The sequence below is a fragment of the Salmonella sp. 741265073_HBA genome (genome assembly GCF_046569105.1).
In the GTDB taxonomy this organism is placed as follows: Bacteria; Pseudomonadota; Gammaproteobacteria; order Enterobacterales; family Enterobacteriaceae; genus Salmonella; species Salmonella enterica.
Window position 1 is genome coordinate 1 of record NZ_JBKFRY010000017.1, and the last position, 57671, is coordinate 57671.

The window sequence follows — 57671 nt, forward strand, 5'->3', positions numbered from 1 at the left end:
GTGGCGCATTATAGGGAGTTATTTCTGCCTGACAAGAGGAAATTTAAAATAATTTTCTGAGTGCGCACTTTTTATTCTTTGCGTTTATTTTGCCGACGATTTGTTGGTTAAATGGGCTATTTCACGGGCAAAGTGCGTAACCTGCTCCCAGTCGGTGTACACCACCTCTTTACTGGTATCCGTTTCGCCGCCCGACATCTTCATAATAAGCTTGATCATCAGACGGTCATACCAGCGATAGCGGGGATAGCGAAGCGCGCCTGCAATGACGGCACAGTAGTCAGGTCGCCACGGAGAGCTCATTAAAAACTTACGCGCGTAGCTGTTAGTCTGCGGCGTCCGTTTTTCAGCTTTACGCGCCACCAGGTTAACGGAATAAAAGGCACTCGGCATTCCGTTCAACCGCGTGGCGTATTTCTTAACGAACTCCTGAAAGGCGCTGTGGTAATGACCATAACGAATAGACGCGCCAATCACTACGCGATCATAGCTATCCCAGTCCGGCTCTTCTGCGCGATGCAGATTAACGACATCGGCCCAGATCCCCATCTCTTTGAGTTCAGAAGCCAGATAAGAGGCAATTTCGCGCGTTTGTCCGTCCCGGGTAGAGAAAAGAATCAATGTTTTCACGTGTTACTCCATTATTCACGCCAGAAAGTCGGGGTAAAAAGTACCAGCAAAGTGAATACTTCCAGACGACCAAATAGCATGTTGGCGATGAGTATCCATTTCGCAACCGGATTCATACTGGCGAAGTTATCAGCAACCACCCCCAGCCCCGGTCCCAGGTTATTAAGCGTAGCCACTACCGAGGCGAAAGCCGAGAAATCATCTACTCCTGTAGCGATAATAGCCAGCATACTGACGATAAATACCAGCGCGTAGGCAGAAAAGAATCCCCAGACGGCTTCCAGAATACGTTCTGGCAACGCCCGGTTCCCCAGCTTAATACTGTAAACGGCATTCGGATGCACCAGACGTTTGAGTTCGCGGTTCCCCTGTTTAAACAACAACAGAATACGGATGACCTTTAACCCCCCGCCCGTTGACCCGGCGCAACCGCCAATAAACGCGGAACATAGCAGCAAGACGGGCAAAAACAGCGGCCAGCGCGCAATGCTGTCCGTGGTAAACCCTGCCGTTGTCGCCATCGACACAACCTGGAAGAATGCCTGATTTAGCGTTGTCAGCGCCGAGTCGTAGATATTATGGAACCACAGTACCAGCGTGCAGATTACCACCAGCGTCAACTGTACGCCGATGAACATGCGGAATTCCGGATCGCGCCAGTATACTTTCAGGCTACGCCCGCTTAATAAAGAGAAATGCAGGCCATAGTTACAACCGGAGATCAGCAGGAAAATAGCGATGATGGTATTAATAGTGGGACTATCAAAATAGCCTACGCTGGCGTCATGCGTTGAGAAGCCGCCGATAGCGATAGTGGAGAAGCTGTGTCCGATAGCGTCAAACGCGGGCATCCCTGCAAACCATAGCGCCAGCGCGCAGGCTACCGTTAGCAAGACATAGATAAGCCACAGCGTTTTCGCCGTCTCGGCAATACGCGGGCGCATTTTGTTATCTTTGAGCGGCCCCGGCATTTCCGCCCGATAGAGCTGCATCCCCCCGACGCCGAGGATAGGGAGAATCGCCACCGCCAGCACAATGATCCCCATACCCCCAAACCATTGCAGCATCTGACGATAAAAGAGAATGGCGTGCGGTAATGAGTCCAGCCCCACCAGCGTAGTGGCGCCCGTGGTGGTTAACCCGGAGAACGATTCAAAAAAAGCATCGGTAATGGTGAGGTTTGGGCTTTCCGAGAAAATAAACGGCAGCGCACCCACGCTGCCCAGCACGGTCCAGAACAGCACCACGATAAGAAATCCTTCGCGGGATTTCAGCTCGCCCTTTTCCCTACGGTTTGGCCACCACAGTATGGAACCGATCGCCAGCGCGACAAAAAAGGTCTGCGTGAACGCTCTTCCTGCGCCATCACGATATATTAGCGCTACCAGTCCCGGGAGAATCATTGTCCCCGAAAATAAGATAACCAGTAGTCCAACGATTCGGGTAATGGCGCGAAAATGCATCTCTGCCGCTTCCTTTATTCTTAAAAATGAGGTGGGGATTATTCTTCAATCGCTAACAATTGCAATGAACCACGGCTAAAATCCGCCAGTTTTGTGGAAAATGCATTCACATGAGCAAAAGGAAGCGCCACCCTGAGCCGAACAGACGCCTGATAATCGCTGGAAACGATCTTCCCGGCAAACTGTCCTAATAATGCTTCGATTCCGGCCAACTGACCGTACTCACACTGCAAAGTATATTCGGTTAATGGCGTCTTGCGTTGTGTGGCAAGCTGACGTAATGCCTGATTCACACCGCCGCCATAGGCTTTTACCAGCCCGCCCGTACCCAGCAGAATACCACCATAGTAGCGCACGACGACGGCAGTAATTTCTCCGACGCCGCTGCCCATCAATTGCGCAAGCATCGGCTTGCCTGCCGTTCCCGCCGGTTCGCCGTCGTCTGAAAAGCCCAGTTGCTGTGAGTCGTCCGGCGCACCCGCCACCCACGCCACACAATGGTGGCGCGCATCAGGGTGCTCAGCTCTGACTGACTCAACAAACGCTTTCGCCGCGTCTACGCCATCGGTATGCGCCAATAGCGTAATAAAGCGGCTTTTTTTGATCTCTTCAACAACGGTGACCGGTGCTGCAGGGATTAACCAACTGTCCATTACGCCAGTTTTAAATCCCGCGTCATGTTTTCCACGCCGTTTTCGTGGATGACCACGTTATCTTCAATGCGAATACCGCCGAAAGGCTTGAGCGCTTCAATTTTCTGCCAGTTGAAGTGCTTGCTGAACGGGCCTTCGCGCCACGGCGCTAACAGCGATTCGATGAAGTAAATCCCCGGTTCGATGGTCAACACCATTCGCGGCTGTAACACACGCGTGCAGCGCAGATACGGGTATTTGGACGGCGCGGCGAGATGCGTACCGGAATCATCCTGCATAAACCCGGCCACATCGTGTACCTGCAGACCCAACGGATGACCAATACCGTGCGGCATAAACGGCCCGGTGAGATCATTTTCCACCATCGCCTCTTCACTCATGTCGGTAATGATTTGATGCTTACGCAGCAGCTTCGCGATGCGCTGATGGAACTGAATATGATAATCCACATAGCTAACGCCCGCCTTCATGGTAGCGATCAGCGCCAACTGTTCGTCGTTAACATCTTTCACCAGGTGGGCGTAGTCGTTATCGCTTTTCGCCGACCAGGTTCGCGTCAGATCCGCCGCGTAGCCGTTGTATTCCGCGCCCGCATCCAGCAGGAAACTGCGCATTTCAGACGGTGCCTGATGATCCAGTTTCGTGTAATGCAGCACGGCGGCATGTTCGTTCAGCGCCACAATGTTGCTGTACGGAACATCGGTATCGCGATGTCCCGTGGCGGTCAGGTACGCCAGGTTGATGTCAAACTCGCTCATGCCGGAACGGAAGGCCTCTTCCGCCGCCCGATGACCGCTCACCGCCATTTTCTGCGCTTCGCGCATACAGGCCAGTTCATAATCCGTTTTATAGGCGCGGTAGTAATGCAGATAGTCGATAACACCTTTCGGGTTGATGTTGCTGGCAGCGATATCCAATTGTAGCGCGCGCTCAGGAACCGGGCCGATATAGCCGATATTGCCACGCGCGGCAGGCAGTTGGCTGCCGATGCCATCCGCTTTCGGTAAGGCGACGACCTCGACTTCTTCTGTCCAGAAGGACGTTGGCAGCGGTTCAACGTTATGCCAGTAATCGACCGGCAGATAAAACCACAATTTGGGTTTGTTGACGCCATCGACCAGCAGCCAGCAATTTGGAACCTGAGTTACCGGCACCCACGCTTTAAACTGTGGATTGACCTTAAACGGATAAGGGTGATCGTCGAGAAAGACGTTGAATAGCTCGCCGGAGTGAATAAGTAACGCATCCAGCTTAAAGCGCGCCAGAACATCGCGCGTCCGTTCTTGTAAGGTAACGATATGATTTTTATAGAGCGCGGCCAGTGATTCCATTTTTTACCCTTCTGCTTTTTTGACCTCAAGTTACCGCATCTTAGCACATCGCCCCACGAGAGCGTGATCTCTGCCGAGCGTGATCACATCGGCATTTCTTTAATCATTTATTTGCATTTTATTAACACAAAATACACACTTCGCTTCATCTGGTACGACCAGATCACCTTGTGGATTCAGGAGACTGACATGCTTTATAAAGGCGACACCCTGTACCTCGACTGGCTGGAAGATGGCATCGCCGAACTGGTGTTCGATGCTCCAGGCTCGGTCAATAAACTCGACACCGCAACCGTCGCCAGCCTCGGCCAGGCGCTTGAGGTGCTGGAAAAGCAACACGATTTAAAAGGGCTGCTGCTGCGCTCGAATAAAGCGGCCTTTATTGTCGGCGCGGACATCACCGAATTTCTTTCACTGTTCCTCGTCCCCGAAGAGCAGTTAAGCCAATGGCTGCATTTTGCTAATAGCGTCTTTAACCGTCTGGAAGATTTACCCGTACCGACCCTTGCCGCCGTAAACGGCTATGCGCTGGGCGGCGGGTGCGAATGCGTGCTGGCCACCGATTACCGTCTGGCGACGCCAGACCTCCGTATCGGTCTGCCGGAAACTAAACTGGGCATCATGCCGGGCTTTGGCGGCTCGGTGCGAATGCCGCGTATGCTGGGCGCGGACAGCGCGCTGGAGATCATTGCCGCCGGGAAAGATATCGGCGCCGAACAGGCGCTGAAAATCGGTCTGGTCGATGGCGTGGTGAAACAAGAGAAGCTGATCGACGGCGCAATAGCCGTATTACGCCAGGCCATTACCGGCGATCTCGACTGGAGAGCTAAACGCCAGCCGAAACTGGAACCGTTGAAACTCAGTAAGATTGAAGCAGCGATGAGCTTTACCATCGCTAAAGGCATGGTCGCACAAACGGCGGGTAAACATTATCCGGCGCCGATGACCGCAGTGAAAACCATTGAAGCCGCCGCGCGTTTTGGTCGTGAAGAAGCGCTGAATCTGGAAAATAAAAGCTTTGTTCCGCTGGCGCATACCAATGAGGCTCGTGCGCTGGTCGGTATCTTCCTCAACGATCAATATGTAAAAGGTAAAGCCAAAAAGCTGACCAAAGATATTGAGACGCCGAAACAGGCAGCCGTACTGGGCGCGGGCATTATGGGCGGCGGTATCGCTTACCAGTCGGCCTGGAAAGGCGTACCGGTCATCATGAAAGATATCAACGATAAATCGTTGAACCTCGGCATGACCGAAGCGGCCAAGCTGCTGAACAAACAGCTGGAGCGCGGCAAGATCGACGGTCTGAAGCTGGCGGGCGTCATTTCGACCATCCACCCGACTCTCGATTATGCCGGTTTCGATCGCGTAGATGTTGTTGTCGAAGCGGTGGTCGAAAATCCGAAAGTCAAAAAAGCGGTACTGGCGGAAACCGAGCAGAAAGTGCGCCCGGAAACCGTGCTGGCCTCAAATACCTCTACCATCCCAATTCGCGAACTGGCTAGCGCCCTTGAACGTCCGGAAAACTTTTGCGGAATGCACTTCTTCAACCCGGTACACCGGATGCCGCTGGTTGAAATCATCCGCGGTGAGAAGAGTTCAGACGAAACCATTGCCAAAGTCGTCGCCTGGGCAAGCAAAATGGGCAAGACGCCGATTGTAGTCAACGACTGCCCCGGCTTCTTTGTTAACCGCGTGCTGTTCCCCTATTTCGCCGGTTTCAGTCAACTGCTGCGCGACGGCGCGGATTTCCGCAAAGTCGATAAAGTGATGGAAAAACAGTTCGGCTGGCCGATGGGCCCGGCCTATCTGCTGGATGTTGTCGGCATTGATACCGCGCATCACGCGCAGGCGGTAATGGCGGCAGGCTTCCCACAACGGATGCAGAAAGAGTATCGCGACGCGATCGACGCATTGTTTGACGCCAGCCGTTTTGGGCAAAAAAACGGTCTGGGCTTCTGGCGCTATAAAGAAGACAGCAAGGGTAAGCCGAAGAAAGAAGAAGATGCCGCGGTGGATGACCTGCTGGCAAGCGTCAGCCAGCCGAAACGCGACTTCAGCGACGACGAGATAATCGCCCGTATGATGATCCCGATGATTAACGAAGTGGTTCGCTGTCTGGAAGAAGGCATTATCGCAAGCCCGGCGGAAGCCGATATGGCGCTGGTCTACGGCCTGGGCTTCCCTCCGTTCCACGGCGGCGCATTCCGCTGGCTGGATACACAGGGCAGCGCGAAATATCTTGATATGGCGCAGCAGTATCAACACCTCGGCCCGCTGTATGAAGTGCCGGAAGGGCTGCGTAATAAAGCGCGCCATAACGAACCGTATTATCCCCCGGTTGAACCAGCCCGTCCGGTTGGTTCTCTGAAAACGGCTTAAGGAGTCACAATGGAACAGGTTGTCATTGTCGATGCTATTCGCACCCCGATGGGCCGTTCGAAGGGCGGCGCGTTTCGCAACGTGCGGGCAGAAGATCTCTCCGCCCACTTAATGCGTAGCCTGCTGGCGCGTAATCCGTCGCTTACAGCGGCGACCCTCGATGATATTTACTGGGGCTGCGTACAACAAACGCTGGAGCAAGGCTTCAACATTGCCCGTAACGCCGCGCTGCTGGCAGAAATTCCCCATTCGGTACCGGCGGTCACCGTCAACCGTCTGTGTGGTTCCTCGATGCAGGCGTTACACGATGCAGCGCGAATGATCATGACCGGCGATGCGCAGGTTTGTCTGGTTGGCGGCGTGGAGCATATGGGGCACGTGCCGATGAGCCACGGCGTGGATTTTCACCCCGGTCTGAGCCGCAACGTCGCCAAAGCGGCAGGGATGATGGGGCTAACGGCGGAAATGCTCTCCCGCCTGCACGGCATTAGCCGGGAAATGCAGGACCAGTTCGCCGCGCGTTCTCACGCTCGCGCCTGGGCCGCCACCCAGTCTGGCGCATTCAAAACGGAGATTATCCCGACTGGCGGTCATGATGCAGACGGCGTGTTGAAGCAGTTTAACTACGATGAAGTGATCCGCCCGGAAACCACGGTCGAAGCGCTATCAACGCTGCGTCCGGCATTTGATCCGGTTAGTGGCACGGTCACGGCGGGCACCTCATCCGCGCTTTCCGATGGCGCAGCTGCCATGCTGGTAATGAGCGAAAGTCGTGCCCGTGAGCTGGGTCTGAAACCTCGCGCCCGTATTCGTTCAATGGCAGTGGTTGGTTGTGATCCGTCAATTATGGGTTACGGGCCGGTTCCGGCGTCAAAACTGGCGTTGAAAAAAGCGGGACTGTCGGCCAGCGATATCGATGTGTTTGAGATGAACGAAGCGTTTGCCGCACAGATCCTGCCATGCATTAAGGATCTGGGATTGATGGAGCAGATAGACGAGAAGATCAACCTCAACGGCGGCGCGATCGCGCTTGGTCATCCGCTCGGCTGCTCCGGAGCACGTATCAGCACCACGCTTATCAACCTGATGGAGCGCAAAGACGCGCAGTTTGGTCTGGCGACGATGTGTATTGGTCTGGGTCAGGGCATCGCCACGGTGTTTGAGCGGGTTTAATCAAAGATAATATCCCCTAAATAACTCGCATTGCAGCGCAGCGGCAACTGAGCGAATCCCCGGGAACATAGATAACTATGTGCCCGGGGTGAGCAAAGGCAGCCAACAAAGAGGCTGCGCGAATTATGACGGGAAACAGTTTAGTTGCCGTTTTTCCCGCCCGTCAGGGGCGGGTTTTTTCACCGTATGGCCCGCTCTACTCAGTAAGCGCTTTGGTCAGGCTAAATGGCATAGCCTGATATCCACGCGCACCATGTATTTGCATTTCGACCACAGGCTCTTTTTCTCCCCATTTGAACTCTTCCAGATACGGATTAGGCAAGCTGGTAAATGCGCCTACCGACAAATCAAACGCACCACCTGCTGTTGCGGAATACACGAACACAGAATTCTTGTCAGTCTGGTACTCGGTGATAGAGGTTACCGGGCTAAACCACTCGTTCCCGCGCTCTTTACCGTATTGCCAGATCTGTTGGACTGTCTTGTTTTTCTGGTCGATTTTGTAAATCACGGAGCGACTGTATTTCATACTCTGCATAGCAGGCTGTTCTAAGCCGCGGCCATCGCCATTGTCGAAAGCGGAAAGGTATAAGATATCGCCTTTACTCTTACTATCAATTTTAAAGGCCGTATGTTGCGTCCATGTCCAGTCGAAGTCACCCTCGCAGCCACTGTCCTGGCAGGCAATTTTTTGGCCTTTGCTATCCACTGGCGTCAGAATTGCGGCATTAAATGGCGCTTTCCAGCCAGCAGGCGTACCCAGTATCCACTTCACTTTCTTATCGCGGCCGATTTTGATAATCGCACTCTGGTGGCGGGAGCTGATGATGATGGAATCATCTTCACTGTCATAGTCGACGCTGTTGACATGCGCCCAGTTGCGGCCAGCCCCACTACCCACGATATCCCCGAATTTGTCGGAGGAGTCCAGCGCCGCCAGATCTTCTTCGCTCAACGTATGGCCGGACTGGCTGGCGTCGATATTCAGGCACACAGCGCCCTGATCGAGGGTTTTCATTATCACATCACGATAAGGATCGAGGATATCAAACAGACGCCATTCATCCACTACCACGCCGTTCTGATCAACTTCGGCAATCACATCACGCACGGTACGAACATTTTTTCCATCCGGACGTTTATAGTTAGAGCTGGCTACACGCAGGAAGTAGTGACCGTTGGCCGCGTTATCCATTGAGTGTGAAAAATCGTTATAATTATCCGGCAGGCGGCGGTTAAAGATTTCACGCCCCATGATATCGTATTTCACATAACGCTGACCGTAGCCCCACGATAATGCGCCATCCTGGTTTTGTTTAAAGCCCATCATAACGCCAGCACGATAAATTGACTTTAAATCATAAATTGAACTTGGATTCATAAACCAACGAATATCACCGGAGGTGTCGATAATAGCGTTAGCTGTAGTGAAGTTCCATTCTAATGCACCACCAGTAGGGTTGTTCCAGACAGTACGCGTTCCATTTCCAGACTTATCTTTCGTATTATTCAAAAGATACAAGCGATCTTTAAATTCTGGCGAAACCTTTTTAACATCGATAGTAAAGAGTGCTGATTGTTCTTCTTTTGTACCCGCTGATTCAATATAGGCAGGCGGTGCATACATTTTATAGCTTTCTTTGATATTTTCGGTTTTACTACCCTGGATTCTTGTATATTCAACTTCAACGGTATTGACATAATCTGGGTAAAGACCAAAGACGGGAATACCGCCATACGTTAAAAGGTATTTATTATTAACTTTATACGCGATCTCCTGGCCATTTTCTTTAGGTACAATCCGTACATGCACGTCACGTAACTGGTAACCGCCATTACGAATAACGGCGGTTAGCGGCGCGATATCATAGGGGTTCATAACAACTTCGCCAATTTTTCCCTGGACCTGATAGTCCACTTTAGCGCCGCTGGCGCCGCCGATGGCGAAAGCTGTAGAAGGTACTGATGACAAAATTGCAACAGATAATGCGAGAGAAGTTAAAGCATATTTAAATTTCATAACACTCTCCATCTTATAAATAAATAACTAACTTTCCATTTTATGTTTCTTTTATAAGAATAAATGAAGCATATATAATTAACTATTTTTATTGATAGCCTCAGGACATGATATTACTTAATTTATTACACGCAATACAAAGCCTGTAGATATTCAATATCATAAGGTTTTATAGTTGACGATTAATTAATATTTAAGAGGACTTTTAGGTAGGCTAACGTAAAAAGGGACGCTACTGCGCCCCATAAAATAGTTAAATAAATGCGAATGCATCGCCAAACAGACGATCTTCCCGCGCGTTACGCTCATGACAGAACAGATCGCGGGCGATTTTCGCCATCTCAAAACGCCCGGCAATATAAATATCGTGCCCCTCCAGCGTACCATAATCCTGCAATACCGCCGTAAGTACCGTTCCTGTACGCCCACGCCAGCCTTCTTCCGGCTGCTCGACAACAGGTTCAATACGCAAATTCGGATGGTTAACAGAGAGTGCTTCCAGCTCAGAGAGATCATAGAGGTGCTTTTCTTCGCGACCACCCCAGTAAATGGTAACATCGCGGTTCGGGTTGCGCGCTAACGCCGTCAACAGGATGGAGCGCACATAAGAAAAGCCCGTACCGCCCGCGATCAGAATCAACGGACGCTCTTCATCATCACGTAGCCAGGCGTCGCCATGCGGAATATCAACGACGATTTCCCGGTCTTTTAGAATCCGATCCATGACCGCCATCGCATACAGATTGAGCTCGGAAGCGCCAATGTGTAATTCAATAAACCCTTTCTCGTCCGGCGTTGAGGCCATCGAAAACGGGCGTTTGTCACGCTCGTCCATTACGACCATCAAATACTGACCAGCGCGGAATGAAAACGCCGCGTCCGGCACTAAACGAACCCGATATACGGTATCGGTGATAGCTTCTACCGAGGTCACTTTACAGCTTAAGGTTGTCATGCGCTCCCTCTGTCGGGTGTCGGGTCAATACCGACATTTTTCAAGCCGAGTCGCCGCAGCCTGAAATGTCGATGTCCGCTTTCAGTTATTTAAAGATAGCCAGCTCATCCCAAATCGCATCAATACGCGCGGTAACTTCAGGATCTTTAACAATAGGACGACCCCACTCGCGTTGGGTTTCGCCCGGCCATTTGTTTGTGGCATCCAGCCCCATTTTTGAACCCAGCCCGGAGACCGGCGAGGCAAAATCCAGGTAATCAATCGGCGTATTTTCAACCAGCACCGTATCCCGCGCAGGGTCCATACGGGTGGTAATCGCCCAGATCACATCATTCCAGTCGCGTGCGTTAACGTCATCATCGCAAACGATAACAAATTTCGTATACATAAACTGGCGCAAAAACGACCAGACGCCCATCATGACGCGTTTCGCATGACCAGCGTACTGCTTTTTCATCGTCACTACCGCCAGGCGGTAAGAACACCCTTCCGGCGGCAGATAAAAGTCGACGATTTCCGGAAACTGTTTTTGCAGAATAGGCACGAAGACTTCATTGAGCGCCACCCCTAATACCGCAGGCTCATCGGGCGGACGCCCGGTATAGGTGGAGTGATAGATGGCATCCTCACGCTGCGTAATATGCGTGACGGTAAAGACCGGAAAGTTATCCACTTCATTATAATAGCCCGTATGATCGCCATACGGTCCTTCCGGCGCCATCTCTCCCGGCTCAATGTAACCTTCAAGGATAATCTCGGCGCTGGCAGGTACTTCCAGATCGTTAGAAAGGCATTTAACCACTTCAGTTTTCGTGCCGCGCAGCAAGCCCGCAAAGGCATACTCCGACAGAGTATCGGGAACAGGAGTCACGGCGCCAAGAATCGTCGCCGGATCGGCGCCCAATGCGACGGAGACCGGGAAACGTTCACCCGGACGCGCGGCTAACCACTCCTGAAAATCCAGCGCGCCGCCGCGATGAGACAGCCAGCGCATAATCAGCTTATTTTTACCTATCAACTGCTGACGATAAATGCCCAGGTTTTGCCGCTCTTTGTGCGGACCACACGTTACCGTCAGTCCCCAGGTAATCAGCGGCGCGGCGTCGTCCGGCCAACAGGTCATGACAGGAAGACGCGTTAAATCGACATCATCGCCAGACGCGATTTTCTGCTGGCAAGGCGCGCCGCGTAACCGTTTCGTCGGCATATTCAGCACTTGCTTAAACTGCGGCAGCTTGTCAAACAGATCGCGAAAGCCTTTCGGCGGCTCAGGTTCTTTCAGAAACGCTAATAATTTACCCACTTCCCGTAATGCGGAAACATCATCCTGCCCCATGCCCATCGCCACGCGTTTTGGCGTGCCAAAAAGGTTGCACAGCACCGGCATGGCGTAACCTTTAGGATTTTCAAACAGCAACGCCGGTCCACCGGCACGCAGCGTGCGGTCAGCGATTTCCGTGATTTCCAGATGAGGATCCACAGGTAGCGTGATGCGTTTTAGTTCCCCCTGCTGCTCAAGTAGCGTCAGGAAGTCGCGTAAATCGTGATATTTCATGGCGTCCATTGTAGCCTCTTGGTAAGCGCATCATTATACGGCGTTCATCATCGGGATGCTGTATTTTTGTTAAATTAGCGTGAACTCTGGCAACCAACGCTAATCCAGATACGGCTTAAAGGATGAAGTGTATAATTAACTTCGCGCATGGCTTTTGCTATGCTTGCGCCCCGAACAAGCGGATAAGAGTCATTATGCAATCCTGGTATTTACTGTACTGCAAACGCGGGCAACTTCAGCGTGCTCAGGAACACCTCGAAAGACAAGCGGTAAGTTGCCTGACACCGATGATCACCCTGGAAAAAATGGTACGCGGAAAACGTACCTCCGTCAGCGAACCGCTCTTTCCTAATTATCTGTTCGTTGAATTTGATCCGGAAGTGATACATACCACTACAATCAACGCCACGCGCGGCGTCAGCCATTTTGTGCGCTTTGGCGCGCATCCTGCGATCGTGCCTTCCAGCGTTATTCATCAGCTTTCTATCTACAAGCCCGAAGGCGTTGTCGATCCTGAAACCCCCTATCCCGGCGATAGCGTCATCATCACGGAAGGCGCATTTGAAGGGCTGAAAGCGATTTTTACCGAACCGGATGGCGAAACGCGTTCGATGTTACTGCTTAATTTACTCAATAAAGAAGTGAAGCAGAGCGTAAAAAACACCGGTTTTCGCAAGATTTAGCGATCGTTCAGAATACGACCTCAAATAAGGTTCTGGCGTTGGCATCTGTCATCGCCGCTAACCATTGCGGATCTTCACCACGCCATAGCGCAATGCGCTCCAGGATGTGAGGCAGATACGCGGGCTCGTTGCGTCGTGACGTTGGTTTCGGCGTAAGATCGCGAGGCAACAGATACGGCGCGTCGGTTTCTATCAGTAGCTTTTCCGCTGGAATAAACGGTAAGAGTTCACGTAGCTCAAGCCCGCGTCGTTCGTCGCAAACCCACCCGGTAATACCGATATAGAGTCCTCTGTCCACACAGGCCTGCATTTGCTGGCGTGAACCGGTAAAGCAGTGCAGTATTGCACCAGGAAGACTATCCAGCCAGGGCTCAAGCAATGCCAGAAATCGCTCATGCGCGTCCCGGCAGTGCATAAAGATTGGCATCTGTAATTCGGCGGCAATTTGTAGCTGCGCCTGAAAGGCACGCTCCTGCTCCTGCGGCGTGGAAAAATTGCGATTGAAATCCAGCCCGCACTCACCGATAGCGACGACTTCCGGCTGGTTCGCCAGCGCAATAATGGCGTCTTCAGACGCGGGTGACCACTGACTGCTGTCATGGGGATGGACGCCAGCCGTCGACCAACAATGGGGGTAGCGCCGCGCCAGTTTTAACGCCTGCTGACTTTCATGGATGTTCGTTCCGGTCAGTAGCATACCTTTTACTCCCACCGCAAACGCACGGGCGACCACATCATCACGATCTTTTTCAAACTGGCTACTGGTTAAATTAACGCCAATATCAAACATGCTTGCCCCCATATGACAACCGCCCTGGCGGGCGGTTGTGTTTAGTCTTCAGTGTGCTCGGCCTTTTCGGTTTCGGCCTCGTTATCTTCGTCGCGCGTCCGTCGCTTACCGACATAAAAGCGTGAGCAGAAAACGCCAATTTCAAACAGGCAGTACATCGGTATCGCCAGCAACGTTTGCGAGAAAACATCTGGCGGCGTAAGCAGCATTCCCACAATGAATGCCCCGACCAGGATATAAGGCCGTTTTTTACGCAAATCTTCTGGCGTGGTGATGCCCATCCAGCACAGCAACACAATCGCCACCGGCACTTCAAAGGCTACGCCAAAGGCCATAAAAAGCGCCATGACAAAGCTAAGATAGCTGGCGATATCTGTCGAAACCTGTACCCCTTCCGGCGCCGTATGCGTCAGGAAACCAAAGGCCAAAGGGAATACGACAAAATAGGCGAAGGCCATACCAATGTAGAAAAGCAGCGAACTGGATACCAGCAGCGGTACGACCAGACGACGCTCATGCTTATACAGCGCCGGGGCGATAAAGGCCCAAACCTGGTACAAAATGACAGGCGCGGATAAGATCAAAGACACCATGAAGGTGAGTTTGATAGGCGTAAAAAACGGCGACGCCACATCCGTCGCAATCATTGTCGCCCCTTGCGGCATCTGTTTAATCAGCGGTGCGGCGACTAAATGATAAATATCATTGGCGAAATAAATTAACGCCAGAAAAATCAGAAGTACTGCGACGATGCAGTTTAGCAGGCGCTTACGCAACTCGATCAGATGCGTGATAAGCGGTTGAGTATCTTCTACAGCCATGTTTACGGTTTATCACTCGACGAGGGGGAAGATTCGACAACAGGCGCAGCGGATTTCTTCTCGGCGTCTATCGTGGCTACGGAAGCGGTTTCCGTCGACTCAGGCACGTTAGCTTTAACGGGCTCCGGCTTTTGTTCCGGCGCGCTCGCCTGTGTTTCAGCGGCGGCAGGGGTGACGCCCTCATGCTGCGTTTCGTTCCCTTTTACCACCGGATTATGGATGGTATGCGCTTCATCGCTCGCTTGTTCGGGATCGTTAGCGCTGTAGGTGCGTTTCATCGACTCCGCCGCCTGACGCAGTTCATCCATAGATGCTTTCAGTTCGGGAGTCAGATTTTCCAGGCTCGCCTTTTCGACTTTTTTCAGACTGTCCTGGAACTCCTGAAGTTTCAGTTCCTGAGTCAGTTCATTCTGAACCGTTGTCGCAAGGGACCGCAACGCGCGAATCCAGCCCGCTACCGTTTTTACCGCTACTGGCAATCGTTGCGGCCCCAACACAATGAGGCCGATAACGAACACTAACAGCAGTTCGCTAAAACCGATATCAAACACGGATTATACCTGCTCTTTATCTTGGCTTTTAGCGTCTTCCTTTTTCGCTTCGCCTTGCTTATCCGCGATAGATTTAGCGGTAAAATCAGCGTCCTGACTGGTTTTATCCTGTTTGGCATCATCATCGCTCATGGCCTTTTTAAAGCCTTTGATAGACGCGCCAAGATCGGAACCGATGGAACCGAGTTTTTTGGTGCCGAACAGCAGTACGACGATAACGGCAACAATCAACAACTGCCAAATACTGATACCACCCATACATGTTCCTCTGTGATAGATGATGAATTAATAGGGCCGCATTATACACATTATCCTTCGCGCTGCCTCTTTGTTAGCCGCTTTCACCCGCCCTATTCACATACTTTTACATACGACCGGGACGACATTGACTTGCGGCCTGAGTACTGCCTCGAGTGATAATATGTACCTGCGTGACACAACCGGCGTTGAGCGATAAAAAATCTCAACGAGTTTTACGCCAGCCAACCAGCCAGACAACTACGCCGCCGACCATGAGCCAGCCAGGCATCAATCCCCATTCAGGGCGGTTGACGAGTAAGAATGACCCGCTCAGTAACAGCGTTGCGCCAATTCCCAATAAATAACGAGACTGACTTTGGCGCACATGGTTTACCTGTAACTCGCGCGCAATCTTATCAACACTGTGCTGTAAATATTTGCCCTGGCGCAAACTGTCGTACACCAGTTCAGGTATTTCTGGCATTTTTTCGACCCAGAACGGCGCTTTTTCTTTAAGAGCCCGCGTGAGAGCCGGAATACCCACCTGATCTTTGATCCAGGACTCAAGAAACGGCTTCGCCGTTTTCCACAAATCAAGCTGAGGATAAAGTTGCCGCCCAACCCCTTCAACATACAATAATGTTTTCTGCAACAACACCAGTTGCGGCTGGACTTCCATGTTAAATCGACGCGCTGTATTGAAAAGGTTTAACAACACATGACCAAACGAGATTTCCGCGAGCGGCTTTTCAAAGATAGGTTCACAGACGGTGCGGATGGCAAACTCAAAATCTTCAACGTTGGTATCTGGCGGAACCCAGCCTGAATCGACATGCAGCTCCGCCACCTTTCGGTAATCGCGATTAAAGAACGCGATAAAGTTTTCTGCCAGATAGCGCTTATCTTCTTTGTTTAGCGACCCGACGATACCGCAGTCAATGCCGATATATTGCGGATTTTCAGGGTGTTCATGGCTGACAAAAATATTTCCCGGATGCATGTCCGCATGGAAAAAGCTGTCGCGGAAAACCTGGGTGAAGAAAACTTTAACCCCGCGTTCCGCCAGCAGTTTCATGTTGGTGCCGTTCTTTTCCAGCGCCGCCACATCCGAAACCGGAATGCCGTATATCCGCTCCATCACCATCATGTTCTGGCTACAGTAATCGGAGTACACCTCCGGGATATACAGCATGGGACTATTTTCAAAATTGCGGCGTAACTGAATCGCGTTGGCCGATTCCCGCAGCAGATTCAGCTCATCGATCAGCGTTTTCTCATACTCACGCACCACTTCCGTCGGGCGCAGACGACGCCCATCCGGCAACAGGCGTGGTACCCAGCGAGCAAGGCGATAAATCAGTTTCAGGTCTGCCTGAATTACCGGCAAAATATCCGGGCGAATGACCTTAATAACCACTTCTTTACCGTTTGATTTCAATCGCGCGGTATGTACCTGGGCGATTGACGCCGACGCTAAAGGCTGGATATCAAAGTCGTCAAACCAGGCTTCGACTGGTAGCCCCCCCATCGCCTCTTCAATCTGGGCTTTCGCCAGCCGACCATCGAATGGCGCGACTTTATCCTGGAGCAAAGCGAGCTGATCGGCGATTTGCGGCGGGAACAGGTCACGGCGCGTGGAGAGCATCTGACCAAATTTGATCCAGACCGGTCCCAGCTCTTGCAACGCCAGCCTTAATCGTTCACCCAGCAATTTATCTTTATGCCGGTTTGGCATCCAGAACAGCGAATAGCGCCATAATCGGAGTGGCAGTGTAAGACGCATTCGGGGGATGAGTTCATCAAGGCCGTAGCTTAGAAACGTGCGGATGATGAAATATAGGCGCCGTACTTCACCTGGCGTCATTTGGCCTCCAGTTTTTCCAGCCGTGTGGTCAGAGAATCTACGGCGCGTTCAACAGCCGCGGTTTCTTCGGCAAACCATGCGACTTCCAGCGGGCCAGGCGCCATACGCCACTCTTCAGTGATCGCTTCAGCGGCATAACGCTGCTGGCGTTGAAACCCGTGGCGCAGGAATTTAGCCCCGCCACGCACGACCTTACCGATACTTTCCGCCGCAATATCACCCGTGTATGGCGCCAACAGCTCCGCAGGATCGAATTCGGCGAGATCGGCGAGCGCCACAAAATTTTGCACGACCTGAATATCGCCCTGCACTTCCAGTTCGCCGCTGCGAATAAGCGCGGCCAACTGCTGACGATCGCGTAGTTTTGGCAAAACGCTAGCTTGAGTGATTACCGTACAGTCCGCTTCGCCTTCCCATGCCCCCAGCACATCAACCTGGCGTTCGCTGAATACCAGGACTAATGGCGTCGAAAATCCCTTTAGTTTCACACACAGTACTTTTCCCTGTAAGCGCGTTCTGGCTGATTTCAGCGCTGGCGAACGATACAGAAACGTATTGAGGAGACCTTCAATTCCTGCGGTCACTAAGGGTTTAAAAGGCATTCCACCCTCCTAGAATTTATAACCACGGTGCAATGCCACAACGCCCGCCGTCAGATTGTAATAATCCACGCTCTCAAATCCGGCGTCCTGCATCATGGCTTTTAAGGTATCCTGATCGGGATGCATACGGATGGATTCCGCGAGATACCGATAGCTATCCGCATCGTTCGCGACCATCGAGCCAATACGCGGTAAAATATGGAAAGAATAGGCGTCATACGCTTTACTCAGCGGCTCAATGATAGGCTTGGAAAATTCAAGCACCAGTAAACGTCCGCCGGGTTTCAACACACGAAACATTGACCGCAGCGCTTTTTCTTTTTCCGTTACATTGCGCAAACCAAACGAAATGGTAATGCAATCAAACGTATTATCAGGGAAAGGCAGAGCTTCGGCATTCGCCTGCACATACTCTACGTTGCCGATCACGCCGATATTACGCAGCTTCTCACGCCCCATTTTGAGCATAGAATCATTAATATCCGCCAGGATAACTTTGCCAGTTTCCCCGACCATACGTGAAAATTTCGCGGTAAGATCGCCCGTACCGCCCGCTAAATCGAGAACGGTTTGTCCACGACGCACGCCACTGCAATCAATGGTGAAGCGCTTCCACAAACGATGAATGCCAAATGACATTAAATCATTCATCACATCGTACTTTGACGCCACAGAATGAAAAACGTGGGCCACCATGTCAGCTTTCTGCTCTTTAGCGACGGTCTGAAAGCCAAAGTGCGTCGTTTCTTGTGAATCTTCCACCATCTCAGTGCCTGCTTATCGATAAAAATGTTCAAGAAGTGTAACAGATTGGGCCAATTTGCCCTACTCTGCGCCAGGACTAAACTACTCCGTATGGGTTAACTTAACTGCTGCTTCACCCGTTCATCATTGGGATAATGTTCATCCTGCCGCCCTTCAGGGATCGATCGTAAACGATATTCTTCATCTTGCGTAACGGCCTGTTCCGCTAAATCCGGATTAATCTCGCGTTTGATTTCCACGCCTAGCCCCCGGAAAGCCTCCGCCTGCGCCAAAACATTGCCACGCCCCGACGCAAGTTTTTTCATCGCCTGGCGGTAGTTATCCTGCGCTTTATCCAGACTCTGACCGATCGCTGACATATCATCAACGAACAGCCGCATTTTATCGTAAAGCTTACTGGCTCTGTCTGCGATGTGCTGCGCATTGCGGCTCTGGTGTTCATAGCGCCACAAGTTGGCGATTGTCCGTAATGCCACCAGCAGCGTCGTGGGGCTTACCAGCATAATGTTGTTTTTCAGCGCCTCGGTTATCAGTTCGGGCTGTTTATCTAACGCCAGCAGGAAAGCGGGTTCTACGGGGATAAACATCAGAACATAGTCCAGCGAGCGGAGGCCGGGAAGCTGCTGGTAGTCTTTACGCCCCAGTAAGCGAATATGATTGCGCACCGAGGCGATGTGCTCTTGTAAAGCGGCCTCGCGCGTGTAGTCATCTTCAGCGTTAAAGTAACGCTCGTAGGCGACCAACGTCATTTTAGCGTCGATGACCACATCTTTGCCCTGTGGCAAGCGGACGATGACATCCGGCTGCATCCGCGAGCGCGCATCGTTCTCAATACTAACCTGGGTTTCGTATTCGTAGCCTTCACGCAGTCCGGATGCCTCCAGCACCCGCGCCAGCACAACTTCGCCCCAGTTTCCTTGCGCCTTATTGTCCCCTTTCAGGGCGCGCGTCAGGTTGATCGCTTCCTGCGCCATTTGCGCGTTAAGCTGCTGCAAATTACGAATTTCGTGCGCCAGCGTATGCCGTTCCTGCGCTTCTTTGCCAAAACTCTCCTGAACCTGGCGGCGAAAACCGTCCAGTTGCTCACGCAGCGGCGTCAGCAGGCTATTCAGGCTTTGTCGGTTTTGTTCGTCTACGCGACGATTACTGTGTTCAAAGATACGGTTCGCCAGATTTTCAAACTGCTCGCTTAAACGCTGTTCGCTGTTGATCATCTGACGGATTTTGTCTTCCGCGTGTTGTTGAGTCGCTTCCAGACGGGTCGTGACTTCACGCAGATCGGCTTCCAGAGAGGTATTAATACTGTGCAGGCTGCGCAGTTCGTTATTAAGTAACTCGCATTCACTGCGCCAGTGCGCTTCTTGCGCTAATTGCTGCCGGGCCGCGCTAAGTTCGATATCCAGCTCACGCCGTTCTTCGATAAGATCGGCGCGGATTTGATCGGCGTGCGCTTTCGTCGCCAGCCAGCCAATCACCGCCCCAGCCGCCAGCGCCACGACGGCGCTTATCATAAGAGTAATATCCACAACACCTCTCCTGGAACCACACTGTCCTGCACAAAATAGAATTGTGCTGTATAAACGTCCAGTTTAAAAGGGATTTCCTGCGAGGCGCCACGCAAAAAGAAAAGGCCGAACGCGTCGGCCTTTGCAAAAGAGAGGAGAATTACAGCAGACGACGGGCCGCTTCCACGACGATTTTCACCGCGTGGCTTTCAGTTTGTTTCATCGTTTCCGCATTCGGAATCTCTTGTTGGGTACGGTTGACGATAACGCCCGCCACCATACCTGCGCGTAACCCCTGGCTTGCGCACATGGTTAACAGCGTAGCGGATTCCATTTCGTAGTTCATTACGCCCATCGCCTGCCACTCTTCCATAGAGCCTTTGAAGCGACGAACAACGCGGCCAGAATAGGTGTCATAACGTTCCTGACCCGGATAGAAAGTGTCGGAAGAGGCGGTTACGCCAACGTGAGTCGTGGCGCCAATCGATTTCGCGGCTTCAACCAGCGCAGTGGTGCAGGCAAAGTCGGCAACCGCCGGGAATTCCATCGGCGCAAAATGCAGGCTCGCCCCATCCAGACGTACGGATGCGGTCGTTACCAGAACGTCGCCGACGTTGATGTGCGGCTGAATAGCCCCCGTGGTGCCGATACGCAAGAAGGTACGAATACCCAGTTGCGCCAGTTCTTCCACGGCAATAGAGGTAGACGGGCCGCCGATACCGGTAGAGCAAACGATAACTGCTTTGCCATCCAGCTCAGCGCGCCAGGAGGTGAATTCGCGGTGAGATGCCAGCTTAACCGGCTTATCCATCAGCGCGGCGATCTTTTCCACACGCTCAGGATCGCCAGGGACGATGGCGAGCTGGGCCCCTTGTAAATCGTTTTTGGTGAGGCCGAGATGAAAAACATCAGACTTGGACATATAAAACTCCTCTGTGAATCGGGTTTGTCAGAAGAAGCAAAGAGACACTTTACCTAAGGCATAAAGATATTTTCGTGACAGCCATCACTATGACGTAAAACAATTGCACTCGCTTACCATTAAAAAGTGATGCACATCACAATAAATAATCAATATCGCCAGGCATTGCACAAAAGATAGCCGCTTTAAGGCAATGTGGTTTGTTACACACTGTCTATAGTTAAGATTGCGCTATTTTTTAAGGGTACGGAGAATACCATGACAACGACACATCCATCCGGCTTTGCACCTGCAGCTTCCCCACTTGCCCCTACGATGATTCACACGCCTGATGGGGCCATTAGCGCGGGGATAACGTCGATTCCCTCTCAGGGCGACGATATGCCAGCCTATTACGCCAGACCAAAGGCAAGCGACGGCGCGCTGCCTGTGGTCATTGTGGTACAGGAAATTTTTGGCGTACATGAACACATTCGCGATATTTGCCGACGACTGGCGCTGGAAGGCTATCTCGCTATCGCGCCGGAGCTATATTTCCGCGAAGGCGACCCCAATGATTTCGCCGATATACCCACATTATTGAGCGGGCTGGTGGCTAAAGTACCCGATTCGCAAGTCCTTGCCGACTTGGATCACGTCGCCAGTTGGGCTTCGCGCAACGGCGGGGATGCGCATCGGCTGATGATCACCGGTTTTTGTTGGGGAGGCCGGATTACCTGGCTGTACGCCGCGCACAACCCACAGTTAAAAGCGGCGGTAGCGTGGTACGGCAAGCTGGTGGGCGACACGTCACTCAATTCGCCGAAGCATCCCGTTGACATCGCCACCGATCTTAACGCGCCGGTACTGGGTTTATACGGCGGGCAGGATACCAGTATTCCACAGGAGAGCGTGGAAACCATGCGCCAGGCGCTACGCGCCGCTAATGCGAAGGCGGAAATCGTGGTCTATCCCGATGCAGGGCACGCGTTTAATGCCGATTATCGTCCGGGCTACCACGAAGCCTCAGCGAAAGACGGCTGGCAAAGAATGCTGGAATGGTTCGCTCAGTACGGCGGGAAAAAAGGCTAACCACAGCGCATTACGATATTTGTTGGGCCTACGAGACCGGAGTCGGTATAGGCTCAACAAAGCGTCATCGCCACGTTAGCTATGCTTTACCACAGCATTTTTTATATTTTTTGCCGCTGCCGCAGGGACAGAGATGGTTACGACTGACGGCTCCTGTGTCTTTACGCGCGTCCTGCGCCAGCCAGCGCATGATCGATGCCATCGGATAGCCTTGCGCCAGCAGCTCCCGCCAGACATTCATATACGGCGTAACGTGCTGGAAAAAATGCTTATAGCCCGCACACAAGTAATTATGCGCAGGATGACCAGACGGCGAGACGGCAAAGCGATGCTTCGGACAGCCGCCATGACATACAAAGCGGTAGTCACAGCGACGACAATCGGCGGTCAGGGTCTCCCGCTTGGCTTCGCCAAACGCAATAGCCCGCTCGCTATTATTTAAGGTTTTGATGCTGTGCTGGTGGATATTCCCCAGCAGATGCTCCGGGTAGACAAAGTGGTCGCAGTTGTAGAGATCGCCGTTCGACTCCAACGCGAAGGCATGTCCACAAGTCTCGGAATGTACACACAGTACCGGCTGCTGCGCCGTCCAGGCGGCTAACGCCACGTCAAACATCTGCACATAGACGCGGTCTACGTCGCGACGAACCCAGATATCAAAGATCTGGTTGAGAAATTCGCCATATTGCCACGACGGTACCGTCCATGGCGCCAGCGTCGCCGCGCTTTCGCCGGGCATCACCAGATTAAGTACCGATGAGTTATCGGTGCTCATTCGCTCTACCAGCGGGATAAACTGAATAAAACGCGATCCCGCCGCCAGAAGAAATTCGTAGACGTCTGCTGCATGACCGACGTTATGTTTTCCCACGACGGTTAAGGTATTAAAGTCGACATGGTGCGCTTTAAGCCGCGCCATTGCTGCGACGACCTGCTCATGAGTTCCTTTTCCAGCGCGATTAAGCCGATAGTGGTTGTGTAACGACGCCGGGCCGTCGATAGAGAGACCGATGAGAAAATGCTGTTCAGCGAAAAAGCGCGCCCACTCGTCATTCACCAGGATGCCGTTCGTCTGCAACGCATGAGTGATTTTTCGCCCATCGCCGTACTTTCCACATAATGCGACAACCCGGCGGAAAAACGGTAGCCCCATCATGGTCGGTTCGCCGCCCTGCCAGGCAAAGTCAATGCGGTCGCCACTCTGCGCGGCAATATGCTGGCGTATAAATTGTTCCAGCGTCTCGTCCGACATCCGCCAGTTTTTATTGCGTTCCGGGTACAGCGCCTCTTTTTCAAGATAGAAGCAATATGTGCAATCAATATTGCAGATCGCACCGCCGGGTTTGGCCATTACGTGACAACCTGCTACCGCCATGTCAGACATCTCCGTTAAAAAATAAGGTTCACCAGCGCCATGAGACAATGCGACGTTTATCGTCGCCAGGGAACATAACAGAATGGAAAACCTCGTTTTGTGCTATGAGAGCGCTGGGCGATCATGACAGGAAAAACGATCTGCGAGGCAATAAAATCCGCCGCGCTGCTTCCAGGGACGCTATCCGCCTGGTTGTCATTCATACGGAGAACCTTTTTATTATCAAGATCGCCAAATAGCCAGATCCTGAAAAAGACAGCGCGGAAAATAAGAAAAAGGGAAATGAGAAAAAAGAGGAGATAGAGGCGCTGTTAATCAGGTCAGGCACGGGCGCTACCCGTCAAAGGGTAGCGCCGCATTGCTGCCGGATAAACGCAGCGGCCAGGATGGGTTATTTCGCCTGACGCAGATTGTGCGCCGCTTTGACCATGTTCGCTAACGCCGCGCGGGTTTCAGGCCAACCGCGAGTTTTCAGACCGCAGTCCGGATTCACCCACAGGCGTTGTGCCGGAATACGCTGTGCCGCCTTCTTCAGCAGGGCTTCAATCCACTCGACGCTCGGCACGTTCGGCGAGTGAATATCGTACACGCCCGGCCCGATTTCGTTCGGGTAGTCGAACGCTTCGAACGACTCCAGCAACTCCATATCCGAGCGGGAGGTCTCAATGGTGATCACATCCGCATCCAGCGCGGCGATCGAATCCATAATGTCGTTGAACTCGCAGTAACACATGTGGGTGTGGATCTGAGTTTCATCCTTCGCCACCGCCGCGTTGATGCGGAAGGCTTCCACACCCCATTCCAGATAGGCGTCCCAGTCGCTGCGACGCAATGGTAAACCTTCACGCAGCGCCGGTTCGTCAATCTGAATAATCCCGATCCCCGCCGCCTCCAGATCCGCGACTTCATCACGCAGCGCCAGCGCAATCTGTTTCGCAATCGTTTCGCGGGTCACGTCTTCGCGGGGGAATGACCAGCAAAGAATAGTCACCGGGCCAGTCAACATACCTTTTACCGGCTTGTCGGTCAGCGACTGGGCATACCTCGCCCACTCCACGGTAATCGGTGCCGGACGGCTGATATCGCCAATCACTACCGGCGGTTTCACACAGCGGGAGCCATAGCTTTGCACCCAACCATTCTGGGTAAAGACGAAGCCGTCCAGATGCTCGCCGAAGTATTCCACCATGTCGTTTCGCTCGGCTTCGCCGTGTACCAGCACATCCAGCCCTAAACGCTCCTGCTCGATGATAGCCTGTTTGATATGTTCGGCGATGCCGGTGCGGTAGTTATTCGCGTCGAGGTTGCCCTTTTTGAAGTCCAGACGCAGGCCGCGAATTTCCGTGGTTTGCGGAAACGAACCGATAGTCGTCGTCGGCCAGGCGGGAAGTTTAAAGCGGGCGCGTTGCGCTTCAGCACGCACCTCATACGGATTCTCACGCTGGCTGTCCTGCGCGGTGATCGCCGCCAGGCGTTTTTCTACCGCGGCATTATGTACGCGACGGGAGTGACGACGAGCCTGAATCGGTGCGCTCCATTCCTCAAGCGCCGCCGTTTCGCCGCTGTTCAGCGCATCGCGCAGCAACGCCAGTTCACCGCATTTTTGCAGCGCAAAGGCAAACCAGCTTTTAACTTCCGTATCCAGACGCGTTTCGACGCTGAGATCGATCGGGCTGTGCAGCAAAGAGCAGGAGGATGCTACCCACAGCGCGCGTTTGCCCACAATGGCATTAATCTGCGCATATTTTTCGGTCAAATCGGCGCGCCAGACATTACGCCCGTTAATCAAGCCTGCAGAAAGCAGCCAGTCGACCGGCAGACGTTGATGCAGTTCCGCTACATCATCTTTGCCATGAATGAGGTCAACATGTAGCCCCTGTACCGGTAGCGCGATAATAGTGTCCAGGTTTGGCGTCACGCCTTCAAAATAGGTCGTCAGCAACAGCTTCACCTGGCCGGCGAGCGCGTCGTAAGCCGGTTTGAAGGCATCCAGCCACGCCTGCGGCAGTTCCAGCACCAGCGCTGGCTCATCAATTTGGACCCACTCAATACCACGCTTCGCCAGTTCAGCCAGCACGTGCTGATACACTGGCAAAATGTCTTTCAGCAACGTCAGGCGGTCAAACGGCTCGCCTTTCACTTTACCCAGCCACAGATACGTGACAGGCCCCAGCAGTACGGGTTTGATCTTATGCCCCAGCGCCAGCGCTTCGTCCACTTCCTCCAGCAACTGTGTCCAGGTGAGTCTGAACTGCTGGCCTTTGCTGAACTCCGGTACTATGTAGTGATAGTTAGTATTAAACCATTTGGTCATTTCCGCTGCCGCCGCTGGTTCACCGGTTGGCGCGCGACCGCGGCCAATGCGGAACAGAGTGTCGATGTCCACGGAACCGTCGTTGTTCTGATGACGAGCCGGCACATTGCCTAACAGCAGGCTGGTGGTCAGAACATGGTCGTACCAGGCAAAGTCGCCTACCGGTAACAGGTCAATACCCGCTTGTTTCTGCTGCTCCCAGTGACGCGCGCGCAGTTCGCGCCCCACCGCCAGTAACGCTTCACGCGTTGTGTTCCCCGCCCAATAGCTCTCTTGCGCTTTTTTCAACTCGCGACGCAGGCCAACGCGAGGAAAACCGAGGGTATGAGTCAATATTGTCATTTTACTTCCTCTAATTATATGTAAATCCTAAGTATTTTAAATTCAGGGAAGGCGGCAAGTTTGCTCATCCCCGGGAGCTTACATCAGTAAGTGACCGGGGTGAGGAAACGCAGCCAACGCACCATCAATTTAAAAGACGACGGATTTTGGACGTCTGGATGTTTACACATCCATAATGTAAAGGTACTGTATATTCCTCAAGCGCAATTTGTTCATGGCGAAGTGAAGGACTTTCATGATCGAAATTAAACATCTGAAAACACTCCAGGCATTGCGGAATAGTGGATCGCTGGCTGCCGCGGCGGCGGTGCTGCACCAGACTCAATCCGCTCTGTCTCATCAGTTCAGCGATCTGGAACAACGCCTTGGTTTCCGCCTGTTCGTGCGTAAAAGCCAGCCGCTGCGCTTTACGCCGCAGGGGGAAGTTCTGCTGCAACTGGCAAACCAGGTGCTGCCGCAAATCAGCCGTGCGCTGCAGGCGTGCAACGAACCGCAGCAAACTCGTCTGCGCATCGCTATTGAATGTCATAGCTGTATTCAGTGGCTGACCCCGGCGCTGGAAAACTTTCGTGCAAGCTGGCCGCAGGTAGAAATGGATTTCACATCCGGCGTCACTTTTGATCCGCAACCAGCCTTGCAACAAGGCGAGCTGGATTTGGTGATGACGTCGGATATTTTGCCGCGCAGCGGGCTGCATTATTCGCCGATGTTTGATTTTGAAGTCCGACTGGTGCTGGCGCCCGACCATCCGCTGGCCAGCAAAACGCAGATTACGCCGGAAGATTTAGCCAGCGAAACGCTGTTGATTTACCCGGTGCAGCGCAGCCGACTGGATGTCTGGCGACATTTCCTGCAACCGGCGGGTATCAGTCCGCTGCTGAAAAGCGTGGATAATACGCTACTGCTGATTCAGATGGTGGCGGCCAGAATGGGTATTGCCGCCCTGCCGCACTGGGTAGTGGAAAGCGTTGAGCGCCAGGGTCTGGTGGTGACCAAAACCCTGGGCGATGGTCTGTGGAGCCGCCTGTATGCCGCCGTGCGCGACGGCGACCAGCGTCAGGCGGTGACCGAGGCGTTTATTCGCTCGACGCGGGATCACGCCTGCGATCATCTGCCGTTTGTGCGGAGCGCGGAGCGACCCATTTTCGATGCACCCACAGCGAAGCCAGGATCACAGCCGCGCCTGTAATAAAGCTTGGCCAGTGGGGCTGCTGATGCCAGATGGCAAGATTAACCAGCAGTCCTGCGGGAACATGCATATTATTCATGATACCCAGCGTCCCGGCGTCTACCTGGGTAGCGCCATAGTTCCACATAAAGTAGCCAATGCCGGACGCCACCACGCCGAGAAACACCAGAATGCTCCATTGCAGCGTGGTTTCCGGCAGCTTTTGCGCGTTCCCCAACAGCGACCACGCCACCGCCGCCACCAAAAACGCCCCCAGATAGAACCATGCAAAGGCGTTGTGCTGCGGCATGGGACGAGTCTCCATCAGACGTTTATACCCCACCATTCCGATAGCGAAACTGATATTAGAAAGCTGCACCAGGAGCAAACCGACCCAAAAATGGTCGGTCACGCGATCGTAGCGAATAATCCCGGCACCAATCACCGCCAGCAACGCGCTAAATGCATAGCCCCAGCGCAAACGACGCTGACTCATCACATCGTAAATCAGCGTGATATAGAGCGGCGTCAGAACGGTAAACAGCAGCAGTTCGGATACGGTCAGGTAGAGGTAAGCATGGAAGCTCAACATATACATGATGCCAAGCTGCATCGCCCCCACCAGCATATACAGGCTGATGGTTTTTAGGTTGTGCCCGCGAGTACGCAAAAACGGCAGAAAAACGAGCGCCGCCAGCCCAACGCGTATCAGCACCGCGAAATAGCTATCGACATGCCCGGCAAGATACTCGCCAAATAGACTAAAGGAGAAAGCCCACAGGATAGTGGTAATGATGAGTAGCGCCACAATGGATGTCTCTTAAAACAGGGAACACCCATTGTAGCGGAGAGTGAAGTTGACAACTGGTCAACTAACAAACAATCACATCAGCGTAAGAAAAGATCGCGCAGGTAATGCGGCACGGCGTTATCCGCGTTGATGCCGATCACCTCAAGTTCGGGATACAGGTCTTTCAGACGCTGGTGCGCATTGCCCATGATGCAGCCTTTGCCCGCCATCGTGAGCATTTCAGCGTCGTTCATTCCGTCGCCAAAGGCGATACACTCTTTCAGGCTGTACCCCATCGCATGAGCGACCGCTTCCAGCGCATGACCTTTCGACACTCCGCCCGCCATCACTTCCAGACAGGTTAGCGTAGAGAAGCTCACGTTTACCCGATCGCCCCAGCGCGCGTTAATCGCCTGCTCCAGCGGCAACAACTTTTCATGAGTGTCGCTGGTGAAAAACACTTTGCTGACGCCCTCCGGCTCCAGCAGCGCAGGCTCAAACAGCGAATAGTTAAATACCGCCTCTTTGAAAAAACGCATTTCATCGGGGCGATGACGATTCATAAACCATTCGTCGTCGCGATAAACGTTAGTCACGATGTCCGGGTTCGCATTCACCACTCCGAACAGGTCTCTGGCAATGTCGCTGTCCAGATTATGCGTAAAAACCAAATTCCCGTCGGTATCGTGCACTCGCGCGCCGTTGGAGGTGATCATGTAAGACTTGATTTCAAGATTATCGCGGATTTGCCCTACATCGACATGATGACGACCAGTGGCAAAGACAAAATGGATGCCGCGTGCGGTCAACAGCTTCAGAGTCTCTTTGGCATAAGGGGACAACGTATGGTCGGGGGAGAGCAGCGTGCCATCTAAATCAGACGCAACAACCTGATACATAATAAAATTTAACCTCTAAGCAAAGCGATTTCCGCTGGATAAATTAGGCTTGTTGAAAAATTCAACAATGGCGTTAAGCGCGACTGAGCGCATGGCGTCCTTTTCAAAAAGGATCTCATGGTACGCGCCTTTGATAACCAGCGGTTTTCCCCCTTCACAAGGGTATCCCGCCGCGGCGCGAATTTCACAAAAACGATCGTGGGTGCGGTTATCCACTACCCGCTCTTCTTCCGCCTGAATCAGTAGCGTAGGCGTCGTGTCATCGCTCGCCCCAGCCAGAACCTGCTCACCCGCCAGAATGCCTTCGCGTACCCAATGCCAGGTGGGGCCGCCAACGCGCAGCTGCGGCTCGTCGGCATAAAATCGTAAGTTGCGCTGATAACGCTGGCGGCTGTGGGTCAGCGCATTCATCCCAAACGGCAACGCCCGCCACTGACCGGTACCAATAGCGTAATCTTCACGGATACGCTGGTGCCCCTCGGCCCAGTCGAGAATATGGCGCACCATAAAGGAAGGCAAGCGTATCACAATACCAAACATCGGCGCGGTGAGCGCAATAGCGTCGCACCGCACACGATGGCGTTGCAGGAACAGGGTGGCTATCGCGCCCCCCATTGAGTGCGCCAGGATATAACGCTTACGCCACGGCCCCGGCTCAATTTCCTGCTGCCAGAACGCCGCTAAGTCCTCAACATAATCGTTAAAATGATCAACGTGGCCCCGATGCGGGTCCGATAACATCCGCCCGGAGCGCCCTTGACCACGGTGGTCGATGATGAAGATATCAAAACCGAGATGAAAAAGGTCATACGCCAGTTCAGCGTATTTTACATAACTCTCAATGCGGCCAGGACAAATGACGATCGTCCGATCGTTGGAATCACTTCGAAAACGGACAAAGCGCACCGGAATGTTACCCACGCCGATAAACTCTGCCTCTTCCCGCTGACGCCAGAAATCGGTCAGCGGCCCCATAGCAAAAGCGGCAAACGCATTTTCTCTTGTTTCCCAGTCATTTTGCTGCTGAAACATCGGGTTTTCGGCCTCGTTTACCAGGTAAAATCGTTTTTTGCGTCGTGCCTGACACAACACAGCGGCAGTAGCGTATTGTGGCACAAAAACAGACAACCAGGGAGTTTCGCATGACCTTTGAATGGTGGTTCGCCTATCTACTGACCTCAACTCTGCTGAGTCTTTCTCCGGGTTCAGGCGCCATCAATACCATGACGACGTCTATCAACCATGGATATCGTGGCGCAGTGGCTTCTATCGCCGGACTCCAGACCGGACTGGGGATACATATCGTACTGGTGGGCGTCGGACTGGGTACGCTCTTTTCGCGCTCGCTCCTCGCTTTTGAAATTCTGAAATGGGCTGGCGCGGCTTATCTTATCTGGCTGGGTATCCAGCAATGGCGCGCCGCAGGCGCTATCGATCTGCATACTCTCGCCCAGACGCAATCGCGGGGTCGGCTGTTCAAACGGGCGATATTTGTCAATCTAACCAATCCCAAAAGCATTGTCTTTCTTGCCGCCCTGTTTCCGCAATTCATCATGCCGCAGCAACCGCAACTGGCGCAGTACCTCATTCTCGGCGTCACCACGATTGTGGTGGATATGATTGTGATGACCGGTTACGCCACGCTGGCGCAGCGCATTGCCGCCTGGATTAAAGGACCAAAGCAGATGAAGGCGCTGAATAAAGCGTTTGGTTCGTTGTTTATGCTGGTAGGCGCGCTCCTGGCGTCGGCAAGACACGCGTGATAGTCGTGCCGGATGATGTTTATCCGGCCCGGAAGTAAATTAGCGCGAAATAATCAGGTGAATACCAAAGCCCGCAAACAGAGCGCCGGCAAAGCCATCAATCCATTTCGCCAGACGCTGATAGCCGCGGCGCATTTTCGGCAGCGCGAACAGGCTGGCGACTACGGTAAACCAGGCCAGCGTTTCCAGGGTAATTAACGCGAAAATACCCCAGCGCGCCGCAGCGCCGACGTTATCGCCGACAAACAGTGAAAAAACGGAACCAAAATAGATAATCGCTTTCGGATTCGACAGATTGGTCAACAGCCCTTTGAGAAAGCTGCGCCCGCTCTGCGCCAGTTCAATATGCGGAGAAGACGCCGCCGCATCCTGTTTTTTCAGCGCGCCGTGCAGCATCTGATAGCCCATCCAGCACAGGTACAGGCCGCCACCTACCATAATGATCGTATGCAGCCAGGCCATTTTTTCGATGATGAGATGCAGGCCAAGCAGCGCCACGCCCGCCCATACCATCACGCCGCAGGTAATACCCAGTACGCCCATCATCGCTTCTTTACGCGAACGGCTGACGGCAGTTTGAGACACGAAGAAAAAGTCGGGGCCGGGGCTCATTAGCGCAACGATGTGCACCATTGCCACGGTGAAAAATAGCATCAACATAAAAATGGCTCGCGGGGAAATAGTTCAGTGAGTCACCATCCTGGCACTTTTTTGCCGGGCTGACTACTCTTCGTCATCACCATCGACATGCGCGCGGATGAGCGCCATGAATTCTTTCCCGAAGCGCTCCAGTTTGCGCATCCCAACCCCGTTAACGCTTAACATCTCGCCGGCGGAAACCGGCATCTGTTCCGCCATTTCTATCAGCGTGGCGTCGTTAAAGACCACATACGGCGGGATATTCTCTTCATCAGCGATAGCTTTACGCAGCTTGCGCAACTTAGCGAACAATTTGCGATCGTAATTACCGCCGAACGATTTCTGCATCACGCGGGGTTTGAGGGCGACGATGCGCGGCACCGCAAGCTTTAGCGGAACGTCTCCACGGAGTACCGGACGCGCGGCATCCGTCAACTGTAATGCGGAGTGCTGCGCAATATTTTGCATTACCAGCCCCAGATGAATGAGCTGGCGAATCACGCTCACCCAGTGCTCATGGCTCTTTTCGCGTCCCATGCCATAAACCTTGAGTTTGTCATGACCGAAATCGCGGATGCGTTGGTTATTCGCGCCGCGGATCACCTCGACAACGTAGCCCATGCCAAAACGCTGGTTAACCCGACCAATGGTAGAAAGCGCAATCTGGGCATCGTTTAAGCCATCATATTGTTTGGGCGGATCAAGACAGATATCGCAGTTGCCGCACGGTTCTTGTCGGCCTTCGCCAAAGTAATTAAGCAATACCAGGCGTCGGCAGGTTTGCGCTTCGGCAAAAGCGCCCATCGCATTCAGTTTATGCCGTTCAATATCCTGAAGCTGTCCGGCTGGTTTCTCTTCCAGACAACGACGTAGCCAGGCCATGTCAGCCGGATCGTAAAATAGCATGGCTTCCGCAGGCAGTCCGTCGCGCCCGGCGCGGCCCGTTTCCTGATAGTAGGATTCAATATTGCGCGGGATATCGAAATGCACAACGAAACGTACGTTAGGTTTGTTTATGCCCATTCCAAAAGCGACGGTCGCCACCACGATTTGCAGATCGTCGCGCTGAAATTTTTCCTGCACATCGGCGCGAATAGCGTTTTCCAGCCCCGCATGATAGGCCGCCGCGCTAATGCCACGACTTTGCAAGCGCGCAGCGGTATCTTCCACTTTCGCCCGACTGTTGCAGTAGATGATACCCGATTTGCCGCGTTGCTCCTGAACATAGCGCATTAGCTGGTCGAGCGGCTTAAACTTCTCCATCAGCATGTAGCGGATATTCGGTCGGTCAAAGCTACTGATCTGGATTAACGGATCGTTAAGCCCAAGCAGACGAATAATATCCTGGCGCGTGGTGTCATCGGCGGTGGCGGTCAATGCCATGAACGGCAAAGCGGGAAAACGCTGGCGAAGCTGACCGAGCGCCGCATATTCCGGACGGAAATCATGTCCCCATTGCGAGATACAGTGCGCTTCATCCACCGCCAGCAATACCGGATTCCAGTGCGCCAGATGATCAAGAAAGTTGTCCAGCATCAGGCGTTCCGGCGCAATATACAGCAGACGAATCTGTCCGGTACGGCACCCCGCCATCACCTCAAGCTGCTGCTCGCGGCTTTGAGTGGAGTTCAGACAGGCCGCCGCCACACCGTTCGCCAGTAGCTGATCGACCTGGTCTTTCATCAACGAGATCAGAGGCGAAACGACGACGGTCAATCCATCCAGCAACAACGCGGGGATTTGATAGCACAGAGATTTGCCGCCGCCGGTGGGCATGACGACCAGACAGTCGCGACCGGAGAGCGCAGTATCAATAATCGCTTCCTGGCCCGGGCGAAACTGTTTGTAGCCAAAGGTTTCCTGCAAAACCTGTTTGGCCCCTGATTCCAGATTCAACACTTCCGCCTGCGCCACATTAACCCCGTTCACCATAAATCAAAACAGGCGCTATTTTCAGCGCCTGCGAGAGAAACTGCAATGTTTAAAACACGATCCAATCAGAAGATATCGTTAAGCATCACGCCGACGCCGACACGTGTCTGATTAAAATTATAGTCGATCAGCGATTCGCCATAGCCGCTGTACACCTGGGTATAAAGCCGGACATGTTTGGTGACCGGATAGCTTAATCCAACTTCCGCGCCGCCGTAGCCTGTATTCCAGTTGTACTGGCCTTTGGCGCTTAATACCGCCTCGCCCAGGTGATAACCGATTTTAAGCTGGTAATAACCCATATATTTGGTGATGTCCGGATTATCGTCGGTACTGCCAATCACGTACCACGGTTTGACCTCTACCAGCCAGTTACCGTTTTCGGCCATCAGACGGGTATACAGACGGTTCCAGCTACGCGAGGTGGGATCCGAACGTCCGTTAGAGTCATGGTTGTAGCCCATCTCTACGTCACGCAGCGTCCAGCCGGCAAAGCGATAATCGGTAGCAAAACCAAGAAAAAGCTGCGGTTCGTAGTTGGTTTCGCGAAACGGCGAAGACTCTTTACTGTTGGAAAGCTGCCACCAGGATTTCTGCGTATAGGAAGCGCCCAGTACCGAGTTCGGCCCCAGTATTCCACGCCACAGCGGAAACGCCAGGCTCAACTGAAATTTCACTTCATCTTTACGTGCGTTTTCAGACCAGTTGTAGGTACTTATGGCCTCTTTGTTCAGATCGCTGGTGTTCGTGTAGATCAAGTAGTTCGTGTCATAAGGGTAAAGCGTAAAAGGGTTATCATGCTCCTGTAGCATGTTAGCGATGATACTTCCCCGTACTGCAGGCGCATCATGAACCTCTTTTATCGTAGCTTCTTGTGCATATGCCGCTAATGGCAGTAGCGTGGCTGGCAACAACCCTCTCAAAATCGCCCGCATTCTTGACGTTCTCCTGACGAAGTATTTTCAGCTTGAATCATTCTCTGCCAACCATTTTTACATATTTACACACATAGCCGTTAGTTATCCCTTCTTAAAGTAGAAAACAACAATTAAGAAGCATAATATCAACATTTCATTAACCAATGAGGTGTCAGGAATCTATGTCCGCTGTACTTACCGCTGAACAAGCTCTGAAATTAGTGGGTGAAATGTTTGTCTACCACATGCCGTTTAATCGGGCGTTAGGGCTGGAGCTGGAACGCTATGAAAAAGCGTTCGCCCAACTGGCCTTTAACAACCAGCCGATGATGGTCGGCAACTGGGCGCAAAGCATTTTACACGGCGGCGTGATCGCCTCTGCGCTGGATGTCGCCGCCGGACTGGTATGCGTCGGCAGCACGCTAACTCGCCACGAAACCATCAGCGAAGATGAACTACGCCAGCGCCTGTCGCGGATGGGAACGATTGACCTGCGCGTCGATTACCTGCGTCCGGGCAGAGGCAACCGCTTTACGGCCACCAGTAGCCTGCTGCGTGCAGGGAATAAAGTGGCCGTCGCCCGCGTGGAATTACACAATGAAGATCAGCTGTACATCGCCAGCGCCACCGCTACTTATATGGTGGGATAAAAGCAGGTAAACTGTTGTTACACTTCAGATACGAGTTTTCCGGATGGACGCAAAACAAACACGGCAGGGCGTATTACTCGCTCTTGCCGCCTATTTTATTTGGGGGATCGCCCCCGCGTATTTCAAGCTGATCTATTACGTTCCCGCAGATGAGATCCTGACGCACCGCGTGATTTGGTCATTTTTCTTTATGGTGGCGCTGCTTAGCGTCAGCCGGCAGTGGCGACAGGTTAAGCGCTTACTGAAAACGCCAAAGAAGATTTTCCTGCTGGCCCTGTCCGCCGTACTGGTCGGCGGTAACTGGCTATTGTTCATTTGGGCGGTAAATAATCACCATATGCTGGAGGCCAGCCTGGGTTATTTCATTAATCCGCTGGTTAACATCTTGCTGGGAATGATTTTTCTTGGCGAACGCTTCCGTCGAATGCAGTGGCTGGCGGTGATTCTGGCGGTGTGCGGCGTGCTGGTGCAACTCTGGACCTTTGGCTCGCTGCCGATTATCGCGCTGGGGCTGGCGTTTAGTTTTGCGTTTTACGGCCTGGTGCGTAAGAAGATCGCCGTTGAAGCGCAGACGGGTATGCTGGTTGAAACGCTATGGCTGTTGCCGGTCGCCGCGATTTATCTGTTTGGCATCGCCGATAGCCCTACCAGCCATATGGGGCAAAACGCACTATCGTTGAACTTGCTGTTAATGGCGGCGGGTGTGGTCACTACGATTCCGCTGCTGTGCTTTACCGGAGCGGCTACGCGTCTGCGTCTTTCTACACTGGGCTTTTTCCAGTATATCGGCCCAACGCTGATGTTTTTACTGGCGGTGACGTTTTATGGCGAAGTGCCGGGCACGGATAAGATGGTGACATTTGCGTTTATCTGGGTCGCGCTGGCGATTTTCGTGATGGATGCGATTTATACGCAACGGCGTAAGCATTAAATAATAAAATGGCAGCTATTATCTGGCTGCCATTTTATGTTATTTCTTTTTAGTAAATAGCAATACAATAAATAATATAATATTTGTTACTGGAAACACGCCCAACACACCAATAAACTTATTCCAACCAACAAACGTTAAATAACGGGCATGGATCTGGCAAAAGCCGAATCCCAACGCTATTCCAATCCCCCTCAAATTTAATGAAGTACAAATCGACAGTACAACGAGCAGGACAATAGCAATCACCCACCATCCAATCCAGGCTTTAATGAATTCGGCTTTAGAAAAAGGGTCTTTACCAAAATAAACTTGCCAGAAATTTTTCTCTTGCATTTTATGAAATCCATTCATTGAAATTGTTAATTGCCAGATAATATATTTAATTATTATCTATTGCTGTGCAACGTAATTATCATGCCATTATTTACCATTACTGTCATTAGAAAATTCAGTGTGATATATTTACATGTGAGACCTGAAGTTGGTTATCAATATGGAAAAAATAATATGATTAGGATTATTAAAGATATTTTTCACCCTTCCCCCAAGGATACATTGAAGCGAGCAAAGTTTGTTATTTATACATTATCATCATGGATAATATTATTTACTATAATGCCTAAAAACCAATACCTTGATTTAATATTTATTATTGTCAATACCTATATCCATATTAATATTGGCGCGAAGAGAATCAGAGATTCAGGTTGCAGGGCACTTTATTTCATCGCATTGTCTATAGGTGTAAATGTCTTCTGTACAGTCAGTGTCGCACTCAATGGGGCTGATTGCGATAATATTGGTATACAACTCAATATTGCCTGGGTAATACTCACAACACTACTGCTATCTTTCATCGCTTCTTCAAAACAAGAACTTTCCTCATGATGAAGAACTTCCAACGGACTGGCGGTTAAATCGCCAGTCCGTTGATTTTACAGCCAGTTCTTGCGCTTAAAGTACAGATACGGCGCAAGCCCCGCCAGAATCATAAAGATAATCGCGCCTGGATAACCAAAGCTCCACTTCAGTTCCGGCATAAACTCGAAGTTCATCCCATAGCTGGAAGCGACCAGCGTCGGCGGCAGGAACACCACGGAAACCACCGAGAAGATTTTGATAATGCGGTTCTGCTCAATATTGATGAAACCCATCGCCGCCTGCATCAGGAAGTTCACCTTCTGGAACAGCGATTCATTGTGCGGCAGCAGAGATTCGATATCGCGCAGGATCTCACGCGCCTGCTCCAGCTGTCCGCCCGGTAAGCGCGCCTTGCGCACCAGGAAGTTCAGCGCGCGTTGGGTATCCATCAGACACAGGCGTACCTTCCAGCCGATATCTTCCAGTTCCGCCAGCGTGGAGAGCGCTTCGTCGTATTCATCGCCCTGATGCCCTTCCATAATGACGCGGCTCAGTTTTTCCAGATCGCTGTAGATGTTTTCGATTTCATCCGCTAACTGTTCAATTTTGGTTTCGAACAGATCGAGCAGTAATTCATAAGCATTACCGTCGACCATCGCCTGGCTGCGGGCGCGCATACGATACAGACGGAAAGCGGGCAGTTCGCGTTCACGCAGCGTAAACAGACGGCCATCGCGAATAGTGAATGCCACCGTAGAGTTACCGGCATGATCTTCCGCATCTTCGAAGAAGAAGAAGGAGTGGATATGCAGTCCGTCTTCGTCTTCAAAGAAGCGCGCGGATGCTTCGATATCTTCCAGTTCAGGACGCGTCGCCAGACTCTGGCCCAGCTCAGATTGTACGCGCAATCGCTCGTCGTCGTCCGGTTCGACCAAATCGACCCATACGGCATCAATCAGGCTTTGTGACTCCTCGACTTCCAGCCGGGTCAGTCGGTTTTTTTCCAGTTGAAATGCGCTCAGCATGACCGGGACTCCCAATGCGTAAAAATATCGGACAGTTCAGATGGGCACACAGAAACAAATTGGGTTTCAGACCATTAAACAGCCTGACTCAACGCGACGGGAAAAAATGAAAGGTCGCTGACAACCGCTAAGGCTATCAGCAAAAAGGGATAGCCTTAGGAGTTGATCCTGGATGACAGGATAATGAGCCAGTATCTACTGGGTGTGTCCAAGGCGAATGTCCTCTTAGCGTAATCGTGGGCGCATGTTACGCCAGCAAAAATTTGCCGTCAACACGCAACGAAACGCGAAAAAGCAATAATTTCCCCTTATGCAGAAAGGTTAGCAGAGTGAGAGTATTTATCTATGATTTCAGAATATTAACATCAATATATCGCCGGATGGCGGCTTCGCCTTATCCGGCCTACAAATCAAAATGTTAGCCAACGCGTAGGCCGGATAAGAGGTGCCATCCGGCAATATGAGAGCCGGTCAAACCGTTTCCAGCTTCGCATACGCGGCAACCAGCCATTTGATCCCTTGCCCCTGAAAAGCCACCTGCAACCGGCTATGCTCGCCGCTGCCCTCCAGGTTGACAATAGTTCCCTCGCCGAACTTCGCATGGCGCACGCGTTGGCCGAGTTTGTAGCCTGTGTCGTTTTCCGCCAGCGGCGTTCCCATTCGTTGATGGCTCACCGGACGACTGACGGTGGCGCGCAGACGGACCTCTTCCACGCACTCCTCCGGCAGTTCGCCGATAAAACGCGACGGGCGATGGTAGACCTCTTTACCATACAGACGACGCGTTTCCGCATAGGTTAACGTCAGTTTCTGCATGGCACGGGTAACGCCGACGTAGGCCAGACGACGCTCCTCTTCCAAACGCCCGCCCTCATCCAGCGACATCTGGCTGGGGAACATGCCCTCTTCCATGCCGACGATAAACACCTGCGGAAACTCCAGCCCTTTGGCCGAGTGCAGCGTCATCAGCTGTACCGCATCCTGCCAGGTATCCGCCTGCCCCTCGCCCGCTTCCAGCGCCGCGTGAGAGAGGAAGGCCTGCAATGGCATTAAATCTTCATCTTCGTCGTTGTAGCTGAACTGCCGCGTCGCCGTCACCAGTTCCTCTAAGTTTTCGATGCGCGTCTGGCCTTTCTCACCTTTTTCTTGCTCATACATGGTGCGCAGGCCGGAATCTTTGATCACCCGGTCAGTCTGCACATGCAGCGGCATGTCGGCGGTTTCCTGCGCCAGGGCGTCGATCAGTTCCATAAAGCGTTGTAGCGCGCTGGCCGCACGCCCGGCCAGGGCTTTTTCCTGTAACAATTCACGGCACGCTTGCCACAATGTTAGCTGGCGATCGCGCGAGGTCTGGCGCACCACGTCCAGCGTGCGATCGCCGATGCCGCGCGTTGGGGTATTCACCACGCGTTCAAAGGCGGCATCATCGTTGCGATTGGCAATCAAACGCAGATAAGAGAGCGCATCTTTGATCTCCTGACGTTCGAAGAAGCGCATACCGCCATAAATGCGGTACGGCATGCTGGCCTGTAATAACGCTTCTTCCAGCACGCGCGACTGGGCGTTGCTGCGATAAAGGATGGCGCATTGCGCAAGCGCGCCGCCGTTGTCCTGCCAGGTTTTGATACGGTTAACCACAAAGCGCGCTTCATCCAGTTCGTTGAAAGCGCAGTACAGCGATATCGGTTCGCCATCAACGCCGTCAGTCCACAGTTTTTTACCCAAACGCCCATTGTTATTCTCAATCAGAGCGTTCGCCGCGCTAAGGATGTTGCTGGTCGAGCGGTAATTCTGCTCCAGACGAATGGTCTGCGCACCGGGGAAATCATTGAGGAAACGCTGGATGTTCTCCACCTGGGCCCCGCGCCAGCCGTAGATCGACTGGTCATCGTCGCCGACAATCATCACTTTACCGGTATCGCCCGCCAGCAGACGAACCCAGGCGTACTGAATGTTGTTGGTATCCTGGAATTCGTCCACCAGGATGTTAGTAAACCGCTCGCGATAGTGTTGCAGGATGTGCGGCTTGTTCAGCCATAGTTCATGAGCGCGCAGCAGTAGCTCGGCGAAATCCACCAGACCAGCGCGATCGCACGCTTCCTGATAGGCCTGATACACCTTCTGCCAGGTCTGCTCCACCGGGTTGCCATAGCTTTGAATATGGTGCGGGCGTAGCCCTTCGTCTTTCTGGCTATTGATGTACCACATCGCCTGACGCGGCGGCCACTGCTTCTCATCAAGATTCATCGCCTTAATCAGGCGTTTAAGCAAACGCATCTGATCTTCGCTGTCGAGAATCTGGAAATCCTGCGGCAAATTAGCGTCCATATGATGCGCGCGCAGCAGGCGGTGCGCCAGACCGTGGAACGTCCCTACCCACATTCCACCCTGGCTGGTCCCCATCAACTGGCCAATACGATGGCGCATTTCCGCCGCCGCTTTGTTGGTAAAGGTCACCGCCATGATGGAATATGGCGAGTTGTTTTCTACGCTCAGTAACCAGGCGATACGGTGCACCAGCACGCGGGTTTTCCCGCTTCCCGCGCCCGCCAACACCAGCATGTTGCTACGTGGCGCGGCCACCGCTTCGCGCTGTTTATCATTAAGGCTGTCGAGCAGGTAAGAAACGTCCATTGGCACCGCCGCGTAAAAACATGAAAACTAAAAACGCCCGGTGGCGCTTCGCTTACCGGAGCTACTTATCGTAGGGCGGATAAGCATAGCGCCATCCGCCAGAATAACTGGGAATATATACAGAACTACTGGTGATTATATCAGCGAGGTGAGAGATGCCAACCGCGAAATTTCGATATGCGGCAGTAAACGGCTGTCCTGCGTCCGCATCAGGTCGGCATTTTCAGGTTTAATCCAGCAGGCCTGCATCCCACAGCGAATAGCGCCAGCCACATCGGTAGTCAGATCGTCGCCGACATGCAGGATCTCGCCGATCGGCACATGCAGTTTTTCCGCCGCCAGGAAATACATGTCGCTAAACGGCTTGGAACGTCCATCCGGGCCGGCGCGCAGTACAAACTTAAAGTAATCACCGAGGCCAAACAGTTCCGGCTGGGCATTGCCGTTAGTGATCGCCACCAGCGGCCATTTTTTCGCAAGCTGCTGTAATGTCTCATGGGTAGCCTGCGGAACCTCAATCTGGCTGCGCCATTTGGCAAAATGCATCATCGCCGCATTCGCGCCGGCAATGGCCTCCTGCGCCGATAATCCCGCATCCCGCATGGCCTGCTCTATCGCACGATGGCGCCAGCGGGTAACGTCATGATAGATTTCCGGCTCCGCTTCACGCACCGCCTGCCGTATCCGCTGTAAATCGACGTTTTGAAACGAACGTAGCGACGGGTGATAATTTTGCATAAAAGCGAGCGCTTCCTGCTCAGTACGCAAAATCACCGGACGGTTATCATAAAGGGTATCATCCAGGTCAAAGGTGAGCGCGGCAATACGCCCCAAAGGCCGGTAAAAACGCATTATTTCCCCCGTTTAGCGCGCGGATGCGCCGCGTCGTACACTGAAGCAAGATGTTGAAAATCAAGATGAGTATAAATTTGGGTGGTGGAAAGGTTGGCATGACCCAGCAGCTCTTGCACGCCGCGCAGATCGCCGCTCGATTCCAGCATATGGGTCGCGAACGAATGGCGCAGCTTATGTGGATGCACGTGGCTGTTTAGCCCCTGCTTTATGCCCCATTCGGCGAACCGTTTTTGGACATTGCGCGCGGAGATACGCTTGCCGAGCTTCGACAGGAATAACGCCTCTTCATCGCTGGCGAACAGGCCGCGCAGATCCAGCCAGTGCTCAATCCACGTCACCGCGTTACGGCCAATCGGCAGGCGTCGCTCTTTGCTGCCTTTACCCATTACCCACACTTCGCCGGTATCAAGATCGAGGTGCTTTATATCCAGGCCAACCAGTTCGGATAAACGCAGTCCCGCGCCGTACATGACCTCCAGCATCGCCCGGTCACGTACGGCGAGCGGATCGTTAAGATCGATGTCCAGCAGGCGGTTAACGTCGTCGACATCAATATTTTTCGGCAGATGACGCGGCGCTTTCGGGGCGGAGACGCCCTTCGCCGGGTTAGCTTTCAATTCGCCCTGACTGACTAACCAGTCAAAAAAGCTTCGCAATGCCGAGAGACGTAGCGCCAGACTGGCAGGGCCAAGCCCTTTGCGCCGACTGCGCACCGCAAAACTGCGCACAATCGCAGCGTCACATTGTTGCCAGCTTTTCAGCCCGGTTTCTCCGGCTAAAGCGATAATGGCATCAAGCTGACGCTGGTAGTTCTGCAGGGTAATAGGGCTAAGCTGGCGCTCCACGCCTAAATAGCGCAGGAAACGCGAGACATCCTGAGAAAGCGCGACATCCGTCATACGCGTTTAATCCAGCGTTCCAGCAGTTCCGGCAGCATCAGCGCGATCTCCTGTAAAAGCTGCGTCCCCTGCTCCGGCTGATAGTGGTGCGGGTCACGGCTGCTGAAGAGAATCACCCCGAGGTCGCCATCGCTGCCCATCATCGACATGGCTACCGAGCCTACAGCCTTCGCCTCCGGCAAGACCACCAGCAGTTCCGGGCCGTTTAGCGGGCCAAGATAATGCTGCGACTGTCCCAGTCGTTGAATACGCAGCGGCTCGAAGGCCTGACGGTTTAAAGCCAGATGCGTATAGCGCGATGGCGCGCCAAGACGCCACCGATCCGGGAACAAACGCAGCGTCGCGCCGGCAAGCCCCAAATCGCGCGCCCAGCGGTGAAACCGCACCAGCATCTCATCCAGACTATCCGCGGCGACCAGACGGCTTTGCAGATGCAGCAAGCGATAAAACAGGCTTTCATTGGCATGAGCCTGTTCCATCAGCAGCGTCATATTTTCTTCAAGCACATTGATATGATTACGCGCGCGGGCCATATGCCACTCAACGAGCGAAACCGTTCCCCGCACGGGATGTGGAACACGCATCGCTTCCACGGCATGGGCGTTACGGATAAAAAACTCAGGGTGGTGGCGCAGGTAATCGACGACCGCTCGATCGTCCAGTTCCGTGAGCGTTTCCTGTAGTTCTTCCTCTGGTTGCTTCATAAATGGATAAATCCGTCGTAGATATGTGCCGCCGGACCAGTCATGTATAACGGATGACCCGGACCTTTCCAGGCGATATCCAGCCGACCGCCCGGTAATTCCACGCGTACTTCTTCAGCCAGCAGCCCCTGCTGAATCCCCACGGCAACGGCAGCGCACGCGCCGCTGCCGCACGCGCGGGTCTCCCCTGCGCCGCGTTCATAGACTCGCAGCCGGATATGCTCGCGTCTTACAACCTGCATAAAACCAATGTTGGCGCGTTCCGGAAAACGCTCATGGCTTTCCAGAACCGGCCCCAGCGTTTCAACGGCCGCCGTGTCGACGTTATCAACCTGAATGACACAGTGCGGATTGCCCATTGAAACCACGCCGCACAGTATGGTCTGTTCCGCCGCTCGCATAATATACGTCTTTTCCGCTTTGTTGGCGCGAAAAGGCACCTGCGCGGGTTCAAAGTTTGGCTCCCCCATATTCACCCGCACCAGTTCATCTTCCGTGACGCTCAGTACCATCCGGCCATTCGCGGTACTGACCCGAATGTCGCGTTTATTGGTTAGCCCTTTCAGGCGAACAAATCGCGCGAAACAGCGCGCGCCATTGCCGCACTGCGAGACTTCACTGCCGTCGGCGTTGAAGATGCGGTAATGAAAGTCCAACTCAGGATCATAGGGCGGCTCAACCACCAGCAGCTGATCGAACCCTACGCCCAGGTGTCTGTCGGATAGCCGACGAATCAGTTCCGGCGAAAAAAAGACATTCTGCGTTACCGCGTCGACGACCATAAAATCGTTGCCAAGGCCATGCATTTTAGAGAATTGCATCATTCACTCCGTTCACGCGGGGACAGAAAACTATCCTCAGTAATTGACCTGGGACGGGCCATCTCCCGTTGCGCGATCGTTCTTATCGGGCATCGTGGACTGCGTTTGCGAATCGACTTTTTTCGTCGGCGGCGGCGCATTTTTATCGGCTGGCGGGAAATAAAGCGGCCCTTTCAAACCGCAGCCCGTCAGGCTGAACAGAGTCAGAAGTACAGCGAGTGTCTTAAACACGTTTTTCATTATGGATTGCCTGTAAGTTCATGCTTTCTATTTTCTATCATCGCAGGAGAAGGCGTAAAAGCAAGCGTTTGGCGGTAAACTGCAACGCCTTTTGTTCCAGGTTATACTGCCGCCATCACGAAAAAACGGGAAACGACAATGAACGACAGTGAATTTCATCGCCTGGCTGACGCCCTGTGGCTCACCATTGAAGAACACCTCGATAACTGGGACGGCGACAGCGATATCGACTGCGAAATCAACGGCGGCGTGCTGACCCTCAGCTTTGAGAACGGCAGTAAAATCATTATTAACCGTCAGGAGCCGCTGCATCAGGTATGGCTGGCGACCAAACAGGGCGGCTATCACTTTGACCTGAAAGGCGACGAGTGGATTTGCGATCGCAGCGGCGAAACCTTCTGGGATCTGCTGGAGCAGGCGGCGACACAGCAGGCAGGTGAAGCGGTGAGCTTCCGTTGATTTATTTGCCGGATGCGCTTTTCTTATCCGGCTTACTGTAGGCCCGGTAAGGCGTAGCCGCCACCGGGCAAAAATCCTCAGGAAAAATACTGCTGCAATAGCGGTGCGTCATGATCCTGGTTTGCTGGCGGCACGGTGTTGATAGGCTGCGTACGGAATGGGATCACCTGCTCGCGGCCATCGGTTTTCACTATCTGGTAGAACTGCGGCAGGTTAAAGTTGATAAAGCTGGAGCCATACGTGAAGCGATCGTGCGATGACGAATAGAAGCGGCTGACGTCGCGCACCAGTTCTTCCTTGCTACCCTCGCAGTGGTGATACACTTCCGCCCGGTTACTTTCATCCAGAATATAAATATTAAAGCCTTTCTCATCACCCGTTTCTTCAAAGAAGAACTGGATAATCCCTTCGCTGGCGAAGCCATCCACCACTGACGGCAATTTCACCTGGTTGGTTTCCACCTGTACCGACAGCCCGTGCAGCTTGTTATGCGAAATCGCGCCGTAGAATTCGATAGCGTTCTCCAGCTTCTGCACCGAGACATTCAAGCGTTCGAAGAATAGTCCCCACGTCTGCCCGGAAACCCGCAGCGCCTTGAATCGACCGGTCTCCTGACGGGTGCTGGAAAGACGTAGCTCGATACATTCGGAGACCAGTTGCTGCACGCGGGTGCGAATCAGACCGCGAAGATGCTGACTGTAGCAGAACACCTCCACGCTATCCGGCGGCGCGGCATCCTGGTGCATTTTCCCCAGAATCGTTTTCAGCGCTTCGATCATCGCCTGCTCGCCGTTAAAGTGCAGAGTACGCACTTCATTCCACGAGTTGCGATATAACAAGTCGATACTGCCTATCAGACAGTTTTGCTCTTCGCCAAAGCTGAAAACGTCCAGCTTACGGAAGTCAAAATGGACCACTTTATTGCGAAACGCCGCCGTCGGGTCATATTCGAGGTTAACGATAATCGCCAGATGGCGAATTTCACAGGGGCTGTAGAGCGCTTTCGGCGTTGGAGCAGGCAAGCGCAGCGGGAAATGGTGCGAAACATCGGCGACCATCTCCTGCAACTTAGGCAGGTCGACAATACCGTTGCCCTTAATAAACAGATGCGTTCGCGACGTCAGCAGGCCGTTGAACCACGCCCACGCGACCAGCTTATTAAGATAACGGTTATATTCCAGCGGCTGATGGCTGATGATGGAATCCATGTTCGGCGCACGGTTGTAGAGATACCAGCCTGAACGGTTGGCGCGTCCCGGCGGCACATGGATAAAGGTTAAATTCGGCTCGGACAGATCCGGCGATATCTGCGGGTTCACCAGCGTGACTTTACCCGGCAACGCTTCAAACGCCGCGTACAGCTTACGCGTCAGTACGCCGATATCTTGCGGGCTGGCACTCACGCTGAGGTTGTTGCGCCGCGCAAAGCGAATCAGATTACGATAGCTCTGCATCATGGCGTCGAGCAATTCGTTGTGGGCTTCGCGCACCTGATCGATTTTCCAGTTTGCGCGATTATCGAGCATGGTCAGACGCGCGTCGTCCCATCCCCACTCGCTGACTAACTGGCTTAATACTTCCCGACGCCAGCCTACGCAGGCGCGCTCGCGACTTAATTTCTCGCACACTTTCAGGTAAAAGCAGCGGCGGACTAAATCCAGCCGCGTCGGATCTTCAATCGCCGTCAGGTATTCAGTGACCCGTTCCAGCATCATGCAGTAGGGATCGAGTCCAAACGATACGATTTCACCGTCATGCAGACGTTGTTTAATATCTTTCGCCAGCAGACGTGGGTTGGGATATTCCCATGAGTAGGCTTCCAGCAGCAGCGTTTTCAGCACCGCTTTGTACGGCGAGTCAATGCTCTTGTATAGCTGCCACAGGCTGGCGCCAAAGTACTCTTCGGCGGAGAGCGAGCTTAAGCCCCCCAGATCCAGCCATTCGTTTGGCGTTAATACGCCCTGCGCGTAGAGCGTCATGACATAGTCGTCGTAATGCTCTTCTTCGTCGCACGGCACCATACTCCACAGGATACGCTTCCCGGCCAGGCGCACAGCGGTACGATAAAACTCATCAAGCAACAGGATATGCTGCGTAGAACCACAGTCTTCCCCGCCCAGACTGCCGCTTTCGTTATGGCGGAAACGGTTCTCGTCGATCAGGAAGAAGCTCACCTCAACGCCAAGCGAGGCGGCCCAGCTTTCCAGCAGGCTACACTTACGTTGCAGCAACTGACGCTCTTCACCGTCGAGCCAGGACTGATGGCACACCCAGATATCCAGGTCGGACGAGCAGCTCTGCCCGACCGAGGAGGTGCTGCCCATGGTGTAAACACCGGTAATCGGCAGCTCGCCCTTCGGCGGGTCCTGCGGCGTCATACCGCGGTACAGCTCAAGTTCGTTCAGATAGTGGCGTTGGGTTTCATCAGGCGTGTAGAAGCAAATACCGCTGGGAACGTTACCATCAAGGTAACCCGGCATCAGTGGATGGTGATAGTGCAATAATGTCGGCAGAAGACTGTAAACCTGCTGAAAAGCGGGTCCCATGGCAGCAAGCGCGCGATCCACACGCAGTTGATTTATGGCATCCAGTCTCTGTTTCAGAGTCTCAATATAGAGGTACAAGACGTATCGCCTGATGTTGCTACCCGTCATGGTGCAGGTCAGTACTTGACCGTCGCCATTCGGGATAAACCGTATGTCAAAAATAACCGTTACCCTTTCTCGCCTGCATATTTTTATCTAATACCGACGAAAAAATGGTCTAAAACGTGATCAATTTAACACCTTGCTCATTGACCGTAAAGAAAGATGCGCTACATACAAGTGTAGCACCGTTCGCTGCGTGTAAATTCTTAAATACGGGCTGGCGGTTTCTCGTCATTATTCACTGTCATTGACGACACTGCGCCTTATCCTCTCACTCACGGTGACCGGAAAACTAACATACTCTCTATAAGGATGTTAGGATGGTCAATGATTGATAATGACGGTAACAAGCATGTTAGACAATGTTTTAAGAATTGCCACACGCCAAAGTCCCCTTGCGCTTTGGCAGGCACATTATGTCAAAGACGCATTGATGGCAACCCATCCGGGACTGACGGTAGAACTGGTGCCGATGGTCACACGCGGCGACGTGATTCTCGATACTCCCCTGGCGAAAGTGGGCGGTAAGGGACTGTTTGTTAAAGAGCTTGAAATCGCGCTGCTGGAAAAGCGCGCTGATATCGCCGTGCACTCTATGAAAGACGTTCCGGTGGCCTTCCCGGACGGTCTCGGTCTGGTGACCATTTGCGAGCGCGAAGATCCGCGCGACGCGTTTGTCTCGAATAAATATCACAGTCTGGACGATCTGCCCGCGGGTAGTATCGTCGGGACGTCCAGTTTGCGTCGCCAGTGTCAACTGGCGGAACGCCGTCCGGACCTCATTATCCGTTCGTTGCGCGGCAACGTCGGCACACGTCTCGGCAAGCTGGACAACGGCGACTATGACGCCATTATCCTGGCCGTGGCCGGTCTGAAACGCTTAGGTCTGGAGTCGCGCATTCGCACAGCCTTGCCGCCCGACGTTTCGCTTCCTGCCGTAGGCCAGGGCGCCGTCGGGATTGAGTGTCGTCTTGACGACGCGCGAACGCAGGCGCTGCTCGCACCGTTGAATCACTCGCAAACCGCGCTGCGCGTAACGGCGGAACGCGCTATGAACACCCGCCTGGAAGGCGGTTGTCAGGTGCCGATTGGCAGCTATGCAGAAATCATCAACGGTGAAATTTGGCTACGCGCGCTGGTTGGCGCGCCGGACGGTTCGGTGATGGTGCGCGGCGAACGTCGTGGTTCTCCCGAGCAGGCGGAGCAAATGGGCATCTCGCTTGCAGAGGAACTGCTGGAAAACGGCGCGCGCGCGATTCTGACGGAAGTTTATAACGGCGAGACGCCCGCATGAGTATTCTGATCACCCGCCCCTCTCCCGCAGGGGAAGCATTAGTGAGCCGTCTGCGCGCACTGGGGCAGGTGGCCTGGAGTTTTCCACTGATTGAATTTGTCGCCGGTCGGGAGCTACCCACCCTGGCCGACCGCCTGGCGACGCTCGCGGAAAACGATCTGGTTTTTGCCCTTTCACAGCACGCCGTCGCCTTTGCTCACGCCCAGCTCCAGCGGGATGGCCGAAACTGGCCTGCGTCGCCGCGCTATTTCGCGATTGGCCGCACCACGGCGCTCGCCCTTCATACCGTTAGCGGGTTCGATATTCGTTATCCATTGGATCGGGAAATCAGCGAAGCCTTGCTACAATTACCTGAATTACAAAATATTGCGGGCAAACGCGCGCTGATTTTGCGTGGCAATGGCGGCCGCGAACTGCTGGGCGAAACCCTGACAGCTCGCGGAGCCGAAGTCAGTTTTTGTGAATGTTATCAACGATGTGCGAAACATTACGATGGCGCGGAAGAAGCGATGCGCTGGCATACTCGCGGCGTAACAACGCTTGTTGTTACCAGCGGCGAGATGTTGCAACGGCTCTGGTCGCTGACTCCCGAGTGGTATCGTGAGCACTGGTTACTACGCTGTCGGCTATTGGTCGTCAGTGAACGTCTGGCGCACCTCGCCCGGGAGCTGGGCTGGCAAGATATTAAGGTCGCTGATAACGCCGACAACGATGCGCTGTTGCGCGCATTACAATAACTCTCATAATGGGATGCCATAATGACGGAACAAGAAAAATCCTCCGCCGTGGTTGATGAGACCAGGGAGAGCGTGGAAACCACGCCACAGCCAGTTAATACCGAGAAAAAAAGTAAGAACGGCGCCGCGCTGGTATTAAGCGCGGTGGCGATTGCGATTGCCCTGGCGGCAGGTATTGGGCTTTATGGCTGGGGGAAACAGCAAGCAACCGCGCAAACGGAAACCAGCGATGCGCTGGCGACGCAACTAACCGCCTTGCAAAAGGCACAGGAGAGCCAAAAAGCGGAGCTGGAAGGGATTATCAAAAAACAAGCGGCGCAGTTAGATGACGCGAATCGCCAACAGGCGGCGCTGGCGAAACAGCTTGATGAAGTACAACAAAAAGTCGCCACTATTTCCGGCAGCGATGCTAAAACCTGGCTGCTGGCGCAGGCTGATTTCCTGGTGAAACTCGCCGGACGCAAGCTGTGGAGCGATCAGGACGTCACTACCGCCGCTGCGCTGCTCAAAAGCGCTGACGCCAGTCTGGCGGACATGAATGACCCCAGCCTGATTACCGCACGACGCGCGATTACTGACGATATCGCCAGCCTGTCATCCGTTGCACAGATCGACTACGACGGCATTATTCTCAAACTCAATCAGCTCTCTAACCAAATCGATAACCTGCGTCTGGCGGATAACGATACCGATGGTTCGCCGATGGATTCAGACAGCAGCGAGCTGTCCAGCTCGCTAAGCGAATGGCGCGTTAACCTGCAAAAAAGCTGGCAGAACTTTATGGACAGCTTTATTACCATTCGCCGCCGCGATGATACCGCCGTACCGCTGTTGGCGCCCAACCAGGACGTCTATTTACGCGAAAATATTCGCTCCCGCCTGTTAGTCGCCGCGCAGGCCGTGCCACGCCATCAGGAAGAAACATACCGTCAGGCGCTGGATAACGTTTCGACCTGGGTTCGCGCTTATTACGATACTGACGACGCCGCGACAAAAGCCTTCCTGGAGGAGGTCGATAAATTAAGCCAGCAAAATATCACGATGGATCTGCCGGAAACCCTGGAAAGCCAGGCGATTCTTGAAAAACTGATGCAAACCCGCGTGCGTAATCTACTGGCGCAACCGACAGTCTCTACGGCAGCGCCTGCCACGCAGACAGACGCTCCGGCAACCGCGCCGCAAGGAGAATAATGATGCTAAAAGTATTATTGCTCTTTGTGTTGTTGCTCGCGGGTATCGTGGTCGGCCCGATGATAGCCGGTCACCAGGGCTATGTGTTAATCCAGACCGATAACTACAACATTGAAACCAGCGTCACCGGCCTGGCGATCATTCTCATCGTCGCTATGGTGGTGCTATTCGCCATTGAGTGGTTGCTACGCCGTCTGTTTCGTACCGGCGCGCACACCCGCGGTTGGTTTGCCGGCCGTAAACGCCGTCGCGCCCGCAAGCAGACCGAACAAGCGCTGCTGAAACTGGCGGAGGGCGACTATCAGCAGGTTGAAAAGCTGATGTCAAAAAATGCCGACCATGCTGAACAACCGGTGGTAAATTATCTGCTGGCGGCAGAAGCGGCGCAGCAGCGCGGCGATGAAGCACGCGCTAATCAGCACCTTGAACGTGCGGCAGAACTGGCGGGGAACGACACCATCCCGGTCGAGATCACGCGCGTGCGCTTACAGCTGGCGCGCAATGAAAATCACGCGGCGCGTCACGGCGTGGACAAACTGCTGGAGGTCACGCCGCGTCACCCGGAAGTTCTGCGTCTGGCGGAGCAGGCCTATATTCGCACCAGCGCATGGAGTTCTTTACTGGATATCATCCCATCCATGGCGAAAGCACACGTCGGCGATGAAGCGCATCGCGCCATGCTCGAACAACAGGCGTGGATAGGACTCATGGATCAGGCGCGCGCCGAGCAGGGCAGCGAAGGATTACGCACCTGGTGGAAAAACCAAAGCCGTAAAACCCGCCATCAGGTGGCGCTGCAGGTCGCAATGGCCGAGCATCTGATCGAATGTGACGATCATGATATGGCGCAGCAGATTATCATTGACGGTCTGAAACGCCAGTATGACGATCGGCTGGTGCTGCCCATTCCTCGCCTCAGAACCAATAATCCGGAACAACTGGAGAAAGTGCTGCGCCAGCAAATCAAGACGGTAGGCGATCGCCCGCTGTTATGGAGCACACTCGGCCAGTCGCTAATGAAACACGGTGAATGGCAGGAGGCGACCCTGGCTTTCCGCGCCGCGCTGAAACAACGCCCGGACGCGTATGATTATGCCTGGCTTGCCGATGCGCTTGATCGACTGCATCAACCGGAAGAGGCTGCCGCCATGCGGCGCGATGGCCTGATGCTGACATTACAGAACAATCCCCCGCAGTAATTCCCTCTTGCCCGGTGGCGCTTCGCTTACCGGGCCTACCGCCTACACAAAATCATTCGGGATGCATAAAAAAACGCCTGCCCGGTTAAGGGGCAGGCGTCAAAACAGGTCTGTATGACAACATAAAGGGGTGCTTCACTCAACGTTGTGTCCAGGGTGTTTGATGAGGCGTAAGCGACATCTGTCAGTGGACGATAAGCACCGTAAACGGCTCTGCATCATTCCTGAGTTTATGAGGCCAGAAGGCGAACATAAGAGATGGAATGAGCATCTACCCGTACATTATTGCACATAACGTGCCATCTTTGCACCGCTAAAAAACAGGCGCAGGCGTTAAAAAAACGTAGAGAATTCACGCGATTGACATCCCCCCGCTGCTGGCGAGGTTTTAGCGTGTCGCCCGGCGGAGACAGAACAGGATGCTTTTTATAAAGTGATTATAAATCAATAGATTATTCGTCACCGAATAGCGACAAATAAAGTCTGGGATATCGCCAATAAACCATAATGGCAACACGTGCGGGATAAGTAGTTGAAAATGAACAGAAAACAAAAAACCCCGCCGAAGCGGGGTTCAAAATTGGTCGGCGAGAGAGGATTCGAACCTCCGACCCACTGGTCCCAAACCAGTTGCGCTACCAAGCTGCGCTACTCGCCGATATACTGCTTTTTTGAATTTTTAGTTCAATTCATTGAGTCGTGGTGCGAGGGGGGGGACTTGAACCCCCACGTCCGTAAGGACACTAACACCTGAAGCTAGCGCGTCTACCAATTCCGCCACCTTCGCGTTTCACAACTCTATATTAATGGGGTGGCTAATGGGATTCGAACCCACGACAACTGGAATCACAATCCAGGGCTCTACCAACTGAGCTATAGCCACCACTGAAACTTTTTACGCGGTATTAAACCACCGCAGCTCAAGCACCTAAATAAATGGTACGCCCGACAGGATTCGAACCTGAGACCTCTGCCTCCGGAGGGCAGCGCTCTATCCAGCTGAGCTACGGGCGCTTAGCGCCGTTGCGGGGGTGGATAATACGGACTTCACACCCCGCTGTCCAGTGCCTTTTTAAATAAAATGCGCGTTTGGTTATGCTTTGCGCATTTTGGCGCTTATTCCCCCACCTTGTGGGCGGTTCCGTGACGATTCAGACCGAAAACTTTGTAGACCAGCGTGACGGCCAGCAGGAAGATGACGCCGACAAACAGCGACATGCGCGTATCTTCATTAAAGTACATGCCGATTAAAACGCAAACCAGAAACGCCATCGTCAAATAGTTCGCCCACGGGAACATAATGGAACGAAAAGGATGATCCGCAATCGCTTCTTTATGCGCCCGACGAAAGCGCAGTTGGCTAATCAGAATGACAAACCACGGCACCATCCCCGGCAGTACGCTGGCGCTATAAACGTAAACAAAGACGCGCTGCGGATTGGGGATGATGTAGTTCAGGCAAGAACCTACCAGCAAAATCAAAATAGAGAGCGCCACGCCCGCGACCGGCACGCCGTGGCGAGAGACTTTCGCGACTGCCGCCGGCAGTTGACGGTTTTTCGCCAGCGCGTAAAGCATACGCCCACAGCTATACATTCCGCTGTTACAGCCGGAGAGCGCCGCCGTCAGCACGACAAAGTTGATAATGCCAGCTGCGGCGGTGATGCCGATTTTCGCGAAGGTGAGCACAAAGGGACTGCCGTTGCTGCCAATCTCATTCCACGGGAAAATGGTGACGATTACGAAAATCGCGCCAACATAAAAAATCAGGATACGCCACAGCACCTTACCCACCGCGCTACGCAACGTCACCTGCGGATTCTTCGCTTCACCGGCGGTAATACCGATCAACTCAACCCCCTGATAAGAAGCCACCACGATACATAATGCGGTCAGAAAGCCTTTCCAGCCGCCGGCAAAAAAGCCGCCATGCTCGGTCAGATTACCAAAGCCAATCGCCTGGCCGCCGTTACCAAAACCGAAGAAAATCACCCCCAAACCGATGATGATCATCACAATAATCGTGGTGACTTTGATCATCGCAAACCAGAACTCGATTTCACCATACAGGCGCACCGCAGCCAGATTCGCCAACGCGACCAGTCCGACGGCAATCAGCGCCGGTATCCACTGCGCCATCTCCGGAAACCAGAACTGGACGTAGACCCCAATGGCGGTAATTTCCGAGATCCCGACCGCCATCCACATAAACCAGTATGACCAGGCGGTAAGATAGCCAAAAAAAGGACTCATATACCGGTGGGCGTACACGGCAAAGGAGCCGGTAACAGGTTCCAGAAAGAGCATCTCCCCCATCGAACGCATGATGAAAAAGACGAACAATCCGGCGATGATATACGCCAGCAGCACTGACGGGCCCGCCCATTTCAGCGTACTGGCGGCGCCCATAAAGAGTCCGACGCCGATGGTGCCCCCGAGGGCAATCAATTCAATATGACGAGCTTCCAGCCCACGCTGTAGCTCCGGTTTTTTCTCTGCCATAAATCCTCATGTCGTGTTTGCAACGGTTCCGGTAGTACCGGTTATTGTTATGGGTACATCGATTGTTGCGAATATTTTCTTAAATTTGGACAAATGGCAAATGGAGCATTAAAAAAATGCACTTATTGTGTAAGAAATCATCGATTATGTTGTAAATGAGCAGCGCCATAAGCACAAGCCGCTGCTCAAGTCATCAGAAGGGAGAATTAGAGATCGCCAGTATAGTGCCAGCGAAGGTAGCGCAGCAGACGCATCTGGCGGGTAATACGCTTCGGTTGAGAAAGCAGACGATACAACCACTCCAGCCCCAGGTTCTGCCATATTTTTGGGGCGCGTTTGACGTGACCGGTAAACACATCATAGGTACCGCCCACCCCCATATATAACGCATAGGGATGCACTTCCCGACAATCGCGCATGAGCAATTCCTGTTTTGGCGATCCCATCGCGACGGTGACAATTTTCGCGCCGCTGGCATGGATACGCGCAAATAGCGCCTGACGCTGCTCCGGCGTAAAGTAACCATCCTGGCTACCCACAATATTGACGTTCCACTGCGTCCGCAGTTTTGCTTCCGTCTGCGCCAGCACCTCAGGCTTGCCGCCGACAAGAAATACCGGCGTGCCTTCTTTCCCCGCGCGCGCCATTAACGCTTCCCAAAGGTCGGCGCCAGCCACACGAGAAACCTGCGCCTGCGGAAATTTTTTACGTATTGAACGCACCACGCTGATGCCATCGGCATATTTAAATTCCGCCGCCGCTATCAACGCGCGGACTTCCGGATTATCTTCCGCCGTCAGCAGCTTTTCGGCGTTGATCGCCACCAACGTGCCTTGCTTCAGTTGTCCATCGGCAAACAGATAATTCAGCGCATGTGACATGTCGCGCCAGCCAATCAGAGGTAATCCACGCAGCGAGTAAAGGGGCGCAGCGGCATTGTTAGTCATAGTTTTCCTTCCACCTGTGCCTGAGGGAGCGAAGTTGTACGTTTATGAATCAGTCCGGCGCTATCAAATAACCAGAACAGAAGCTTAGCGACCAGCAGGCTGGCGCCAAAAACCACCAGGAAGAAAACCACGCGCGAGACAAACGAATCCAGCCCTTCTCGCGCCAGCACAATCATATTAAAGATGGCGCCAAAGCAGAAACTGTGCAGAATCGCCGCCTTATAGCGATTGGGCTCCCGGTTACCCAGTTCATATAGCCAGTCGAACCATTTGATAATCAGCCCGACGACGATCGCGCCGAGCGGAATAAACAGCGCCCCGCCCATGACCACCAGCGATCCGATAAGCGTTGGCGATATCGCCAGGCCAGAATGGTTGTTCAGGACTTCCCAGGTGAAGTAATTCGCAGAATTCAGCACGATACTGGGTCGTCCCGGCCATAACCAGGTGGGAATAAAGACGTAGAAATCACGCACGATAGGGGCCAGCCCCTGAAAATCGATATTGTGGTAATTTTGCAACAGCAGCGCCAGATTCTCCCACGGCGAAAAGGTATCGCGCGTCAGATAAAGAAACGTATAGAACGCCTCATCGCCGCTCACATTTAATCCGTAGCGTTTGAGCGCCAGCCAGAACATACCGACAATCCCCAGCACGCCCGCCGCTGCCAGCATCCACAGGCTGATCCAGCCCCGAATAATGCCGATAAACAGGAAGATAGCAAACGCAATAATGATGTTGGCGCGCGTGCCGCCGACAATCATGTAGGTCAACAGGCCAAACGCGACGGTGCTCACCAGAAAAAACAGCCACGCTTTGCTGTCCTGGCGCAGGAAATAGACCACCAGCATCGCCGGAATGAAGAAATAGAAGAACCGTTTTAACGCCACGCCGGAGACTTCGCTGGAAAAGATCTGGCTGTAGGAGTGCAGCCGGAACAGCAAAAAGCCGTTATGCATAAAGAAAATCGCCACGCTCACCAGCGCGATGCCCATCAGGATCACCCAGGTAAGGTGGGTTTCCACCCGGTTCATGGTAAATAGCGGCTTGCGTGGTACATCCACAACGCGTTTGCGTAAACGCGTTTTATAGGTCACGTAATACACGCCGTAGAAACAGGCGGCGGATAATAGAGCCTGCAATAAGATTTCCGGCGGCGCGACGCCAACGTCGAAACGAAATACCAGCACGCTGGTTAGCGGAAAACCAAAAAAGAAGGTCAACAAAAACAGCAACGAAAAGAAAACGTTGAAGTTAAAACGCACGCGGCGGAATTCAAACCAGGTCAGCGTGGCGATAAACAGCGTAGAGAGCAGCCAGACCACCAGCAGCCCGCTGAATTGCATTAAACTCATTCGGCTTCTCCTGCGGCGACTCTCAACGCATTATGCCACGGTTGCAGGTAGTTGGGGCTAAAGAAGGTGATGCCGCTTTTATCTACCGATGCGAGCTGACGCTGCGCCTCGCGCACGACCTGCTCATTAAGATCGTCCGTGGTAAACAGGACGGGCAGATGCTGTTCCGCCATATCCTGCCAGAAAGGATTGTCGCGATTCAACACGCACGGGATATCGGCCTGAATTAGAAGACACAACGTCCCGATCCCCTGTTGGCGGGCGAAAATAAAATAACCGAGGTCGCACTGGCGCAACAGCGCAAGATAGGCATCAAATTCCATTTTTTCGCTAAGAATTTGTAGATTTTCGGCGCTAAATAGCGCCAGACCGGCCTGACGAACCTCATCAATATAGGCCTGGTTATTGGCCGGATAGCCCATCGGCACCACCACGTTTACCGTATCGCCAAACTGCTGATACACCGCCCGTAACGCCGCAATATGTTGGTTACTGCGATCGCCGGAGTTCCCTACTAAAATGGTCAATTTCCCCGCACGTTGGCGCTCTTTTGCCATAGCATTCAGGGAAGGATCCATGCGCGTCGGGAAATAGAGCAACTCGCCACGTACGCCCGGGTGCTGGCGCGCAAAATAGCTGAGATCGCCGCGCGTCGCGAATACGCACCCTACCCGCCCCTGCGCGATACGACGAAGCGGGTAGAAAAGGCGGAATTTCAGCCCGTTGGACACTTCGTAGAGATCCGCGCCCCAGATATGCCAGTAAAACTGAGCTGGCTTAATACCGCCGCTTAACAGCGCCAGCCACAGGCTGGTGTTGAACTGACCGTGAAAGAAGAATCTCTGTCGACGATTTGCTTTCGCTTTGGCGATGACCGCCTGCGCCAGCGCTTTCTTACTGCCATAAAAACGAAGCGAGAGCGCCGGGCAGCTTTCCGTGAAGCCGTTATCTTCGCCGACAACCATAAATTCGCGCGCGTGCTCGCTTGTGGCGGCCAGCGTATCATTGAAAAACCGCAGCACGGTGTGGTTATGGTGAGGGATATCCGATCCCAGGACGTGAATCAGTACAGTCATGCTCGCCTACGCCAGAGTAAAAATACGCCACAACAAAGTGAAAAATAGACAATATAGGTGGCCATATAAGCCTGTGCCGCACCCAGCGCGCCGTGAGCGGGAATCAGCCAGTGAGCGAACGCCGTTAACAGAATGAACTGGCTAATTTCGGCCAGAATGTAAAATCGCAACGACGCTTTGGCAATCACCAGATAACCGAAAACATAGGCGCCGACTTTCAGCACGTCGCCCACTAACTGCCAGGCGAACAGATCGCGCATCGCGGTGAATTTAGCGGAAAAAAGCAGCCAGATAGCAAAATCGCGCAGTAGCCAGACGGTAAAACTCGCCGCCGCGACCGCCGGTAAAACAAATTTCAGCGCTTTTACCACTTCACGCGTAATGTCCTGTTTTTCCGTCAGGCGTGAGAGCGTGGGTAACAGGTAAACGCTGAAGGAGGCGGTGATAAATTGCAGATAGGCGTCAGAAATACTGCTTACGCCCTGCCAGATCCCGACATCGCTCCAGCTATAGTGCGCGGCCAGTTGG

At 53.2% G+C, this 57671-nt stretch carries 53 protein-coding genes and 4 tRNA genes (1 of these 57 running past the window's edge); 14 read left to right on the forward strand and 43 right to left on the reverse strand.

Translation table 11 applies throughout. From position 1 onward, the window contains the following. Window positions 1-84: 84 nt before the first annotated feature. The 4 genes from hemG to pepQ are packed head-to-tail and all read right to left on the reverse strand — an operon-like array spanning window position 85 to window position 4077. Window positions 85-630: a menaquinone-dependent protoporphyrinogen IX dehydrogenase gene (hemG, locus tag ACLD3P_RS19055; protein WP_000853983.1), complete on the reverse strand. Its 546-nt coding sequence runs from the start codon at window positions 628-630 to the stop codon at window positions 85-87. A gap of 11 nt (window positions 631-641) precedes the next feature. Further along, complete coding sequence (gene trkH / locus ACLD3P_RS19060; RefSeq protein WP_000545688.1) at window positions 642-2093, reverse strand: Trk system potassium transporter TrkH; 1452 nt, start codon at window positions 2091-2093, stop codon at window positions 642-644. A gap of 38 nt (window positions 2094-2131) precedes the next feature. Beyond that, window positions 2132-2746, reverse strand: coding sequence for an IMPACT family protein (locus tag ACLD3P_RS19065; protein ID WP_000378897.1), 615 nt, complete (start codon window positions 2744-2746; stop codon window positions 2132-2134). After that, on the reverse strand, window positions 2746-4077 hold the full coding sequence (gene pepQ, locus ACLD3P_RS19070) for a Xaa-Pro dipeptidase (protein WP_000444529.1): 1332 nt from the start codon (window positions 4075-4077) through the stop codon (window positions 2746-2748). Before pepQ ends, ACLD3P_RS19065 begins: the two co-directional genes overlap by 1 nt. A 189-nt stretch (window positions 4078-4266) precedes the next feature. Between pepQ and fadB the strand changes: the two genes are divergently transcribed. Together fadB and fadA are read left to right on the forward strand one after the other, a co-directional pair. Continuing rightward, the gene (gene fadB / locus ACLD3P_RS19075) at window positions 4267-6456 is read left to right on the forward strand and encodes a fatty acid oxidation complex subunit alpha FadB (protein WP_000966013.1); all 2190 of its coding nucleotides are present in this window, start codon (window positions 4267-4269) and stop codon (window positions 6454-6456) included. 9 nt (window positions 6457-6465) lie between these two features. Continuing rightward, a complete protein-coding gene (gene fadA, locus ACLD3P_RS19080) occupies window positions 6466-7629 on the forward strand; it encodes an acetyl-CoA C-acyltransferase FadA (protein ID WP_000438778.1) in 1164 nt (387 codons plus the stop codon). Between the two features lie 196 nt (window positions 7630-7825). On the opposite strand, the gene ACLD3P_RS19085 is transcribed toward fadA, so the two are convergent. The 3 genes from ACLD3P_RS19085 to ubiD form a co-directional block, all read right to left on the reverse strand. Then, window positions 7826-9649 carry an aryl-sulfate sulfotransferase gene (locus ACLD3P_RS19085; RefSeq protein WP_000669888.1) on the reverse strand — a complete coding sequence of 608 codons (1824 nt, stop codon included), beginning with the start codon at window positions 9647-9649 and terminating at the stop codon, window positions 7826-7828. A gap of 253 nt (window positions 9650-9902) precedes the next feature. Further along, window positions 9903-10604, reverse strand: coding sequence for an NAD(P)H-flavin reductase (fre, locus tag ACLD3P_RS19090; RefSeq protein WP_411006565.1), 702 nt, complete (start codon window positions 10602-10604; stop codon window positions 9903-9905). A gap of 85 nt (window positions 10605-10689) precedes the next feature. Continuing rightward, window positions 10690-12168 (reverse strand): 4-hydroxy-3-polyprenylbenzoate decarboxylase, encoded by a 1479-nt coding sequence (gene ubiD / locus ACLD3P_RS19095; RefSeq protein ID WP_411006566.1) that lies wholly within the window; start codon window positions 12166-12168, stop codon window positions 10690-10692. A gap of 185 nt (window positions 12169-12353) precedes the next feature. Between ubiD and rfaH the strand changes: the two genes are divergently transcribed. Then, window positions 12354-12842, forward strand: coding sequence for a transcription/translation regulatory transformer protein RfaH (gene rfaH / locus ACLD3P_RS19100; RefSeq protein ID WP_001192410.1), 489 nt, complete (start codon window positions 12354-12356; stop codon window positions 12840-12842). 7 nt (window positions 12843-12849) lie between these two features. Here rfaH and tatD read toward each other — a convergent pair whose 3' ends face one another. The 9 genes from tatD to udp form a co-directional block, all read right to left on the reverse strand. Next, entirely contained in the window at window positions 12850-13632 is a 783-nt protein-coding gene (gene tatD, locus ACLD3P_RS19105) for a 3'-5' ssDNA/RNA exonuclease TatD (RefSeq protein ID WP_183058001.1), read from the reverse strand. Window positions 13633-13673: 41 nt separating this feature from the next. Then, window positions 13674-14453, reverse strand: a complete 780-nt coding sequence (gene tatC, locus ACLD3P_RS19110; RefSeq protein WP_000257554.1) for a Sec-independent protein translocase subunit TatC — start codon at window positions 14451-14453, stop codon at window positions 13674-13676. A 2-nt stretch (window positions 14454-14455) separates the two neighbouring features. Beyond that, complete coding sequence (gene tatB / locus ACLD3P_RS19115; protein ID WP_000459612.1) at window positions 14456-15004, reverse strand: Sec-independent protein translocase protein TatB; 549 nt, start codon at window positions 15002-15004, stop codon at window positions 14456-14458. 3 nt (window positions 15005-15007) lie between these two features. Then, window positions 15008-15262, reverse strand: a complete 255-nt coding sequence (gene tatA / locus ACLD3P_RS19120; protein ID WP_000508972.1) for a Sec-independent protein translocase subunit TatA — start codon at window positions 15260-15262, stop codon at window positions 15008-15010. Window positions 15263-15467: 205 nt separating this feature from the next. Further along, window positions 15468-17108 (reverse strand): ubiquinone biosynthesis regulatory protein kinase UbiB, encoded by a 1641-nt coding sequence (gene ubiB / locus ACLD3P_RS19125; RefSeq protein ID WP_000187559.1) that lies wholly within the window; start codon window positions 17106-17108, stop codon window positions 15468-15470. Next, window positions 17105-17710 carry a ubiquinone biosynthesis protein UbiJ gene (gene ubiJ, locus ACLD3P_RS19130; protein ID WP_001116093.1) on the reverse strand — a complete coding sequence of 202 codons (606 nt, stop codon included), beginning with the start codon at window positions 17708-17710 and terminating at the stop codon, window positions 17105-17107. Before ubiJ ends, ubiB begins: the two co-directional genes overlap by 4 nt. 9 nt (window positions 17711-17719) lie before the next feature. After that, window positions 17720-18475, reverse strand: a complete 756-nt coding sequence (ubiE, locus tag ACLD3P_RS19135) for a bifunctional demethylmenaquinone methyltransferase/2-methoxy-6-polyprenyl-1,4-benzoquinol methylase UbiE (RefSeq protein WP_000229009.1) — start codon at window positions 18473-18475, stop codon at window positions 17720-17722. 95 nt (window positions 18476-18570) lie between these two features. Next, window positions 18571-20001: a DNA recombination protein RmuC gene (gene rmuC / locus ACLD3P_RS19140; protein WP_000355562.1), complete on the reverse strand. Its 1431-nt coding sequence runs from the start codon at window positions 19999-20001 to the stop codon at window positions 18571-18573. Between the two features lie 139 nt (window positions 20002-20140). Beyond that, entirely contained in the window at window positions 20141-20902 is a 762-nt protein-coding gene (udp, locus tag ACLD3P_RS19145; protein ID WP_000045169.1) for a uridine phosphorylase, read from the reverse strand. A gap of 258 nt (window positions 20903-21160) precedes the next feature. Here udp and ACLD3P_RS19150 point away from each other — a divergent pair, with 258 nt between their 5' ends. After that, complete coding sequence (locus tag ACLD3P_RS19150; protein WP_000213959.1) at window positions 21161-21973, forward strand: dienelactone hydrolase family protein; 813 nt, start codon at window positions 21161-21163, stop codon at window positions 21971-21973. Between the two features lie 79 nt (window positions 21974-22052). Here the strand turns inward: ACLD3P_RS19150 and ACLD3P_RS19155 are convergent, their stop codons facing one another. Both ACLD3P_RS19155 and metE read right to left on the reverse strand, forming a co-directional pair. After that, a complete protein-coding gene (locus tag ACLD3P_RS19155) occupies window positions 22053-23396 on the reverse strand; it encodes an anaerobic sulfatase maturase (RefSeq protein ID WP_115286701.1) in 1344 nt (447 codons plus the stop codon). A 343-nt stretch (window positions 23397-23739) separates the two neighbouring features. Further along, a complete protein-coding gene (gene metE / locus ACLD3P_RS19160) occupies window positions 23740-26004 on the reverse strand; it encodes a 5-methyltetrahydropteroyltriglutamate--homocysteine S-methyltransferase (protein WP_411006567.1) in 2265 nt (754 codons plus the stop codon). Between the two features lie 235 nt (window positions 26005-26239). On the opposite strand from metE, the gene metR reads away from it, so the two are divergent. Beyond that, window positions 26240-27193, forward strand: coding sequence for an HTH-type transcriptional regulator MetR (metR, locus tag ACLD3P_RS19165; protein WP_000569786.1), 954 nt, complete (start codon window positions 26240-26242; stop codon window positions 27191-27193). Here the strand turns inward: metR and ACLD3P_RS19170 are convergent. From ACLD3P_RS19170 to pldB, 3 genes are all read right to left on the reverse strand, one after another. Then, window positions 27081-27980, reverse strand: coding sequence for a carboxylate/amino acid/amine transporter (locus ACLD3P_RS19170; protein ID WP_001196257.1), 900 nt, complete (start codon window positions 27978-27980; stop codon window positions 27081-27083). The two genes, metR and ACLD3P_RS19170, sit on opposite strands and share 113 nt — an antisense overlap. A gap of 80 nt (window positions 27981-28060) precedes the next feature. Continuing rightward, on the reverse strand, window positions 28061-28861 hold the full coding sequence (gene yigL, locus ACLD3P_RS19175; RefSeq protein WP_000285334.1) for a sugar/pyridoxal phosphate phosphatase YigL: 801 nt from the start codon (window positions 28859-28861) through the stop codon (window positions 28061-28063). A gap of 15 nt (window positions 28862-28876) precedes the next feature. After that, complete coding sequence (gene pldB / locus ACLD3P_RS19180; protein WP_131046854.1) at window positions 28877-29893, reverse strand: lysophospholipase L2; 1017 nt, start codon at window positions 29891-29893, stop codon at window positions 28877-28879. Between the two features lie 110 nt (window positions 29894-30003). On the opposite strand from pldB, the gene rhtB reads away from it, so the two are divergent. Beyond that, on the forward strand, window positions 30004-30624 hold the full coding sequence (gene rhtB, locus ACLD3P_RS19185) for a homoserine/homoserine lactone efflux protein (protein ID WP_000142527.1): 621 nt from the start codon (window positions 30004-30006) through the stop codon (window positions 30622-30624). Between the two features lie 39 nt (window positions 30625-30663). On the opposite strand, the gene rhtC is transcribed toward rhtB, so the two are convergent. From rhtC to pldA, 3 genes are all read right to left on the reverse strand, one after another. Next, entirely contained in the window at window positions 30664-31284 is a 621-nt protein-coding gene (gene rhtC, locus ACLD3P_RS19190) for a threonine export protein RhtC (RefSeq protein ID WP_000928812.1), read from the reverse strand. Between the two features lie 63 nt (window positions 31285-31347). Continuing rightward, a complete protein-coding gene (gene recQ, locus ACLD3P_RS19195) occupies window positions 31348-33177 on the reverse strand; it encodes an ATP-dependent DNA helicase RecQ (protein WP_411006571.1) in 1830 nt (609 codons plus the stop codon). 83 nt (window positions 33178-33260) lie between these two features. Then, entirely contained in the window at window positions 33261-34130 is an 870-nt protein-coding gene (pldA, locus tag ACLD3P_RS19200) for a phospholipase A (protein ID WP_001201692.1), read from the reverse strand. Between the two features lie 164 nt (window positions 34131-34294). Between pldA and yigI the strand changes: the two genes are divergently transcribed. Continuing rightward, window positions 34295-34762 carry an acyl-CoA thioesterase YigI gene (gene yigI / locus ACLD3P_RS19205; RefSeq protein WP_001277136.1) on the forward strand — a complete coding sequence of 156 codons (468 nt, stop codon included), beginning with the start codon at window positions 34295-34297 and terminating at the stop codon, window positions 34760-34762. A 43-nt stretch (window positions 34763-34805) separates the two neighbouring features. Continuing rightward, window positions 34806-35693 carry an EamA family transporter RarD gene (gene rarD / locus ACLD3P_RS19210; protein WP_411006568.1) on the forward strand — a complete coding sequence of 296 codons (888 nt, stop codon included), beginning with the start codon at window positions 34806-34808 and terminating at the stop codon, window positions 35691-35693. A 39-nt stretch (window positions 35694-35732) separates the two neighbouring features. On the opposite strand, the gene ACLD3P_RS19215 is transcribed toward rarD, so the two are convergent. Then, window positions 35733-36029 (reverse strand): hypothetical protein, encoded by a 297-nt coding sequence (locus tag ACLD3P_RS19215; RefSeq protein WP_001156607.1) that lies wholly within the window; start codon window positions 36027-36029, stop codon window positions 35733-35735. A gap of 174 nt (window positions 36030-36203) precedes the next feature. Here ACLD3P_RS19215 and ACLD3P_RS19220 point away from each other — a divergent pair, with 174 nt between their 5' ends. After that, complete coding sequence (locus ACLD3P_RS19220; RefSeq protein ID WP_023139942.1) at window positions 36204-36584, forward strand: hypothetical protein; 381 nt, start codon at window positions 36204-36206, stop codon at window positions 36582-36584. Between the two features lie 47 nt (window positions 36585-36631). Here the strand turns inward: ACLD3P_RS19220 and corA are convergent, their stop codons facing one another. From corA to lptM, 8 genes are all read right to left on the reverse strand, one after another. Beyond that, a complete protein-coding gene (corA, locus tag ACLD3P_RS19225) occupies window positions 36632-37582 on the reverse strand; it encodes a magnesium/cobalt transporter CorA (protein ID WP_000947139.1) in 951 nt (316 codons plus the stop codon). 155 nt (window positions 37583-37737) lie between these two features. Continuing rightward, complete coding sequence (ysgD, locus tag ACLD3P_RS19230; RefSeq protein ID WP_212723238.1) at window positions 37738-37794, reverse strand: YsgD/CorL family protein; 57 nt, start codon at window positions 37792-37794, stop codon at window positions 37738-37740. Window positions 37795-38053: 259 nt separating this feature from the next. Beyond that, window positions 38054-40216 (reverse strand): DNA helicase II, encoded by a 2163-nt coding sequence (gene uvrD, locus ACLD3P_RS19235; protein ID WP_000383436.1) that lies wholly within the window; start codon window positions 40214-40216, stop codon window positions 38054-38056. A 135-nt stretch (window positions 40217-40351) separates the two neighbouring features. After that, on the reverse strand, window positions 40352-41068 hold the full coding sequence (yigB, locus tag ACLD3P_RS19240; RefSeq protein WP_001213560.1) for a 5-amino-6-(5-phospho-D-ribitylamino)uracil phosphatase YigB: 717 nt from the start codon (window positions 41066-41068) through the stop codon (window positions 40352-40354). Beyond that, window positions 41068-41970: a tyrosine recombinase XerC gene (gene xerC / locus ACLD3P_RS19245; protein ID WP_000132877.1), complete on the reverse strand. Its 903-nt coding sequence runs from the start codon at window positions 41968-41970 to the stop codon at window positions 41068-41070. The genes yigB and xerC overlap by 1 nt, the downstream gene beginning before the upstream one ends. Beyond that, complete coding sequence (locus ACLD3P_RS19250; RefSeq protein ID WP_061376690.1) at window positions 41967-42674, reverse strand: DUF484 domain-containing protein; 708 nt, start codon at window positions 42672-42674, stop codon at window positions 41967-41969. Before ACLD3P_RS19250 ends, xerC begins: the two co-directional genes overlap by 4 nt. After that, the gene (gene dapF / locus ACLD3P_RS19255; RefSeq protein WP_001160671.1) at window positions 42671-43495 is read right to left on the reverse strand and encodes a diaminopimelate epimerase; all 825 of its coding nucleotides are present in this window, start codon (window positions 43493-43495) and stop codon (window positions 42671-42673) included. The genes ACLD3P_RS19250 and dapF overlap by 4 nt, the downstream gene beginning before the upstream one ends. A gap of 36 nt (window positions 43496-43531) precedes the next feature. Next, window positions 43532-43735, reverse strand: a complete 204-nt coding sequence (gene lptM, locus ACLD3P_RS19260) for an LPS translocon maturation chaperone LptM (protein WP_000799903.1) — start codon at window positions 43733-43735, stop codon at window positions 43532-43534. A 138-nt stretch (window positions 43736-43873) separates the two neighbouring features. Here lptM and cyaY point away from each other — a divergent pair, with 138 nt between their 5' ends. Then, window positions 43874-44194 (forward strand): iron donor protein CyaY, encoded by a 321-nt coding sequence (gene cyaY, locus ACLD3P_RS19265; RefSeq protein ID WP_000999917.1) that lies wholly within the window; start codon window positions 43874-43876, stop codon window positions 44192-44194. A gap of 77 nt (window positions 44195-44271) precedes the next feature. Here cyaY and cyaA read toward each other — a convergent pair whose 3' ends face one another. Then, window positions 44272-46818 (reverse strand): class I adenylate cyclase, encoded by a 2547-nt coding sequence (gene cyaA / locus ACLD3P_RS19270; RefSeq protein ID WP_000281719.1) that lies wholly within the window; start codon window positions 46816-46818, stop codon window positions 44272-44274. Between the two features lie 376 nt (window positions 46819-47194). Between cyaA and hemC the strand changes: the two genes are divergently transcribed. Genes hemC through hemY form a run of 4 tightly spaced genes read left to right on the forward strand, consistent with a single transcriptional unit; the run spans window position 47195 to window position 51263 of the window. Next, window positions 47195-48136, forward strand: a complete 942-nt coding sequence (gene hemC / locus ACLD3P_RS19275; RefSeq protein ID WP_001521319.1) for a hydroxymethylbilane synthase — start codon at window positions 47195-47197, stop codon at window positions 48134-48136. Beyond that, window positions 48133-48873, forward strand: a complete 741-nt coding sequence (hemD, locus tag ACLD3P_RS19280; RefSeq protein WP_000025490.1) for a uroporphyrinogen-III synthase — start codon at window positions 48133-48135, stop codon at window positions 48871-48873. Before hemC ends, hemD begins: the two co-directional genes overlap by 4 nt. A 21-nt stretch (window positions 48874-48894) precedes the next feature. Beyond that, complete coding sequence (hemX, locus tag ACLD3P_RS19285; protein WP_000138961.1) at window positions 48895-50064, forward strand: uroporphyrinogen-III C-methyltransferase; 1170 nt, start codon at window positions 48895-48897, stop codon at window positions 50062-50064. Between the two features lie 2 nt (window positions 50065-50066). Further along, window positions 50067-51263: a protoheme IX biogenesis protein HemY gene (gene hemY / locus ACLD3P_RS19290; RefSeq protein ID WP_001546072.1), complete on the forward strand. Its 1197-nt coding sequence runs from the start codon at window positions 50067-50069 to the stop codon at window positions 51261-51263. 581 nt (window positions 51264-51844) lie between these two features. Here the strand turns inward: hemY and ACLD3P_RS19295 are convergent. From ACLD3P_RS19295 to wzxE, 9 genes are all read right to left on the reverse strand, one after another. After that, window positions 51845-51921: transfer RNA gene (locus ACLD3P_RS19295), tRNA-Pro, on the reverse strand. A gap of 42 nt (window positions 51922-51963) precedes the next feature. After that, window positions 51964-52050, reverse strand: a tRNA-Leu gene (locus tag ACLD3P_RS19300). A gap of 20 nt (window positions 52051-52070) precedes the next feature. Further along, window positions 52071-52146: transfer RNA gene (locus ACLD3P_RS19305), tRNA-His, on the reverse strand. Between the two features lie 54 nt (window positions 52147-52200). Continuing rightward, window positions 52201-52277, reverse strand: a tRNA-Arg gene (locus ACLD3P_RS19310). Window positions 52278-52379: 102 nt separating this feature from the next. Next, window positions 52380-53765 carry a bifunctional threonine/serine APC transporter ThrP gene (gene thrP, locus ACLD3P_RS19315; RefSeq protein ID WP_000818378.1) on the reverse strand — a complete coding sequence of 462 codons (1386 nt, stop codon included), beginning with the start codon at window positions 53763-53765 and terminating at the stop codon, window positions 52380-52382. Between the two features lie 206 nt (window positions 53766-53971). Further along, window positions 53972-54712 carry a lipopolysaccharide N-acetylmannosaminouronosyltransferase gene (gene wecG, locus ACLD3P_RS19320; protein WP_000183622.1) on the reverse strand — a complete coding sequence of 247 codons (741 nt, stop codon included), beginning with the start codon at window positions 54710-54712 and terminating at the stop codon, window positions 53972-53974. Beyond that, complete coding sequence (gene wzyE, locus ACLD3P_RS19325; protein WP_000055605.1) at window positions 54709-56067, reverse strand: ECA oligosaccharide polymerase; 1359 nt, start codon at window positions 56065-56067, stop codon at window positions 54709-54711. Before wzyE ends, wecG begins: the two co-directional genes overlap by 4 nt. Beyond that, on the reverse strand, window positions 56064-57143 hold the full coding sequence (locus tag ACLD3P_RS19330) for a TDP-N-acetylfucosamine:lipid II N-acetylfucosaminyltransferase (protein WP_131046856.1): 1080 nt from the start codon (window positions 57141-57143) through the stop codon (window positions 56064-56066). Before ACLD3P_RS19330 ends, wzyE begins: the two co-directional genes overlap by 4 nt. Beyond that, window positions 57140-57671 carry the final stretch of a lipid III flippase WzxE gene (gene wzxE, locus ACLD3P_RS19335; RefSeq protein ID WP_131046857.1) on the reverse strand. It continues 719 nt past the right edge of the window, so 532 of the gene's 1251 nt are visible here — the last part of the coding sequence; its start codon lies off the right edge, out of view — the gene reads right to left on this strand; it ends in the stop codon at window positions 57140-57142. The genes ACLD3P_RS19330 and wzxE overlap by 4 nt, the downstream gene beginning before the upstream one ends.

Coding starts and splice junctions, on each gene's coding strand:
- trkH (WP_000545688.1), bottom strand. CDS start 2,093: ATGCATTTTCGCGCCATTACCCGAATCGTTGGACTACTGGTTATCTTA.
- ACLD3P_RS19065 (WP_000378897.1), bottom strand. CDS start 2,746: ATGGACAGTTGGTTAATCCCTGCAGCACCGGTCACCGTTGTTGAAGAG.
- pepQ (WP_000444529.1), bottom strand. CDS start 4,077: ATGGAATCACTGGCCGCGCTCTATAAAAATCATATCGTTACCTTACAA.
- fadB (WP_000966013.1), top strand. CDS start 4,267: ATGCTTTATAAAGGCGACACCCTGTACCTCGACTGGCTGGAAGATGGC.
- fadA (WP_000438778.1), top strand. CDS start 6,466: ATGGAACAGGTTGTCATTGTCGATGCTATTCGCACCCCGATGGGCCGT.
- ACLD3P_RS19085 (WP_000669888.1), bottom strand. CDS start 9,649: ATGAAATTTAAATATGCTTTAACTTCTCTCGCATTATCTGTTGCAATT.
- fre (WP_411006565.1), bottom strand. CDS start 10,604: ATGACAACCTTAAGCTGTAAAGTGACCTCGGTAGAAGCTATCACCGAT.
- ubiD (WP_411006566.1), bottom strand. CDS start 12,168: ATGGACGCCATGAAATATCACGATTTACGCGACTTCCTGACGCTACTT.
- rfaH (WP_001192410.1), top strand. CDS start 12,354: ATGCAATCCTGGTATTTACTGTACTGCAAACGCGGGCAACTTCAGCGT.
- tatD (WP_183058001.1), bottom strand. CDS start 13,632: ATGTTTGATATTGGCGTTAATTTAACCAGTAGCCAGTTTGAAAAAGAT.
- tatC (WP_000257554.1), bottom strand. CDS start 14,453: ATGGCTGTAGAAGATACTCAACCGCTTATCACGCATCTGATCGAGTTG.
- tatA (WP_000508972.1), bottom strand. CDS start 15,262: ATGGGTGGTATCAGTATTTGGCAGTTGTTGATTGTTGCCGTTATCGTC.
- ubiB (WP_000187559.1), bottom strand. CDS start 17,108: ATGACGCCAGGTGAAGTACGGCGCCTATATTTCATCATCCGCACGTTT.
- ubiJ (WP_001116093.1), bottom strand. CDS start 17,710: ATGCCTTTTAAACCCTTAGTGACCGCAGGAATTGAAGGTCTCCTCAAT.
- ubiE (WP_000229009.1), bottom strand. CDS start 18,475: ATGGTGGAAGATTCACAAGAAACGACGCACTTTGGCTTTCAGACCGTC.
- udp (WP_000045169.1), bottom strand. CDS start 20,902: ATGTCCAAGTCTGATGTTTTTCATCTCGGCCTCACCAAAAACGATTTA.
- ACLD3P_RS19150 (WP_000213959.1), top strand. CDS start 21,161: ATGACAACGACACATCCATCCGGCTTTGCACCTGCAGCTTCCCCACTT.
- metE (WP_411006567.1), bottom strand. CDS start 26,004: ATGACAATATTGACTCATACCCTCGGTTTTCCTCGCGTTGGCCTGCGT.
- metR (WP_000569786.1), top strand. CDS start 26,240: ATGATCGAAATTAAACATCTGAAAACACTCCAGGCATTGCGGAATAGT.
- yigL (WP_000285334.1), bottom strand. CDS start 28,861: ATGTATCAGGTTGTTGCGTCTGATTTAGATGGCACGCTGCTCTCCCCC.
- pldB (WP_131046854.1), bottom strand. CDS start 29,893: ATGTTTCAGCAGCAAAATGACTGGGAAACAAGAGAAAATGCGTTTGCC.
- rhtB (WP_000142527.1), top strand. CDS start 30,004: ATGACCTTTGAATGGTGGTTCGCCTATCTACTGACCTCAACTCTGCTG.
- rhtC (WP_000928812.1), bottom strand. CDS start 31,284: ATGTTGATGCTATTTTTCACCGTGGCAATGGTGCACATCGTTGCGCTA.
- pldA (WP_001201692.1), bottom strand. CDS start 34,130: ATGCGGGCGATTTTGAGAGGGTTGTTGCCAGCCACGCTACTGCCATTA.
- yigI (WP_001277136.1), top strand. CDS start 34,295: ATGTCCGCTGTACTTACCGCTGAACAAGCTCTGAAATTAGTGGGTGAA.
- rarD (WP_411006568.1), top strand. CDS start 34,806: ATGGACGCAAAACAAACACGGCAGGGCGTATTACTCGCTCTTGCCGCC.
- ACLD3P_RS19215 (WP_001156607.1), bottom strand. CDS start 36,029: ATGCAAGAGAAAAATTTCTGGCAAGTTTATTTTGGTAAAGACCCTTTT.
- ACLD3P_RS19220 (WP_023139942.1), top strand. CDS start 36,204: ATGATTAGGATTATTAAAGATATTTTTCACCCTTCCCCCAAGGATACA.
- corA (WP_000947139.1), bottom strand. CDS start 37,582: ATGCTGAGCGCATTTCAACTGGAAAAAAACCGACTGACCCGGCTGGAA.
- uvrD (WP_000383436.1), bottom strand. CDS start 40,216: ATGGACGTTTCTTACCTGCTCGACAGCCTTAATGATAAACAGCGCGAA.
- yigB (WP_001213560.1), bottom strand. CDS start 41,068: ATGCGTTTTTACCGGCCTTTGGGGCGTATTGCCGCGCTCACCTTTGAC.
- xerC (WP_000132877.1), bottom strand. CDS start 41,970: ATGACGGATGTCGCGCTTTCTCAGGATGTCTCGCGTTTCCTGCGCTAT.
- ACLD3P_RS19250 (WP_061376690.1), bottom strand. CDS start 42,674: ATGAAGCAACCAGAGGAAGAACTACAGGAAACGCTCACGGAACTGGAC.
- dapF (WP_001160671.1), bottom strand. CDS start 43,495: ATGCAATTCTCTAAAATGCATGGCCTTGGCAACGATTTTATGGTCGTC.
- lptM (WP_000799903.1), bottom strand. CDS start 43,735: ATGAAAAACGTGTTTAAGACACTCGCTGTACTTCTGACTCTGTTCAGC.
- cyaY (WP_000999917.1), top strand. CDS start 43,874: ATGAACGACAGTGAATTTCATCGCCTGGCTGACGCCCTGTGGCTCACC.
- hemC (WP_001521319.1), top strand. CDS start 47,195: ATGTTAGACAATGTTTTAAGAATTGCCACACGCCAAAGTCCCCTTGCG.
- hemD (WP_000025490.1), top strand. CDS start 48,133: ATGAGTATTCTGATCACCCGCCCCTCTCCCGCAGGGGAAGCATTAGTG.
- hemX (WP_000138961.1), top strand. CDS start 48,895: ATGACGGAACAAGAAAAATCCTCCGCCGTGGTTGATGAGACCAGGGAG.
- hemY (WP_001546072.1), top strand. CDS start 50,067: ATGCTAAAAGTATTATTGCTCTTTGTGTTGTTGCTCGCGGGTATCGTG.
- thrP (WP_000818378.1), bottom strand. CDS start 53,765: ATGGCAGAGAAAAAACCGGAGCTACAGCGTGGGCTGGAAGCTCGTCAT.
- wecG (WP_000183622.1), bottom strand. CDS start 54,712: ATGACTAACAATGCCGCTGCGCCCCTTTACTCGCTGCGTGGATTACCT.
- wzyE (WP_000055605.1), bottom strand. CDS start 56,067: ATGAGTTTAATGCAATTCAGCGGGCTGCTGGTGGTCTGGCTGCTCTCT.
- ACLD3P_RS19330 (WP_131046856.1), bottom strand. CDS start 57,143: ATGACTGTACTGATTCACGTCCTGGGATCGGATATCCCTCACCATAAC.